Source organism: Geminicoccus roseus DSM 18922 (assembly GCF_000427665.1).
Taxonomy (GTDB): Bacteria; Pseudomonadota; Alphaproteobacteria; order Geminicoccales; family Geminicoccaceae; genus Geminicoccus; species Geminicoccus roseus.
Map to the genome: position 1 here is coordinate 1 of NZ_KE386572.1, position 56,211 is coordinate 56,211.

52 protein-coding genes and 2 riboswitches (1 of these 54 only partly in view) are annotated in these 56,211 nt (G+C 69.7%); of the genes, 29 read left to right on the forward strand and 23 right to left on the reverse strand.

The genetic code is table 11. The features are described 5' to 3' along the window. The 5 genes from GEMRO_RS35050 to GEMRO_RS34820 all read right to left on the reverse strand — a co-directional run. The coding region (locus GEMRO_RS35050; protein WP_240476565.1) for a hypothetical protein at window positions 1–422 on the reverse strand (422 nt) is incomplete at its 3' end. A gap of 458 nt (window positions 423–880) precedes the next feature. Beyond that, entirely contained in the window at window positions 881–1,735 is an 855-nt protein-coding gene (locus GEMRO_RS26855; RefSeq protein WP_051328557.1) for a calcium-binding protein, read from the reverse strand. A gap of 629 nt (window positions 1,736–2,364) precedes the next feature. Next, complete coding sequence (locus GEMRO_RS0101360) at window positions 2,365–3,540, reverse strand: fumarylacetoacetate hydrolase family protein (protein WP_035484570.1); 1,176 nt, start codon at window positions 3,538–3,540, stop codon at window positions 2,365–2,367. A 59-nt stretch (window positions 3,541–3,599) separates the two neighbouring features. Beyond that, window positions 3,600–5,258, reverse strand: a complete 1,659-nt coding sequence (locus GEMRO_RS0101365) for an acyl-CoA synthetase (protein WP_051328558.1) — start codon at window positions 5,256–5,258, stop codon at window positions 3,600–3,602. Window positions 5,259–5,371: 113 nt separating this feature from the next. Continuing rightward, entirely contained in the window at window positions 5,372–5,620 is a 249-nt protein-coding gene (locus GEMRO_RS34820) for a zinc ribbon domain-containing protein (RefSeq protein WP_035484572.1), read from the reverse strand. A gap of 143 nt (window positions 5,621–5,763) precedes the next feature. On the opposite strand from GEMRO_RS34820, the gene GEMRO_RS0101375 reads away from it, so the two are divergent. Then, complete coding sequence (locus GEMRO_RS0101375; RefSeq protein ID WP_027132581.1) at window positions 5,764–6,720, forward strand: acetyl-CoA carboxylase carboxyltransferase subunit alpha; 957 nt, start codon at window positions 5,764–5,766, stop codon at window positions 6,718–6,720. On the opposite strand, the gene GEMRO_RS26870 is transcribed toward GEMRO_RS0101375, so the two are convergent. Beyond that, window positions 6,692–7,429, reverse strand: coding sequence for a TVP38/TMEM64 family protein (locus GEMRO_RS26870; protein ID WP_051328559.1), 738 nt, complete (start codon window positions 7,427–7,429; stop codon window positions 6,692–6,694). The two genes, GEMRO_RS0101375 and GEMRO_RS26870, sit on opposite strands and share 29 nt — an antisense overlap. 105 nt (window positions 7,430–7,534) lie before the next feature. On the opposite strand from GEMRO_RS26870, the gene GEMRO_RS0101385 reads away from it, so the two are divergent. The 14 genes from GEMRO_RS0101385 (at window position 7,535) to GEMRO_RS26880 (ending at window position 23,675) form a co-directional block, all read left to right on the forward strand. Beyond that, window positions 7,535–8,047 (forward strand): prolyl-tRNA synthetase associated domain-containing protein, encoded by a 513-nt coding sequence (locus GEMRO_RS0101385; protein ID WP_051328560.1) that lies wholly within the window; start codon window positions 7,535–7,537, stop codon window positions 8,045–8,047. 82 nt (window positions 8,048–8,129) lie between these two features. Beyond that, a riboswitch (glycine riboswitch) is annotated at window positions 8,130–8,219 on the forward strand. After that, a riboswitch (glycine riboswitch) is annotated at window positions 8,220–8,333 on the forward strand. A 47-nt stretch (window positions 8,334–8,380) separates the two neighbouring features. After that, complete coding sequence (gcvT, locus tag GEMRO_RS0101390; protein WP_027132583.1) at window positions 8,381–9,493, forward strand: glycine cleavage system aminomethyltransferase GcvT; 1,113 nt, start codon at window positions 8,381–8,383, stop codon at window positions 9,491–9,493. A 5-nt stretch (window positions 9,494–9,498) separates the two neighbouring features. Beyond that, the gene (gene gcvH / locus GEMRO_RS0101395) at window positions 9,499–9,873 is read left to right on the forward strand and encodes a glycine cleavage system protein GcvH (protein WP_027132584.1); all 375 of its coding nucleotides are present in this window, start codon (window positions 9,499–9,501) and stop codon (window positions 9,871–9,873) included. Between the two features lie 9 nt (window positions 9,874–9,882). Further along, window positions 9,883–12,783 (forward strand): aminomethyl-transferring glycine dehydrogenase, encoded by a 2,901-nt coding sequence (gene gcvP, locus GEMRO_RS0101400; protein WP_035484575.1) that lies wholly within the window; start codon window positions 9,883–9,885, stop codon window positions 12,781–12,783. A 170-nt stretch (window positions 12,784–12,953) separates the two neighbouring features. Continuing rightward, complete coding sequence (locus GEMRO_RS0101405) at window positions 12,954–14,078, forward strand: flagellar basal body P-ring protein FlgI (RefSeq protein ID WP_035486085.1); 1,125 nt, start codon at window positions 12,954–12,956, stop codon at window positions 14,076–14,078. Then, complete coding sequence (locus GEMRO_RS0101410; protein WP_027132587.1) at window positions 14,078–14,398, forward strand: rod-binding protein; 321 nt, start codon at window positions 14,078–14,080, stop codon at window positions 14,396–14,398. Before GEMRO_RS0101405 ends, GEMRO_RS0101410 begins: the two co-directional genes overlap by 1 nt. After that, window positions 14,395–14,829, forward strand: coding sequence for a hypothetical protein (locus tag GEMRO_RS0101415; RefSeq protein ID WP_169728296.1), 435 nt, complete (start codon window positions 14,395–14,397; stop codon window positions 14,827–14,829). Before GEMRO_RS0101410 ends, GEMRO_RS0101415 begins: the two co-directional genes overlap by 4 nt. A gap of 4 nt (window positions 14,830–14,833) precedes the next feature. After that, window positions 14,834–16,702: a flagellar hook-associated protein FlgK gene (locus GEMRO_RS0101420; RefSeq protein ID WP_027132589.1), complete on the forward strand. Its 1,869-nt coding sequence runs from the start codon at window positions 14,834–14,836 to the stop codon at window positions 16,700–16,702. A gap of 13 nt (window positions 16,703–16,715) precedes the next feature. Beyond that, window positions 16,716–17,615: a flagellin gene (locus GEMRO_RS0101425; RefSeq protein WP_027132590.1), complete on the forward strand. Its 900-nt coding sequence runs from the start codon at window positions 16,716–16,718 to the stop codon at window positions 17,613–17,615. A 424-nt stretch (window positions 17,616–18,039) separates the two neighbouring features. Further along, window positions 18,040–18,537, forward strand: a complete 498-nt coding sequence (gene fliW, locus GEMRO_RS0101435) for a flagellar assembly protein FliW (RefSeq protein WP_169728297.1) — start codon at window positions 18,040–18,042, stop codon at window positions 18,535–18,537. 21 nt (window positions 18,538–18,558) lie between these two features. After that, complete coding sequence (locus GEMRO_RS26875; protein ID WP_051328561.1) at window positions 18,559–20,706, forward strand: O-linked N-acetylglucosamine transferase, SPINDLY family protein; 2,148 nt, start codon at window positions 18,559–18,561, stop codon at window positions 20,704–20,706. A 122-nt stretch (window positions 20,707–20,828) separates the two neighbouring features. Continuing rightward, window positions 20,829–21,395, forward strand: coding sequence for a class I SAM-dependent methyltransferase (locus GEMRO_RS0101445; RefSeq protein WP_205624873.1), 567 nt, complete (start codon window positions 20,829–20,831; stop codon window positions 21,393–21,395). A gap of 109 nt (window positions 21,396–21,504) precedes the next feature. Further along, on the forward strand, window positions 21,505–22,656 hold the full coding sequence (locus GEMRO_RS0101450; protein ID WP_027132593.1) for a flagellin N-terminal helical domain-containing protein: 1,152 nt from the start codon (window positions 21,505–21,507) through the stop codon (window positions 22,654–22,656). Between the two features lie 713 nt (window positions 22,657–23,369). Next, window positions 23,370–23,675 carry a putative quinol monooxygenase gene (locus tag GEMRO_RS26880; protein WP_051328563.1) on the forward strand — a complete coding sequence of 102 codons (306 nt, stop codon included), beginning with the start codon at window positions 23,370–23,372 and terminating at the stop codon, window positions 23,673–23,675. Window positions 23,676–23,703: 28 nt separating this feature from the next. Here GEMRO_RS26880 and GEMRO_RS0101460 read toward each other — a convergent pair whose 3' ends face one another. Beyond that, the gene (locus GEMRO_RS0101460) at window positions 23,704–25,185 is read right to left on the reverse strand and encodes a mannitol dehydrogenase family protein (protein ID WP_157505413.1); all 1,482 of its coding nucleotides are present in this window, start codon (window positions 25,183–25,185) and stop codon (window positions 23,704–23,706) included. A gap of 412 nt (window positions 25,186–25,597) precedes the next feature. Here GEMRO_RS0101460 and GEMRO_RS0101465 point away from each other — a divergent pair, with 412 nt between their 5' ends. Continuing rightward, window positions 25,598–26,590 (forward strand): SDR family oxidoreductase, encoded by a 993-nt coding sequence (locus tag GEMRO_RS0101465; RefSeq protein ID WP_027132595.1) that lies wholly within the window; start codon window positions 25,598–25,600, stop codon window positions 26,588–26,590. Between the two features lie 41 nt (window positions 26,591–26,631). Here GEMRO_RS0101465 and GEMRO_RS0101470 read toward each other — a convergent pair whose 3' ends face one another. Further along, complete coding sequence (locus GEMRO_RS0101470) at window positions 26,632–28,224, reverse strand: alpha-amylase family glycosyl hydrolase (protein ID WP_027132596.1); 1,593 nt, start codon at window positions 28,222–28,224, stop codon at window positions 26,632–26,634. 169 nt (window positions 28,225–28,393) lie between these two features. Between GEMRO_RS0101470 and treZ the strand changes: the two genes are divergently transcribed. Then, window positions 28,394–30,316 carry a malto-oligosyltrehalose trehalohydrolase gene (gene treZ / locus GEMRO_RS26885; protein WP_240476567.1) on the forward strand — a complete coding sequence of 641 codons (1,923 nt, stop codon included), beginning with the start codon at window positions 28,394–28,396 and terminating at the stop codon, window positions 30,314–30,316. On the opposite strand, the gene GEMRO_RS26890 is transcribed toward treZ, so the two are convergent. Then, window positions 30,313–31,380, reverse strand: a complete 1,068-nt coding sequence (locus tag GEMRO_RS26890) for a DUF3616 domain-containing protein (protein WP_035484578.1) — start codon at window positions 31,378–31,380, stop codon at window positions 30,313–30,315. The genes treZ and GEMRO_RS26890 overlap by 4 nt on opposite strands. Window positions 31,381–31,427: 47 nt before the next feature. Beyond that, window positions 31,428–32,714: an App1 family protein gene (locus GEMRO_RS0101485; protein WP_027132597.1), complete on the reverse strand. Its 1,287-nt coding sequence runs from the start codon at window positions 32,712–32,714 to the stop codon at window positions 31,428–31,430. A 272-nt stretch (window positions 32,715–32,986) separates the two neighbouring features. Between GEMRO_RS0101485 and GEMRO_RS35595 the strand changes: the two genes are divergently transcribed. The 7 genes from GEMRO_RS35595 to GEMRO_RS0101520 all read left to right on the forward strand — a co-directional run bounded on the left by GEMRO_RS35595 (window position 32,987) and on the right by GEMRO_RS0101520 (window position 38,392). After that, window positions 32,987–33,115 carry a hypothetical protein gene (locus tag GEMRO_RS35595; RefSeq protein ID WP_276202816.1) on the forward strand — a complete coding sequence of 43 codons (129 nt, stop codon included), beginning with the start codon at window positions 32,987–32,989 and terminating at the stop codon, window positions 33,113–33,115. 5 nt (window positions 33,116–33,120) lie between these two features. Beyond that, a complete protein-coding gene (locus GEMRO_RS0101495; RefSeq protein WP_035484580.1) occupies window positions 33,121–33,876 on the forward strand; it encodes a metal ABC transporter ATP-binding protein in 756 nt (251 codons plus the stop codon). Beyond that, the gene (locus GEMRO_RS0101500) at window positions 33,873–34,742 is read left to right on the forward strand and encodes a metal ABC transporter permease (protein WP_027132599.1); all 870 of its coding nucleotides are present in this window, start codon (window positions 33,873–33,875) and stop codon (window positions 34,740–34,742) included. Before GEMRO_RS0101495 ends, GEMRO_RS0101500 begins: the two co-directional genes overlap by 4 nt. Window positions 34,743–34,757: 15 nt before the next feature. Continuing rightward, a complete protein-coding gene (locus tag GEMRO_RS0101505) occupies window positions 34,758–35,795 on the forward strand; it encodes a metal ABC transporter substrate-binding protein (protein WP_027132600.1) in 1,038 nt (345 codons plus the stop codon). 118 nt (window positions 35,796–35,913) lie between these two features. Then, window positions 35,914–36,429 (forward strand): c-type cytochrome, encoded by a 516-nt coding sequence (locus GEMRO_RS0101510; protein WP_027132601.1) that lies wholly within the window; start codon window positions 35,914–35,916, stop codon window positions 36,427–36,429. A 100-nt stretch (window positions 36,430–36,529) separates the two neighbouring features. Further along, entirely contained in the window at window positions 36,530–37,525 is a 996-nt protein-coding gene (locus tag GEMRO_RS26895; protein WP_051328564.1) for a YihY/virulence factor BrkB family protein, read from the forward strand. Between the two features lie 96 nt (window positions 37,526–37,621). Beyond that, the gene (locus GEMRO_RS0101520) at window positions 37,622–38,392 is read left to right on the forward strand and encodes an SDR family NAD(P)-dependent oxidoreductase (protein WP_027132602.1); all 771 of its coding nucleotides are present in this window, start codon (window positions 37,622–37,624) and stop codon (window positions 38,390–38,392) included. Window positions 38,393–38,423: 31 nt separating this feature from the next. Here the strand turns inward: GEMRO_RS0101520 and GEMRO_RS32230 are convergent, their stop codons facing one another. From GEMRO_RS32230 to GEMRO_RS0101550, 6 genes are all read right to left on the reverse strand, one after another. Continuing rightward, on the reverse strand, window positions 38,424–40,349 hold the full coding sequence (locus GEMRO_RS32230) for a CHASE2 domain-containing protein (RefSeq protein WP_051328565.1): 1,926 nt from the start codon (window positions 40,347–40,349) through the stop codon (window positions 38,424–38,426). Between the two features lie 24 nt (window positions 40,350–40,373). Next, on the reverse strand, window positions 40,374–41,003 hold the full coding sequence (locus tag GEMRO_RS32235; RefSeq protein WP_157505414.1) for a FecR family protein: 630 nt from the start codon (window positions 41,001–41,003) through the stop codon (window positions 40,374–40,376). A gap of 129 nt (window positions 41,004–41,132) precedes the next feature. Next, entirely contained in the window at window positions 41,133–42,626 is a 1,494-nt protein-coding gene (locus GEMRO_RS0101535) for an L-lactate permease (RefSeq protein WP_027132603.1), read from the reverse strand. Then, the gene (locus GEMRO_RS0101540) at window positions 42,623–43,636 is read right to left on the reverse strand and encodes a 2-hydroxyacid dehydrogenase (protein WP_027132604.1); all 1,014 of its coding nucleotides are present in this window, start codon (window positions 43,634–43,636) and stop codon (window positions 42,623–42,625) included. Before GEMRO_RS0101540 ends, GEMRO_RS0101535 begins: the two co-directional genes overlap by 4 nt. Window positions 43,637–43,705: 69 nt before the next feature. Next, entirely contained in the window at window positions 43,706–44,419 is a 714-nt protein-coding gene (locus GEMRO_RS0101545) for a phosphatase PAP2 family protein (protein ID WP_051329524.1), read from the reverse strand. Between the two features lie 4 nt (window positions 44,420–44,423). Continuing rightward, window positions 44,424–45,029 (reverse strand): DedA family protein, encoded by a 606-nt coding sequence (locus tag GEMRO_RS0101550; protein WP_027132606.1) that lies wholly within the window; start codon window positions 45,027–45,029, stop codon window positions 44,424–44,426. 103 nt (window positions 45,030–45,132) lie between these two features. On the opposite strand from GEMRO_RS0101550, the gene GEMRO_RS0101555 reads away from it, so the two are divergent. Beyond that, window positions 45,133–45,969, forward strand: a complete 837-nt coding sequence (locus tag GEMRO_RS0101555) for an SDR family NAD(P)-dependent oxidoreductase (protein WP_205624874.1) — start codon at window positions 45,133–45,135, stop codon at window positions 45,967–45,969. 115 nt (window positions 45,970–46,084) lie between these two features. Then, window positions 46,085–46,903, forward strand: a complete 819-nt coding sequence (locus GEMRO_RS0101560) for a dienelactone hydrolase family protein (protein WP_051328567.1) — start codon at window positions 46,085–46,087, stop codon at window positions 46,901–46,903. Window positions 46,904–46,931: 28 nt separating this feature from the next. Here the strand turns inward: GEMRO_RS0101560 and GEMRO_RS0101565 are convergent, their stop codons facing one another. From GEMRO_RS0101565 to GEMRO_RS0101595, 7 genes are all read right to left on the reverse strand, one after another. Further along, window positions 46,932–47,171: a YgiT-type zinc finger protein gene (locus GEMRO_RS0101565; protein WP_027132609.1), complete on the reverse strand. Its 240-nt coding sequence runs from the start codon at window positions 47,169–47,171 to the stop codon at window positions 46,932–46,934. A gap of 4 nt (window positions 47,172–47,175) precedes the next feature. Further along, window positions 47,176–48,084 carry a myo-inosose-2 dehydratase gene (gene iolE / locus GEMRO_RS0101570; protein ID WP_240476571.1) on the reverse strand — a complete coding sequence of 303 codons (909 nt, stop codon included), beginning with the start codon at window positions 48,082–48,084 and terminating at the stop codon, window positions 47,176–47,178. Between the two features lie 20 nt (window positions 48,085–48,104). Further along, window positions 48,105–48,974 carry a nucleotidyl cyclase domain-containing protein gene (locus tag GEMRO_RS0101575; RefSeq protein ID WP_027132611.1) on the reverse strand — a complete coding sequence of 290 codons (870 nt, stop codon included), beginning with the start codon at window positions 48,972–48,974 and terminating at the stop codon, window positions 48,105–48,107. Continuing rightward, window positions 48,971–49,540: an ImmA/IrrE family metallo-endopeptidase gene (locus tag GEMRO_RS26910; protein ID WP_051328568.1), complete on the reverse strand. Its 570-nt coding sequence runs from the start codon at window positions 49,538–49,540 to the stop codon at window positions 48,971–48,973. The genes GEMRO_RS0101575 and GEMRO_RS26910 overlap by 4 nt, the downstream gene beginning before the upstream one ends. A gap of 97 nt (window positions 49,541–49,637) precedes the next feature. After that, complete coding sequence (gene iolD, locus GEMRO_RS0101585; RefSeq protein WP_027132612.1) at window positions 49,638–51,485, reverse strand: 3D-(3,5/4)-trihydroxycyclohexane-1,2-dione acylhydrolase (decyclizing); 1,848 nt, start codon at window positions 51,483–51,485, stop codon at window positions 49,638–49,640. Between the two features lie 114 nt (window positions 51,486–51,599). Further along, window positions 51,600–52,703, reverse strand: a complete 1,104-nt coding sequence (locus GEMRO_RS26915; protein WP_169728298.1) for a hypothetical protein — start codon at window positions 52,701–52,703, stop codon at window positions 51,600–51,602. 181 nt (window positions 52,704–52,884) lie between these two features. Further along, window positions 52,885–53,613, reverse strand: a complete 729-nt coding sequence (locus GEMRO_RS0101595) for a TerC family protein (protein WP_035484583.1) — start codon at window positions 53,611–53,613, stop codon at window positions 52,885–52,887. A 199-nt stretch (window positions 53,614–53,812) separates the two neighbouring features. On the opposite strand from GEMRO_RS0101595, the gene folK reads away from it, so the two are divergent. The 3 genes from folK to GEMRO_RS0101610 all read left to right on the forward strand — a co-directional run. Then, complete coding sequence (gene folK, locus GEMRO_RS0101600; RefSeq protein ID WP_027132614.1) at window positions 53,813–54,301, forward strand: 2-amino-4-hydroxy-6-hydroxymethyldihydropteridine diphosphokinase; 489 nt, start codon at window positions 53,813–53,815, stop codon at window positions 54,299–54,301. 292 nt (window positions 54,302–54,593) lie between these two features. Next, complete coding sequence (locus GEMRO_RS26920; RefSeq protein ID WP_051328570.1) at window positions 54,594–55,700, forward strand: calcium-binding protein; 1,107 nt, start codon at window positions 54,594–54,596, stop codon at window positions 55,698–55,700. A gap of 134 nt (window positions 55,701–55,834) precedes the next feature. Continuing rightward, window positions 55,835–56,211: the 5' end (the start) of an aminotransferase class IV gene (locus GEMRO_RS0101610; protein WP_027132615.1), read on the forward strand. The gene runs 460 nt beyond the window's last position; only the first 377 of its 837 coding nucleotides appear in the window; the start codon lies at window positions 55,835–55,837; its stop codon lies off the right edge, out of view.

The following is a 56,211-nucleotide window of genomic DNA, read 5'->3' on the forward strand; positions in this document are numbered from 1 at the left end:
GGGATCGGATCAGGCTTCGGATCCGGGATCGGATCGGGCTTGGGATCCGGGATCGGGTCGGGCTTCGGATCCGGGATCGGGTCGGGCTTCGGATCCGGGATCGGATCGGGCTTGGGATCCGGGATCGGGTCGGGCTTCGGGTCCGGGATCGGGTCGGGCTTCGGATCCGGGATCGGGTCGGGCTTCGGGTCCGGGGTCGGATCGGGCTTGGGATCCGGGGTTGGATCGGGCTTGGGATCCGGGGTTGGATCGGGCTTGGGATCCGGGGTCGGATCGGGAAGTGGCGTAGATGTCTGAGGAGGTGAAATTATGACTATCCTGGGCTCAGCAGAACTAGCCCCCACTCCTCCGCTACTTTTACCACTATTATTGTTTAACTCAAGATCTCTCGAAATATTTAAGGACATATTCCCGGGTTCCATCGTGCGTTCCTACCAGATTATTATATTTGTTTCGCTGAATGGCATATTATTGTTTTGGCACAACCCCTAGGTTGCGGCTCTTAGTTAATGTTGCCCGGAAATGTATTTTTGTCAATGAATCGACTTTAAAAATATAATACAAGTAAATTCTAACAAAAAATTGATACTTATTCCTAATTGTAAAGTTATGAGAATTCATCTATCAAATTTAACTAGACAAAAAATCTTAAAATCATAAATGAATAAATAAAAAGCTATGTCCAAATGTGACTCGCATTGATTGTTGATCAACAAATTTGTATTTTGAATTGTGGAAAATATCGAATTCCATCATACCATTTATGGCTGGAGCTGTATCAGCTAAATCGCAAGCGCCACAGCGCCGACAGTAGTAGTATCACAACAAAGGGCGGGTGATACATCGCATCACCCGCCCGAAAATTTTTAACGACGACGATTCAGCTTACCGCGACCTGGACCCCTCCCCCGAATTCCAGGACCTCAACGTTGCGCACCACGTCGTTGCCGTAGATCTGGCCGGCCCCGGTGTGGGCAACCAGCGTGCTGCCATCGGCCTGTGTGGTGACGGTGTAATCAGACTGGGCGCCGTTGAAGAAGGCGATGTCGCGCCCTTCCCCACCGTTGATCTGGTCGTCGCCATGGCCGCCGCGCAACTCGTCGTCGCCGGCACCCCCTTCCAGGATGTCGTCGCCGAAGCTGCCGAACAACTGGTCGGCACCGTCGCCACCGCGCAGCGTGTCGTTGCCGGTGCCGCCCCGGACGCTGTCGTCGCCGGTGCCACCTTCGACGATGTCGTCGCCGGTGCCGCCATCGACGTCGTCGTTGCCAGCCCCGCCGCGCACCGTGTCGTTGCCGAGGCCGCCGCGGACGAGATCGTCGTTACCTTCGCCGTCCAGCACGTCGTCGCCGATCCCGCCGAACAGCAGGTCGAGGCCGCCGCCGCCGAGCAACTGGTCGTCGCCCGAGCCGCCTTTCAGGAAGTCGTCGCCGGTGCCGCCGGACAGCGTGTCGTTCTCGACCGCACCGTCGAGCACGTCGTTGCCGCTGCCTCCTTCCAGCGTGTCCTCGCCGACGCCGCCGACCAGGAAGTCCTCGCCGACGCCGCCGATCAGGCGGTCGTCGCCGTCACGGCCGAAGATGATGTCGTCACCGGCCAGGCCGTCGATCGTGTCGTTGCCGGTCGTGCCCAGCAGGATGTTGTTGCCTGCGTCGGCCCCGGACGAGGGGGGCGGCGGGGGTGGTGGCGGAGAGGGCGGCTCCGGCGGGGGTGGAGGTGGTGGTGGTGAGACCACCGGTGGAGGCGGCGGTGGGGGTGGTGGTGGCGGCGGTGGAGAGACCACCGGCGGGGGTGGTGGCGGCGGCGGAGAGGGCGGCTCCGGCGGGGGTGGTGGTGGAGAGACCACCGGCGGGGGTGGCGGCGGCGGAGAGGGCGGCTCCGGCGGGGGTGGGGGTGGAGAGACCACCGGCGGTGGCGGCGGCAGGATTACCGGCGGATCCGGCGGCCCTATCGGCGGGACCACCACCGGTGGAGGCGGTGGCGGCAGAGGCGGCGGCGGTGGCAGAAGCACTGGCGGTTCCGGCACGCCTGGCGGCTGTGCCACAACGGGTTCAGCTGCCGTCGCAGCTTGTACCGGAACCATGCTCGTACCCGACAGATCAGCCATGATCTCGCTTCCCATCAACTTTGTCGTTCTTGCTGGGATGTTCGAGAACAGCGGCTCGCACACCGCCGGATCAAATACACACTGGTATATGCGCCTCTGGTTTCTTCATTCAGTCGAAAAATTTCCCAGCCACTCGGCAATCTAGCTTGTGATGGCGTCGCGTGTAAATGCATCGCTCCATGCGCGGCCCGGCCTGGCCGGCCGGTCTCCGGTGATCGGCGCGTCCCGGACCCGGCCGGGGACGCGCCGTGGCTCCGTCAGCCCTTCAGGAGGCCGCGCCCGGCCAGGTTGCGCATCAGGGCGCCCGCACCGAACTCCCAGGCCGGCACCTTGTCGGTGTGCTGGACCACGTTGACCAGCTTGCCCAGCTTCCCGGTCCAGATGCTCACCGTGTCGCCCACCACGTGGGTGAAGCCCTGGCCCGGGCCGTGGCGGTCCTGGATCGGGGCGAACATGGTGCCCAGGAACAGGACGAAGCCGTCCGGGTACTGGTGGTGCGGGCCGAAGGTCTGGGCGGCGAGGTCGGCCGGGTCGCGGCTGATCGCCGACATGTTGGAGCGGCCTTCCATGCGGAAGCCGTCGCTGCCCTCGACCAGCATGTCGAGCTCGGCGTTGCGCACGTCGTCCAGGCCGAAGGTCTGGTCGAACAGGCGGATGAACGGCCCGACCGCGCCGGATGCGTTGTTGTCCTTGGCCTTGCCCAGGAGCAGCGCGCTGCGGCCCTCGACATCGCGCAGGTTCACGTCGTTGCCGAGCGTGGCGCCGACGATCCGTCCCTGGTTGGAGACCACCAGGACGATCTCGGGCTCCGGGTTGTTCCAGGTCGAGACCGGGTGGATGCCGATCAGCGAGCCGGTGCCCACCGCCGACATCGGCTGGCCCTTGGTGAACACCTCGGCGTCCTTGCCGATGCCGACCTCCAGGTACTGCGACCACGCGCCCTGGCGGATCAGGTGCTCCTTCAGCTCCATCGCCTTATCCGAGCCCGGCACGATCGCGCGCAGGTCGTCGCCGACGATCGCGGTGATCTTCTCGCGGACCGTTTCCGCCTTGGCGGCGTCGCCGCGCGCCTGCTCCTCGATCACCCGCTCCAGCATCGAGCGCACGAAGGTGACGCCGCAGGCCTTGACCGCCTGCAGGTCGCAGGGCGCCAGCAGATGCGGGGTCGAGGGGTCGCGGCGGTCGTGGGCGCTGTTGGCGAGGATCGGGGAGAGGTCGCCGATCTTGGGCGCGCTCGGGTCGCGGGCGATCGCCACCGGGTCGGCGGCGCTGGTGAGCTCGCTCATGGTCGGCACGATGCCGGTGAGATCGAAGACCCCGCCGTCGCGGATCGCGACGACGCAGGGACCGGCGCTCGTCTGCACGCGGCCGACCAGGGTGCCGGCGGTGCCGTCCTTGGGAAGCGTGTCGTCGATGGTCAGGCTGGCATGCACGGGAGGAGCCTCGCTGATGTCGTTGGAACGGGACAGGATGGAGGGGATGCGCCGGCGGGTCAGAGGGCGCGGGCGCGCTCGCGCAGGACGTTCTTCTGCACCTTGCCGGTGGAGGTCTTGGGCAGCGGCCCGAACAGGATGGTCTTGGGCAGCTTGTAGCCGGCGATCTCGCCCCGGCAGTGCTGGATCAGCTCGGCCTCGGTCACGCTCGCGCCCTCGCGCAGGGTGACGAAGGCGCAGGGGGTCTCGCCCCATTTCTCGTCGGGCTTGGCCACCACCGCCGCGTCGATCACGTCGGGATGCCGGTAGAGCGCGCCCTCGACCTCGATCGAGCTGATGTTCTCGCCACCGGAGATGATGATGTCCTTGGAGCGGTCCTTGATCTCCAGGTAGCCGTCCGGGTGCATCACCGCGAGGTCGCCGGAATGGAACCAGCCGTCGGCGAAGGCCGCATGGGTGGCGGTCGGGTTCTTCAGGTAGCCCTTCATGACCACGTGGCCGCGGAACATGATCTCGCCGAGCGTGGTGGCGTCCCTGGGCACCGGCAGCATGGTCTCCGGGTCCAGCACGTCCAGCCCCTCCAGCACGGGATAGCGCACGCCCTGGCGGGCCAGCTTCTCCGAGCGGGCCTTGCTGTCCAGCTGCCCCCACGCCTCCTGGAAGGCGCATACCACCGCCGGCCCGTAGACCTCGGTGAGCCCGTACACATGGGTCACCTCGATGCCGAGCCGGTCCATCTTCTCCAGCACCGCCGCCGGCGGTGCCGAGGCCGCGGTCATCATCTTGACCTTCTGGGAGAACGGCCGGCGCACCTGGTCCGGCGCGTTCACCACCATGCTCATCACGATCGGCGCGCCGCACATATGGGTGACGCCGTGCTCGGCCAGCGCCTGGTAGATCGTCTCGGAGCTGACCTTGCGCAGGCAGACATTGACCCCGGCCTGCAGCACCGTGGTCCAGGGGAAGCACCAGCCGTTGCAGTGGAACATCGGCAGGGTCCACAGATAGACCGGGTGCTGCGGCATCGACCAGACCAGCACGTTGCCCATGGCGTTCAGGTGGGCGCCGCGATGGTGGTAGACGACGCCCTTGGGATCGCCGGTGGTGCCCGAGGTGTAGTTCAGGCCGATCGCCTGCCATTCGTCGGCCGGCAGGATCGGGGCGGCCTTGGGATCGCCGCTCGCCAGCAGTTCCTCGTAGTCCAGCTGCCCCAGCCGCTCATGGGGCCCGTCGAACTCGGGGTCGCACACGTCGATGATCACCGGCGGGTTCGCCACGCCTTGCAGCGCCTGACGGACGATCGGCGCGAACTCGCTGTCCAGGATCAGCGCCCTGGCCTCGCCGTGCTGGAGGATGAAGGCGATCGTGGCCGGGTCGGAGCGGGTGTTGAGCGCGTTGAGGACAGCACCCGCCATCGGCACGCCGTAATGGCATTCCAGCATCGCCGGGATGTTCGGCAGCATCGCGGCCACGGTGTCGCCCGGCCGGATGCCCAGCTTTTCCAGCGCCGAGCCCAGGCGCCGGCAGCGCTCGTTCAGCTCCCGGTAGGTGCGGCGCAGCCCGCCATGCACCACCGCGAGCCGCTCGGGGAAGATGCCGGCGGTCCGCTCCAGGAAGGTGATCGGGGTCAGCGGCGCGAAGTTCGCGTCGTTGCGGTCCAGGCCGACCGCCAGAGCCCCCTCGTCCGGATGGCCCGCATACCGCACCTGCTCCGTCATCGCTGCACCTCCTCCCGCGTTCCGCGAGGTCCGTGCACAGTCCCGACGCCACGTCAAGCAAAGGCCCGGCAGATAGCCCGATCCTCAGCCCGTCGCCGGACGACGCCGCCCGGTCAGTGCACGCAGCCGCCGGCCCCGCAGCCGCAGCCGCCACCGGCACTGGCGGAGCTGGCCCGGTCGCCGACGTCGCAGGCGAAGGCCGGCCGCCCGGCCTGCGCCCCCTTGCCCAGCATCGGCCGGGCCATGGCGCGCGGCGCCGGCGTCGCGCAGCTCGGGCAGGCACGCGGCCGGTCGCTCTCGCTCATCGAGGACCAGTCCTTGAACACGCCGTGCAGGGGGCAATCGTAGGTATAGAGGGGCATGACCGGATCGACGCATTTGGAGGAAAGGAACCCGTGCAGGCTTAACCGTTCAGGAGCCGCGTTGACACCCCTGCCGGCCGACGCCACATCGGCACCTGGGTTGCGCGCGGGCGGGCCGGTGTCACGACGAACGGGTAAAGCGATTGAGCCAGCTGCTGGATTTCGAGAAGCCGATCGCCGAGCTGGAAGGCAAGGTGAAGGAGCTTCGTCACCTGGCCACCGGCTCCGAGCTCGACCTGCAGGAAGAGATCGTCAAGCTGGAGAGCCGGGCCGCCAAGCTGCTCTCGCAGACCTATGCCAAGCTGAACGCCTGGCAGAAGACCCTGGTCGCCCGCCATCCGGACCGGCCGCACTTCAAGGACTATGTCGCCGGACTGGTCGAGGACTGGACCCCGCTGGCCGGCGACCGCGCCTTTTCCGACGACAGCGCGATCCAAGGCGGGCTTGGCCGGATCCGTGGCCGCTCGGTGGTGGTGATCGGCCATGAGAAGGGCCACGACACCGAGGCGCGGGTGAAGCACAATTTCGGGATGGCCCGGCCGGAGGGCTATCGTAAGGCGATGCGGCTGATGCGGCTGGCCGAGCAGTTCGAGCTGCCGGTGGTGACCCTGGTCGACACGCCCGGCGCCCATCCCGGCATCGACGCCGAGGAGCGTGGCCAGGCTGAGGCGATCGCCCGCTCGATCGAGACCTGCCTGAGCCTGAAGGTGCCGGTGGTCTCGGTGGTGGTCGGCGAGGGCGGCTCGGGCGGCGCCATCGCGCTCGCGGTGGCCGACCGCGTCCTGATGCTCGAGCACTCCATCTACTCGGTGATCAGCCCGGAAGGCTGCGCCGCGATCCTGTGGCGCGCCAACGACAAGGCGTCCGAGGCGGCCGAAGCGCTCAAGCTCACTGCCCAGGACCTCCTGGAACTCCGGCTGATCGACGCCGTGGTGGAAGAGCCCTTGGGCGGCGCGCACCGGGGCCGCTCCACCACGATCGGCCGGGTCGGCGATGCGATCGAGAAGCATTTGGGCGAACTGGACGGCGTCGGCGGCGATGACCTGCGCCGCAACCGGCGCGAGAAGTTCATCAAGATGGGCCAGGCCATCGAGGCCTGAGGCTGAAAGCCGTCCCCTCCCGCCCCCAGGCCGGCCGGGTCCGCAGCCAGCGCCAGGCAACCGGAACCAGCGCCAGCGCCGAGACGGCCAGGAGCGGCCCCAGCACGGCAGGATCGGTCATGATCGCCAGGTCGGGGCTGCCGCCGGCGGCGAACACCGCCGCCAGGCCGGCGCCGATGCTGGCCAGCACGTAGGTCGCAGGCGCGATTCCAATCGCGGTGGTCGCCGCGAACACGCCAAGCGGCACCCTGAGCAGGGCTGGCACAGTGTTGGTGAGCCAGGCCGGCATCACCGGCACCAGCCGGATCACCAGCAGGTAGCTCCACATGCCGCTCTGGAAGCCACGCTCCACCGTCTGCAGCCAGGGTCCCGCCCAGCGGCGGAGCGGTTCGCCCAGGCTGGTGCGGGTTACCAGGAAGGTCACCACCGCGCCGAGCGTGCCGCCGATGACCGAGAGCGTGCCGCCCCAGACCGTACCGAAGGCGAAACCCAGGGCCACGGTGATCCACAGCGCGATGGGCAGGCAGGCGGCCACCGCCACCGCATAGGCCAGGACCGCCAGCAGCGGCGCTGCGACCGGGTATGCATCGACCGCGCGGCGCAGCCCGGCGTGATAGGCGCGCAGCGTCTCCTGATCCACATCGCCCAGCAGGATCCAGCCCAGGAGCCCGAGGGCGACCAGCAGGAGGGCAGGCAGGGTTCGCTTCACCTCGGCTCCTCAGGTCCGGCCCCCTTCATTGTGTGGCGACCTTGTCATCCCTAACGGGCAAAGCTAGTTCGCGCTCCAATGGAATCACGCCGGGACGAGTTACCGATGAGTGCGCGCGACAAGTTGATGGGCCTGCTGGCCGAACTTGGCATCGTGGTCCGGACGGAGGAGCATCCGCCCGTCTACACCGTCGAGGAAGCCCAGGCCCATACCGCCCATCTGCCCGGCGGCCACTGCAAGAACCTGTTTCTCAAGGACAAGAAGGGCGAGTTGTACCTGGTGGTGTGCCTGGACGACCAGCAGGTCCGGGTGAATGCGCTGTCCAAGCGGCTGGGCGCAGGCCGGATGTCGTTCGGCAACGAGGAACTGCTGCTCGCGACCCTGGGTGTCACCCCGGGCTCGGTGACGCCGTTCGCGCTGATCAACGATGTCGAGCGCAAGGTCCGTCCGGTCCTGGACGCCAAGATGCTCCGCCACGAGATCCTGAACTACCATCCGCTCACCAACGAGGCGACGGTCTCCATTGGCAGCAGCGAACTCACCCGCCTGCTCGCCCATTGGGGCTACGAGCCGATCATCCTCGACCTGGACGAGTTGCTGGAGGAGCCGGCGGCCTGACGTCGCGTCCGCGCAATTCCCCGTCGCCGCACGGGAAGGCTTGCCAAGTCGCCACGGCCGGCTACCTTGTGAACCACGCCGATTCGTGTCTGCGGGAGAGATCGTGCGCAAGCACGGCGCCGAAGGAGCAACCGCCCCGGAAACTCTCAGGCAGAAGGACCGCAGAAGACACTGGCGCTCTGGAGAGAGGCTGCGACAGGCGGCCCACCGAAGGGGAGCGAAGCCGTGACCGGGTGACCGGACAGGGCTCCGTGTAAGCTCTCAGGTACGGGACAGAGGGGGTGCACCCGATCCGGATTTTCTGGATCGGTCCTGCGTCTGCCGGAGGTCCCGTTGACCGATACGATCAAGACCACGCCCCTCCACGACCTGCACCGCGAGCTCGGGGCGCGCATGGTGCCGTTCGCCGGGTGGGACATGCCGGTCCAGTACCCCACCGGCATCCTGACCGAGCATCTGCACACCCGCCAGGCCGCCGGCCTGTTCGACGTCTCCCATATGGGCCAGCTGCTCGTCACCGGGCCCGACCCGGCCGGCGCGATCGAGCGGCTGGTTCCGGCCGACATCGCGGGCCTGGGCGAAGGCAAGGCGCGCTACACGGTGCTGACCGCGCCCGATGGCGGGATCCTGGACGACCTGATCGTCACCAAGGACGCTCCGGACCGGCTGTTCGTGGTGGTGAACGCCGGCTGCGCCGATGCCGACATCGCCCATCTGAAGGCGGCGCTGGAGCCCGAGCACAAGGTCGAGCACCTGGCCGACCGGGCGCTCCTGGCCGTGCAGGGGCCCCAGGCGATCGCCTGCGTGGCCCATCTGGTTCCCGAAGCCGCCGACCTGGGCTTCATGGAGAGCCTGTGCGCCAAGGTGCAGGGGGTCGAAGTGCGCGTCTCGCGGCTGGGCTATACCGGCGAGGACGGTGCCGAGATCAGCGTGCCCGCCGCCCATGCGGTGAAGTTCGCCCGCACCCTGCTCGCGATGGAAGCCGTGAAGCCGGTGGGCCTGGGCGCCCGCGACTCGCTGCGCCTGGAAGCGGGCTTGTGCCTCTACGGCCACGACATCGACCTGACCACCTCGCCGATCGAGGCGAACCTCGCCTGGACGATCGGCAAGCGCCGCCGCGAGGGCGGCGGTTTCCCCGGGGCCGAGCGGATCCTGCGCGAGCTCGCGGAAAAGCCGGCCCGCCGTCTGGTCGGCCTGAAGCCGGAGGGCAAGGCCCCTGCCCGCGAAGGCGCCGAGATCACCAGCTTGGACGGCACGCCGATCGGCAAGATTACCTCGGGCGGCTTCGGCCCCAGCGTCGGCGGCCCGGTGGCCATGGGCTATGTCGCCGCCGCCCATGCCGCAGCCGACACCCCGGTCCAGATCCTGGTGCGTGGCCGGCCGCTGGCCGCCACCGTCGTCAAGCTACCTTTCACGCCGCATCGCTACGCCCGCCGAGGAGCCTGATCGCCATGACCACCCGCTACACCAAAGACCATGAGTGGATCCGCGTCGAGGGCGATACCGCCACGACCGGGATCACCGACCACGCCCAGGAGCAGCTGGGGGATGTGGTGTTCGTCGAGTTGCCCGAGGTCGGCAAGGTCGTCGAGCAGGGCGGCGACATGGCGGTCGTCGAGAGCGTCAAGGCTGCCTCGGAGGTCTATGCCCCGATCTCCGGCAAGATCGTGGCGGTGAACCAGTCGATCGTGGATGAGCCCGGCTCGGTCAACCAGAGCGCCGAGGGCGATGCCTGGTTCTGCAAGATCGAGGCCTCGGACCTGTCCGAGATCGACGAGCTGATGACCCGCGAGGACTATGACGCCTTCCTCGCGACGCTGGATTGAGGACCGTTCATGACCTTCGAGGATCTGCCCCTGGCGTCGCTGGAAGACCATGACGCCTTCGCCCGCCGCCATATCGGCCCCGATGCGGGCGAGCAGGCGGCGATGTTGGAAACCTTGCGCCTGGCTTCCCTGGACGAGCTGATCGAGCAGACCATCCCGGCCGAGATCCTGGCCAAGCGCCCGTTCGCGCTGAAGCCGCCGGCCAACGAGCACGAGGCGCTGGCCGAGCTGCGCGGCTATGCCGCCCGCAACACGGTGGCGATCTCGCTGATCGGCATGGGCTATTACGGCACCCACACGCCCAACGTCGTGCTGCGCAACGTCCTGGAGAACCCGGGCTGGTACACGGCCTACACCCCCTACCAGGCGGAGGTCAGCCAGGGCCGGCTCGAGGCGGTGCTGGTGTTCCAGCAGGTCGTCGAGGACCTGACCGGCATGCAGATCGCGAACGCCTCCCTGCTCGACGAGGCGACCGCGGCGGCCGAGGCCATGACCATGGCCATGCGCGTGGCGAAGTCGAAGTCGCGCCGCTTCTTCGTGGACGCCGACACCCACCCGCAGACCGTGGCGGTGCTGCGCACCCGCGCCGAGCCGCTCGGCATCGAGGTGTCGGTGGGCGATGCCGAGGCGGAGCTGCCCGAAGACCTGTTCGGCGCCCTGCTCTCCTATCCCGGCTCGTCCGGCCAGGTCCGCGACCTGCGCCGGCACATCGAGGCGGTGCAGGCCAAAGGTGGCCTGGCGATCGTCGCCTCGGACCTTTTGGCCCTGGCCGTGCTGACCCCGCCCGGCGAGATGGGTGCCGACGTGGTGGTCGGCTCCGCGCAGCGCTTCGGCGTGCCCATGGGCTTCGGCGGACCGCACGCGGCCTTCTTCGCCACCAAGGACACGCACAAGCGCTCCATGCCCGGCCGCCTGATCGGCGTGTCGCGGGATGCCGCCGGCAACACTGCCCTGCGCATGGCGCTGCAGACCCGCGAGCAGCACATCCGCCGCGACAAGGCGACCTCCAACATCTGCACCGCCCAGGTGCTGCTCGCGGTGATGGCGGCCTTCTACGCCGTCTATCACGGGCCGGACGGCATCCGCCGGATCGCCCAGCGCGTCCACCGGCTGACCCGCATCCTGGCGCGCGGCCTGGCGCAGGCCGGCGTCACCGTGGAGACCAGCGCGTTCTTCGACACGCTGACCCTCCACATGCCCGGCCGGGCCGAGGCCATCGCGAAGGACGCGCACGGCTGCGACATCGATCTGCGCCGCATGGGTCCCGACCGGCTCGGCCTCTCGCTGGACGAGACCTCCACCCGGGCCACGGTCGAGGCGGTGCTGGCCCTGTTCGCCGACCGCCCGGCCAGCGTCGACGAGCTCGATGAAGGCTTGTCCGCCGTTCTGCCTTTGCCGCTGCAGCGCCAGTCCGCCTACCTGCAGCACCCGACCTTCTCGCTCTACCGCAGCGAGACTGAGATGCTGCGCTACCTGCGCCACCTGCAGGCCAAGGACGTGGCGCTCGACCGGTCCATGATCCCGCTGGGATCGTGCACGATGAAGCTGAACGCCACGGCGGAGATGATCCCGGTCACCTGGCCGGAGTTCGGCCAGATCCACCCGTTCGCGCCGGCCGACCGCTGGCCCGGCTACCGGATGCTGCTGGACGATCTGGAAAGCTGGCTGGCGACCATCACCGGCTTCGACCGGGTGTCGCTGCAGCCGAACGCGGGCAGCCAGGGCGAGTATGCCGGCCTTCTGGCGATCCGCGGCTACCACCGCGCCCGCGGCGACGTCGGGCGCGACGTCTGCCTGATTCCGTCCTCCGCGCACGGCACCAATCCCGCCTCGGCGGCGATGGCGGGCATGAAGATCGTGGTGGTGGCCTGCGACGGGCAGGGCAATGTCGACCTCCCCGACCTGGAGGCGAAGATCGCTGCCAACGAGGGCCGGGTCGCCGCCTTGATGATCACCTACCCGTCCACCCACGGCGTGTTCGAGGAAAGCATCCGCGCGATCTGCGACCGGGTGCATGCGGCCGGCGGGCAGGTCTACATGGACGGCGCCAACCTGAACGCGATGGTCGGCCTGTGCCGGCCGGCGACGTTCGGCGCGGACGTCAGCCACATGAACCTGCACAAGACCTTCTGCATCCCGCACGGCGGCGGCGGCCCGGGCATGGGGCCGATCGGCGTGAAGGCGCACCTGGCCCCCTATCTGCCCGGCCATCCGGTGGTGGCGGGCGTCAATCCGGACGCGGTGGCGGGCGAGCCCGACCACACCGTCTCGGCGGCCCCCTGGGGCTCCGCCTCGATCCTGCCGATCTCCTGGATGTATATCCGGATGATGGGCGTGGAGGGCCTGGCGCAGGCGACCCGGGTGGCGATCCTGAACGCCAACTACGTGGCCGAGCGCCTGGAGCCGCACTTCCCGGTGCTGTACCGCGGCAAGCGCGGCCGGGTCGCGCACGAGTGCATCATCGACCTGCGGCCGCTGAAAGAAGCGTCCGGCATCACGCCCGAGGACGTCGCCAAGCGCCTGGTGGACTACGGCTTCCATGCGCCGACCATGTCGTTCCCGGTGGTCGACACGCTGATGATCGAGCCCACGGAGAGCGAGAACAAGCGCGAGCTCGACCGTTTCTGCGACGCCATGATCTCGATCCGTGCCGAGATCGCCAAGGTCGAGGACGGCACCTGGCCGCTGGAGGACAATCCGGTGCGCAACGCCCCGCACGTTCCGGGCGGCCTGCTCGGCCAGAACTGGAACCACGCCTACGATCAGGCCACCGCCTATCATCCCGGCCGGCATCCCTTGTGGGAGGACAAGTACTGGCCGCCGGTGGCGCGCGTCGACAACGTTTTCGGCGACCGCAACCTGATCTGCTCCTGCCCGCCCATGGAGGCCTGGCAGGAAGCAGCCGAGTAGTCTGGCAGGAAATGCCCGCCGCCCGGCAGGAATTGCCGGGCGGGCGTCATGACTTTCCGACAGGCCGTCGCGATCTTTGACGACATTGGCCGGGACCGAGCCTGACCACGGGCTTGGCCCGGCCTTTGCTGTTCCGCCCTCGGGATTTTCTTCGAGGGTTGCCGATCGTGATGCCGCGCTGCCTTGCTCCATTTCTGGCTGTCCTGGTCGCCCTGGCCGGATGGCTCGTCCAGCCCTCGCCCGCGGGTGCGGTGTCGTCGCGCGTCAAGGACGTCGCTGATTTCGAGGGCGTCCGCGACAACATGCTGGTCGGCTATGGCCTGGTGGTCGGGCTGAACAGCACCGGGGACACGCTGCGCAACGCCGCGTTCACCCAGGAAAGCCTGACCGCGATGCTGGACCGGCTGGGCGTGGCGACCCGCGGCGGCAGGCTGAACACCAAGAACGTGGCTGCGGTGATGGTCACCGCGACCCTGCCGCCATTCTCGCGCCAGGGCAGCCGGCTGGACGTGGCGGTGAGCGCGCTGGGCGACGCCAAGTCGCTGAACGGCGGCACCCTGCTGGTCACGCCGCTGCTGGGCGCCGATGGCGAGGTCTATGCCGTCGCCCAAGGCGCCCTCACCACCGGCGGCTTCGAGGTCGGCGGCCAGGCGGAGAAGGTCACCCGCGGCGTACCCACCAGCGCCCGGATCCCCTCGGGCGCCATCGTCGAGCGCGAGATCGCGTTCGCGCTGGCGGACCTGCAGGAGATCAAGGTTGCGCTGCGCAACCCCGACTTCACCACCGCGACCCGGATCGCCGCCGCCATCAACCGCTGGTCCAAGAGCGACGGCGCCAGGGCGGTCGATCCCGCCACGGTCGTGCTGGCGGTGCCCGGCACCTACCAGGACCGGATCGCCCTGCTGATGAGCGAGGTCGAGCAGCTCCGCATCGATCCCGACCAGCCGGCGCGCATCCTGGTCGACGAGACCAAGGGGATCATCGTGATCGGCGAGAACGTCCGGATCAGCACGGTGGCGATCGCCCAGGGCAACCTGACGGTGCGCATCACCGAGACGCCGCAGGTCAGCCAGCCCAACCCGCTCTCCAACGGCGAGACGGTGGTCACCCCGCAGACCAATGTCGAGATCGACGACCAGAGCGGCCGTCGCATGGCGGTGGTCGGCGGCGAGGTGACGCTGCAGGACCTGGTGGACGGGCTGAACGCCATGGGCGTCGGGCCGCGCGACATGATCGGGATCATCCAGGCGATCAAGGCGGCCGGCGCGCTGCAGGCCGAGATCGAGGTGATGTGATGAGCGACCCGATGCTGCATGCCCACGGCCTCGACGCCCCCTCGCCCGCCGCGCTCCGGCCGGGCCCTGGCCGGGCCGGCCCGGACCGGACCAGCGAGGTCGAGGAGGCGGCCCGCCAGTTCGAGAGCGTGTTCCTGGCCAGGATGCTGGAGGAGATGAGCACCGGCTTGTCCGGCTCGCTGCTCTCGGGCGGTCAGGCCGAGCAGACCTGGCAGTCCTTCATGAACGACGAGTACGCGAAGCTGATCAGCCGGTCCGGAGGCATCGGCGTGGCCGATGCGGTCCAGAAGGCCATGCTCGGGGCCCAGGAGGTCGGATGATGGAAGCACTGGAACGCGTGACGGTGGTGATGGCGCTGATGCGCCAGCTCCGTCAGGTCATGGAGCAGGAGATCCTGCTCCTGCGCGGCATGCGCCTGGAGCGGCTGGAGGAGGTCGTGGCGGAGAAGACCATGCTCTGCCAGGCCTATGAGGGGGAACTGCGGGCGCTGCGCCGCGAGCCCGAGCTGCTGGCGGCGCTGGATCCCTCGATCCGCGCCGAGCTCGAGCATGCGACTCGGGACTTTCAGGCCCTGGCGGCGGCGAACCTGCGCGCCCTGGACGCGGCGCGGTCGGTGGTCGAGCGGGTCATGCGCCATATCGGCGCCAGCCTCGAGGCCGCCCCCTTCAAGCCGAAGCTCTACCGCCAGGGCGCGCCCCGCCCCTCGATGAGCGGCGAGGTCATCGCCCTCGCCTTCGATCGACAGGTCTGACGCCATGACCCTCAGCAGCACGCTCGCCAACGCCGTCAGCGGCCTGAATGCCGCGCAGACGGCCCTTGCGACCACGGCGGCCAACGTCGCCAACGTCAACACCCCCGGCTACTCGCGCAAGGTCGTCCAGCAGGAGAACCGGCTCCTGGCCGGCCAGGGGGCCGGCGTCCGCTCCCTGGACGTGGGCAGGATCGTCGACCAGTTCCTCGGCACCGAGGCGCGCGCCCAGGCGACCCGCCTCGGCCGGACCAGCGCCCTGGCCGATGTGCAGCAGCGCATCCAGGACACCGTGTTCGGCGCGCCCGGCGATGCCGGCCGCGACATCCACACGAAGCTCGCGAGCCTGCTGACCTCCCTGGACGCGCTGGCCGCCACGCCCGAGCAGGCGGCGGCGCGGATCGAGGTGGTCAACCAGATCGCCGAGGTGCTGCGTGGCCTGGATGCCGGCATGCGCGCGGTCCAGTCGATCCGCGCCGATGCCGACCACGCCATCGGGGAAGAGATCGGCGCGATCAATGCGGGCCTGGCCGAGCTGGCCGACATCAACCTCCAGCTCGCCCGCGGCAACGGCGGGGCGAACCTGCAGGACCGGCGCGACCAGATCCTGGCCGGCCTTGCCGGGCGGATCGACCTTCAGGTCGGCTGGCAGGACAACGGCCAGCTCACCCTCACCACCCGGACCGGGATCGTGCTCCTGGACGGCCCGCCCCGGCAGGTCGTCTACCAGCCGGCGTCCTCGGCCGCGCCCGAAGGGACGTTTGGCCGGATCGGGGTCTACCAGCGCACCGACATCGATCCAACCACCGGCCAGCCCCGGCCCGGCGCCCGCTCCGACGAGCTGGTCAGCGCCGGCGCCCGTGCGCGGCTGACCCCGGAACTGGTCGCCGCCGGAGCGGCACCGATCGTGTCCAGCCTGCGCGGCGGCACCTTGCAGGGGCTGGTCGAGGCGCGCGACCGGACGCTGCCGGAGCTGGCGGACCAGCTGTCGGAACTGGGTGACCTGCTCCGCTTCACGCTCAACGCCGCCCATAACGGCTCGGTGTCCCTGCCGCCGCCCAACAGCCTGACCGGGACCAGGGCTGGCCAGGCTGCCGGCGACCCGTTCGCCGGCACCGGCCAGGCGACCTTCGCCCTGGTCGACCGCGGCTCCGGCGCCACTGCGGGCGTGTTCCGGATCGACCTGTCGACCCTGGCCTCGGTCGGCGACGTCCAGGCGGCGATCACCGCCGCCTCGGCCGGCAGCGTGGTGGCCTCGCTGGACCCGGAGGGCCGGCTGGTCCTGGCCTCGGCCGATCCCACCCTGGGCCTGGCCCTGGCGGAGGGCGACAGCGCCATCGCGGGAAGCGACGCCGCCGGCCACGCGCGGACCTTCGGCTTCTCGCATTTCTTCGGCCTGAACGACCTTGTGGTGGGCGCCGACAGCGGCCGGGCCGGGTCGGTGCGGCCGGACATCGCCGCCGACCCGTTCGGGCTGGCCAGCGCCCGGCTCGACGTTGACGCCGCCCCCCCGCTGGCCGCGACGCTCGGCGGCAAGGGAGACGCAAGAGGTGCCGCGGCTCTGTCCTCGGCGCTGCGCACCCCCTCCATGACGGTCGCCCGGGGCGGCCTGCCTGCCTACGCGACCACGCCGCTCGGCTATGCCGCCGACATCACCAGCCTGTCGGCCTCGCTCGCCGCCGAGGCCGGCCGGGCCCGGGACGCCGACCAGGCGCTGGCGTCCGACCTGGAGAGCCGGATCAGCGGCCTGTCCGGCGTGAGCCTGGACGAGGAGATGTCGCGGCTGATCCTCTACCAGCAGGCCTATGCCGTCTCCGCCCGGATCATCTCGATCACCGACGACCTGTTCGGCGAGCTCTTGCAGATCGCCCGCTGACCGGAGCCTTGCCATGACCAACCGTATCGGCGACTTCAGCCACCACGCCCGCCTGTCCGACCTGATGGGCCAGACCCGCGCCCGGGTCCGCGACCTCGAGATCGACGTCGCCACCGGCAAGGACATCCGGCGATTCTCGGAGATCCCGCAGGACACCGGCCTCCTGCTGCGCACCCGCGCGCAGCTGTCCGGCAACGCGCAGTTCGTGGTGCAGAACGAGCGGCTCACCGACCAGCTGCAGGCGATGGACGGTGCCCTTGGCGACGTCGTCACGATCGCGGAGCGCCTGCGCACGCTGCTGGTGCAGCGGCTGAACGACCCGACCGGCCGGGACATGCCTCTGGAGGTCGAGTTGGCCGGCATGACCGAGCAGGTCGCGGCGCAGCTCAACTTCACCTCCGACGGCCGCTATCTGTTCTCCGGCACCGCCACCGACCGCAGGCCGGTCCAGCTGCCCGCGGGCCCCATCACCAGCGCCGACCCGAGCCTCTACTACCAGGGCGACGCGATCGACCGCACCGCCTGGCTCGACGCGCAGGTCGAGCTGGTGCTGCCGGCACGCGCCGACGATCCGGCCTTCGCCGACCTGCTGGCAGCGCTCGGCAGCACGCTTGCCGCCCATGCCGCCAACGACCGCCCGGCGCTGGAAGCGGCCCTGGCCGGGGCCGACCGGGCGCTTTCCGGGGTGCTGGCCCTGCGCAGCTCGGTGGGAGCGGCCGCAGCGCGGGTGCTGGACGTCACTGAGGGCCAGCGCGCCGCGAGCGACTACCTGGACGAGACCCGCTCGCGCATCGAGGACACCGACATGGCCCTGGCGATGACCCGCATGGCCCAGGACAAGGTCACGATCGAGGCCTCCTACCTGATCGTCAGCCAGATCAGCCGCCTGTCGCTGGCCGACTATCTGCGCTAGGCGCGCTGCCGGTCGCGGGCGTCACCGAGGCGACGGGCGCCGCTGCGCACCTGGGCGGGCGCCACCGCCTGTTTCAAGGCAGCGGGGAAGAGCATACGGACCTGAATGCCAGATCCCCACCCGAGGCGCGGCCGCCTGGATCATCGCCATCTGGTCTGGATGCGCCCGGGGCCGGACGCTTCGGGCCGAGCCCGCCTGGAGGCACCCTCCCCGGCCATCTGCCTTCCTCAAGCGCGCCTGGACACGGGCGCCGGCCATTTGGGCCCGCCCCAGGCGACGGCACGGCGAGACCATGGCGCCAACCCGCCGATGCCTGGCGGATGCGCCCGATATCGGGGTGCTTCCGGATCCGGCCAGCAACGGTTTGTTAAGGATTGCACGTTATCGTCCTGGTCATGGAGTTACTCGTCGAGGGACGACACGCGTGACCGTTGCAGCAGCTTTGGCCGATCTGCCTCCCCAGCCCGGCCTCCTTTCCGCGCCGGACATGACGGCGGCCCATCTCGAGACCCGGTTCGGCAGCATCCGGGTGGATCCCGACCGGCTGCTGTTCTTTCCCGCGGGGATGCCGGGCTTCCCGGGCTGCCAGCGCTTTCAGCTGGAACGGCTCACGGGCGGCGGGCTGCTGCTCCTGCAGTCGGTGGATGACAGCGAGGTCGGCTTTTTCGTGATCCCCCTGGCCGAACAGGGCGGGCTGATCCGGCGCGCGGACCTGATCGCCGCCTGCCGACTGGTCTCGGTGGATCCCCTCTGCACCGAGTTCCTGGCCATCGTCACGGCCCGTCGCGGGCCAGGCGGTCTGGAACTGCTGGCCAACCTGCGGGCGCCCGTCCTGATCGACACCCGCCGGCAGCTGGGCATCCAGGTAGTGCTGGCGGATGCGAGCTATCCGCTCCGTCATCCGGTCATGGCCTCGAACTGACCCGGACCGGAGCCCGCAACCATGGCATCGACCAGCAGCCCGGCAGTCCGGGCCCGCCCGGGCCGCGCCCCGCATGGCCAGGACGGCCGCCGCGCCGCAGCCCAGGCCATGCTGATGGCGGCCGCCGAGCGCCACCGGGCGAAGGATTACCGGACCGCCCGGGACCTTTACCGGCAGGTGCTGCGCCACGATCCGCGCCAGCCGGACGCCCTGCATCTCCAGGGCATGGCCATGGCCGCCCTGGGCGAGGTGGCCGCCGGCGAACGGCTGGTCCGCCGTTCCATCGCGCTGCACCCTGGGCGGGCAGCGTTCTGGTCCAATCTCGGCAATCTTCTCAGCCGCTCGGACCGCAAGGCGGCCGCCGTCGATGCCTACGGGGAGGCGATCCGCCTGGACCCGTCCTTCGCCGACGCGCGGGCCAACCTGGCGGGCGCGCTCGCCTCGCAGGAGCGCTATCCGGAAGCCGAGCAGGCCGCGCGCGCCGCCCTCGACCTGGCGCCGGACCATCCGACCGCCCTGGCCAACCTGGCTGGCGCGCTGATCGGCCGGCACCGGTTCGAAGACGCGGAGGCGCCGCTGGAGCGCGCCCTGGCGCTGGCGCCGGACGGCTACGACAGCTGGTACAATCTCGGCCATCTTTCCATGGCCCGCGGCCGCGCCGACGAGGCGGAGCACGCGTTCCGGCAGGCGCTCCGACTGGATCCCCATGCGCTCGAGGCGGTGCGCTGGCTGGGCTATGCCTGCACCCGCACCCGCAAAGGCGAGGAAGCTGAGGCGCATCTGCGCCGCTTCCTGGCGGCGCGCCCCGGCCCGTCCAACGTGCACTCGATGCTGGGACATCTCCATGTGCAGCGCGGCCGCCTCGCAGACGGGCTGGCGCTGCTGCGCCAGGGGGTGGCCCGTCCCGATGCCCAGTCGGCCGAGCATTCGACGCTGATCTTCGACCTGAACTACGATCCGTCGATCGACCCGGTCGCGCTGCGGGCCGAGCATGAACGCTGGGCGCGCCGCTTCGCGTTGCCCCACGTGCTGCGCAGCATGCCCGCCTGCACCGGCCACGATCCCGAGCGCCGGCTGCGGGTCGGGTTCATCTCGCCGGACTTCCGCGGCCATTCGGTCAGCTTCTTCTTCCTCCCGCTCCTGCGCCACCTGGACCGGAGCGAGGTCGAGACCTTCTGCTATGCCTACGTCGATCGCCCCGATGCGATGACCGGGCGGCTGCGCGAGGTCGCGGACCACTGGCGTGACGTGCGCCGCCTGTCGGACGACGAGATCGACCGGCAGGTCCGCGCCGACCGGATCGACATCCTGGTGGACCTGGCCGGGCATACCTCGGACAGCCGCCTGCTGGTCCTGGCGCGCCGCCCGGCCCCGGTCCAGGCGAGCTATCTGGGCTACCCCAACACGACGGGGACGGCCGCGGTCGACTGGCGGATCGTCGACGCGATCACCGATCCGCCCTGGGCGGACGCCCATTCCGTGGAGCGGCTCCTGCGCCTGGACCGCTGCTTCCTGGCTTACGAGCCGGTCGACTATCCCGAGATCACCGACCCGCCATGCCTGGTCGAGGGTGTCGTGACCTTCGGCTCGTTCAACAACATGGCGAAGCTCAACGGCGCGGTGTTCGACCTGTGGGCCAGGATCCTGCATGCCGTGCCGGACTCGCGCCTCCTGCTCAAGCACGACATGAGCCACGACCCGGTGGTCCAGGCCGATGTCACCGCCGGGTTCGGCGCGCGGGGCATCGAGGCCGGGCGGATCCGGCTGGCGCAGCGCTCCGACAGCCGCCTGGACCATCTGCGGACCTATGGCCGGGTCGACATCGCCCTCGATCCCTTCCCCTATGGCGGGACCACCACGACCTGCGAGGCGCTGTGGATGGGCGTGCCGGTCGTGACCCTGGCGGGCGACCGGCACAGCAGCCGCGTGAGCGCCTCCTTGCTGCACGGAGTCGGCCTGCCTTCCTGCGTCGCGTCCACCGGCGACGACTATGTCCTGACCGCCACCGAGCTGGCCGGTTCCGCCCCGATGCTGCGCACCCTGCGCCGGATGCTGCGCGGGGAGATGGCCGCCTCGCCGGTCATGGACCAGGCCGCTCTGGGCCACAGCATGACCCGGGCGTTCCGGGAGATCTGGCGGGACCATTGCGCCCGGGCGGCGCGCCGGTGACCGCCGGGCCCGACCGGCTCCCGGATCGGACGGTTATGGCCCATGACCCCATCGCTCCCCCCTCGGAGACCGACATGATCGTCATGCAGAGCCCTTGCGGGCCACCGGATCCAGCCTTGGCCATGGACATACCAACGGAGGCCGGGCCTGGCGCCGGCATGTCCGGGCAGGACGAGATCCGGCTGCATATCGGCGGCGTCCAGCCGCGCCCCGGCTGGAAGATCCTCAACATCCAGCCAGGCCCGCATGTCGACTTCGTCGGCAGCTGCACCGATCTCGGCCAGTTCCCGGACGGCTCGGTGGCGGAAGTCTATGCTTCCCACGTGTTCGAGCATCTGGGCTACCAGAGCGAGCTGCCGGCGGTGCTGGAAGGGGTGCGGCGGATCCTCCGGCCGGGCGGCTGCCTGCGCGTCAGCGTGCCCGACCTGGAGATCCTGTGCCGGATGTTCGTCCATCCAGCGCTCGGGCCGGACGCCCGCTTCCATCTGATGCGGATCATCTATGGCGGCCAGACCAACCCCTACGACTTCCACAAGGTCGGGTTCACCCTCGAGTTCCTGGGCCATTTCCTGACCCGGCACGGGTTCCGCGACATCCGGCGGGTCGCAGGCCACGACCTGTTCGACGACACCAGCCGCCTGGTCCTGTTCGGTCATCCAATCAGCCTGAACCTGGTGGCCTATGCCTGAACGCAGGCTCCGGCCCGTCTGGCTCGGGCCACCCGGTTAACCTTAACGCTCGTGCAACCTTAACGCCCTGGCCCGACCCGATCGTCCGGCTGGATGGCAGGAGAAGACCATGCCGCTCACCGGCACGACCAACACCGCGGCCAACACCGCGCTGCGCTACCTGAACGCCAACTCCGCCCAGGCGGGCAGCTCGCTGGCGAAGCTCTCCAGCGGCTCGCGGATCGTCAAGGCGTCGGACGATGCGGCATCGCTCGCCGTCGGCACCAAGATCCGGGCCGACGTGTCGGCGCTGCGCCAGGCGGCCGTCAACACGGCCCAGGCCTCCAGCCTGCTCCAGGTCGCCGATGGCGGGCTTGCCAAGATCGCCGACATCCTGCTGCGCATGAAGTCGCTGGCGGTGCAGGCCCAGTCCGGCTCGATCACCGACAGCGAGCGCAACTTCCTGGACCTGGAATACCAGGAACTGATCAGCGAGGTGGGCGACATCTCCGGGCAGACCAAATTCAACGGGGCGCAGCTCCTGAACGGGGCCTCCGGCAAGAGCATCGACCTGAGCGCCGCCACCGACAGCCTGTTCAACCCGGACAGCACCCATGCGAACGGCATTGCCGCCCGGCTGTCCGGCAACGCCGCGGTTGGGACCTGGCAGCTCGCCTACGACTACACCGCCGGCTCCAGCCTCGGCCAGTTCACCCTGTCCAACGGCACGATCTCGGACACGGTCCAGTTCACCCATGCATCCAACGCGGTGGTCCATGAGGGCCGGATCTCGTTCGAGCATGCCGGCCTGGAACTGGCCTTGAGCAATTTCGACTTCAGCACGACCTTCGCCGCCGGCACGCAGAGCCAGCTCGAGGTGGCGGGCGGCGAGACGCTCAGCTTCCAGGTCGGCGTGGCCTCGGGCGACACGATCACCATCAACATCGACGACGTCCGGCCGGCAAGCCTGGGCCTCACCGGCACCAGCGTCGGCACCACCGGCAGTTCGGTCACCGCCGGCGACGCCCTGGACGCGGCGATTTCCGAACTGAACGCGGCGCGCGCCAACATGGGTGCCATGATGTCCCGGTTCGAGTTCGCCGCGGCCAACCTCGCCACCAGCGTCGAGAACCTGGACGCCGCCCGCTCCACCCTGCTGGATGTCGACATGGCGGCGGAGATGACCCGGTTCACCTCCTTGCAGATCCTGACCCAGGCCGGGGTGTCGATGCTGGCCCAGGCCAACCAGATGCCGCAGAATCTTCTCAGACTCCTGCAGTGACGACGGCGACCCGCCGCCACCCGGATCGAGAACGATCGGCCGCGGCACGCCCGGCCGCTCTGGCCGCCCCAGCCCCGCCCTCGCCACTCGCGCCTCTACGTTCCGACCGCACCCAGGCACGCCGCGCGGCCGGGGTGCCGCCATGCCGGGGGACAGTGCCGGCTGGCGGAACCGGCGGCATCACCCCTCTTCCGGAGACCCGGCGGCCGGCTCTGGCACCCTGTGCCTCGCCCGGCCGCCCAGGGTTCCGGCCGACCCGCCTCGGGCTCCTATCCCGGCAGCGGCCATGGCGCCAGCGCCCGTGCATCAACGCCTCTGGGACGACAGGGACATGGTTCGAGCCTAGCTGGCGGGCTGCGCGCTGCCCCGCTCGCTGGCGGGGTGGGCTCCGTGCCTCCATAGGAGCAACCCGTGGCCTGGCTTCGGTCCGGAACCAGATGCCCGGATGCCGCGACACCCCGACGGGGCCGCCTCCGGACCAGGTCGGGGGCCCCCATCCCGGTGCCAAGCTTCCAGGATGGACAGGGAAGAAGCCGCAGCCTTGGGCCGGCGCGCCGGTTCCGGCTGCCCTTCCCGACCCTTCCCCTCAGGCCCGGATCAGCCGGGCGATCCGGCAGGGCTGCGGCCGCGCGGCGCCGAACGCCCTTGTCCTACCACCCTGTCCTCGGGCAGGAGCGAAGCTCCCGCAACGGGTCCATCACAGGGAGGCTGCCTTGACCCAGATCGCCATCATCGTCGAGTTCGACATCCTGGACGGCCACGAGGAGGAGTTCACCCGGCTGATCAGCGAGCATGCGCGGCTGACCCTGGAAGAGGAGGAAGGCTGCCTGCGCTTCGAGGTGATCAAGCCGATCGAGCGCGACGGCACCCCCATCCCCAACAAGCTGCTGGTCAACGAACTCTATGCCGACGAGCCGGCGGTCAGCCGCCACGAGAAGAACCCGCGCATGCCGGGCCTGGGCGAGGCCACCCGCAAGCTCCTGGCCAACCGCCGGCTGATCCTCGCCGAGGTCCGCTGAGTCCCGCACCTCCCGACGGCGGGCGCGGTCAGTCCTTCAGGAGCGCTTCCAGCGCCGGAAGGATGCCGCGCTCGGCGATCGCCTGGCGATGGTGCCGGAAGCTGTCGACGAAGCCCGGGTGGTCCTCCAGCGCGAACGGCTTCAGCATCGTCATCCGCAAGGGCGCCTGGGGATCCGGATCCTGCACCAGCGCCTGGTCCGCCGCCTCCAGATGCGGCTCGATCGGCTCGAACGCCTGGCCCTTGTCGTCGACCCCGCCGAGATAGCGGACGAAGCCGGCCAGCAGGAACGCCAGCCGGCGCGGGTCGCGGTTCTGCTCCAGGCAGTCGCGGATCGTCTCGCCCAGGAACACCGGGATCTTCGAGACGCTGTCCGAGGTCAGCCGCGCGTTCTGGTCGTTGATCGCCGGGTTGGCGAAGCGCGCCAGCAGGATGTCGCGGTAGCGGTCCAGCGGCATGTCGGCCGGAGCCTGCAGCAGCGGGATCACGTCTCTGTCCATGAACGTGCGCAGCAGCTCCATGATCCGCGGATCGGCCATCGCCTCGTGGACGAAGCGGTAGCCGCCGACCTGGCCCGGGTAGGACAGCATCAGGTGCGAGGCGTTGAGCATGCGCAGCTTGATCTGCTCGTAGCCCTTCACGTCGCCGGTGAACTGGACGCCGACCTTTTCCAGCGCCGGCCGGCCGTTGCAGAAATCGTCCTCCACCACCCACTGGATGAAGTCCTCGGCGAACACCGGGGCCTGGTCCTCCACGCCGGTCAGGGCGTTCAGGCGGCCGACATCGGCCGGCAGCACCGCGGGCGTGATCCGGTCGACCATGCAGCTGGGGAAGCTCACGTTCGCGCCGATCCAGTCGGCGAAACCCTGGTCCCGGGCGCCGGCGAACGCCAGCACCGCCTGGCGGGCGATCCTGCCGTTGTGCTGGAGGTTGTCGCAGGACAGGACGGTGAACGGCGGGATGCCTGCCGCCCGGCGGCGGGCCAGCGCTGCGACGATCAGGCCGAACACGGTCCTGGGGATCTCCGGGTTGGCGAGGTCGTGGACGATGTCCGGCGCATCCAGGCGGAACGCGCCGGTCTTCTCGTCGATGTTGTAGCCGCCCTCGGTGATCGTCATCGAGACGATCCGGATCGCCCGATCGGCGAGCCTGACCACCGCCTGGGCCGGATCGGCCGGCGCGAACACATAGTCGACGATCGAGCCGATCACCGAACAGGCGGGTTCGCCGTTCGGCGGGAACACGCTGAGGGTGTAGAGCCCGTCCTGGCTCTGCAGGGCCTGGGCCTTGGCCCGCTCCGCCGGGCTGTCGACCACGCCGACGCCCAGGATCCCCCAGCCGTCCTGTTCGGGCAGGGCCAGGCACTGGTCGAGATAGACCGCCTGGTGTGCCCGATGGAAGTTGCCGACGCTCAGATGGGCGATGCCGGCCCGGACGCGGCTGCGGTCGTAGCCGGGACGGGCGACGTTCTCCGGCAGTGCTGCCAGCGTGCTGGCGCCGAGCGTAACCATGTCGCTTCTCCCCGAACCAAAGGCGTCCATCGACGATGACAGGCTTCCACGGGTGACGAAACCGTCCTGTTCCGCGGAACTGCCGCCTGCCTGATGCCTTTCACCTGCGGCTTGCGCAAGCGGGGAAAGCCAGGACGTGGCCGTCCGGCGGACAGCCATTTTTGAACTCTTGGATGCGTCGCCGGGTCATCCGGGACGCCGCTTGCCCGTATCCCCTTGGATGCCGCTGCGGGACTTCTCCCTCGGAGGCACGGCCGGGCGTCGCTCCTGCCGGCAGGCTTCGGCCGGTTCCGGCAACAGGCGTCTGCGGGATGCGCTCGGCTCTCGTTTTGCCCGCTCCCGCCGGCCAGGGGCGCACCAGGAACAAGGGGCGGCGGCCCTGCCGCCGGATCCGCGAAGAAGGACGAGGCGCATGGAACGGGATCTGCTGGGCAAGTCGGTGGTCATCACCGGCGCATCGAGCGGGATCGGCCGTGCGGCCGCCCTGGCCTTCGCCCGCGCCGGGGCCCGGGTGGCCCTGGCGGCGCGCCGCGCCGGACCGCTCGACGAGGCCGCCCAGGCCTGCCGCCATGCCGGGGCCGAGGCGATGGCGATCCCCACCGACGTCACCGATCCGGACGCGGTCGCCCGGCTGGCGCAGGCGGTGGAGCGGGCATTCGACGGGATCGACATCTGGATCAACAATGCCGGCACCGGCGTGTTCGGCGCCTTTGACCAGGCTGACCTCGCCCTGCACCGCCGCACCATCGAGGTGAACCTCCTGGGCAGCATGCATGGCGCGGCGGCGGTGCTGCCCCTGTTCCGGCGCCAGGGCCACGGCATCCTCATCAACAACATCTCGATGGGGGCCTGGGCGCCGGTGCCGTTCGCCGCGGCCTACACCGCCAGCAAGTTCGGCCTGCGCGGCTTTTCCGCCAGCCTGCGCCAGGAACTGGGCGACCAGCCGGGCATCCATGTCTGCGCCGTGTTCCCCGCCGTGGTCGACACGCCGGGCTTCGTGCACGGCGCCAATGTCTCCGGCCGCAGGATCGACCCGGGCCTCCTGCTCTACGCGCCCGAGGACGTGGCCGAGACCTTCGTGGCGCTGGCGCGCAAGCCCAAGGACGAGGTGGCGGTGGGCTGGCCGGCGCGCGCCCTGCAGCTGGCCTATGCGCTGGCGCCGGCCCCGACCGAGCATGCCATGGGTGCCTTCCTGCGCATGGCGCTGCGCCGCGCTTCCCCGGCCCTGCGCCAGGAAGGCTCGCTCCTGGCGCCGCAGCCGGAGGGCGTCGACGCCAGCGGCGGCTGGCGCGATGCCAAAGGCCTGCCCTCCGCCCGCACCCTCAGCCGGGTTGTCGGCGTGGCGGTTCTGGCCGGGGCGGCCCTGCTGCTGGGCAGCCGGGTCGCGGCCCGGACCAGGCGCTGACGGCCCGGCCCTGATCCCGGCGGCATTGCCGGGGGGCGGGCTCATTCAAGCTGGATGACCAGCCCCTCGTCCGGCCGCAGCCCGACTTCGCCGGACGCGGGTTCACCGGCCCGGTCCAGCGCGGTGGACAGGAGGATCCGGCCGTCCGGCGCATCGTCCGGCAGCGGCACGGTCTGCGCCTCGCCGCAGAAGTTCAGGGCGATCAGCAGCCGCTCACCGTCGTGGCGGCGCTCGTAGGCGAATGCCTTGCCGTCCACATGGGCGCCCACATAGCTGCCGATGCTCAGCGCCGGGTGGCGCCGCCGGAACTCGATGAGCCGGCGATAAAGGGTGAGGATCGAGCCCTGGTCCTTTGCGAGGGCCGCGACGTTGCAGACCGTGGCGTTCGGCGCGACCGGCAGCCAGGGCCGTCCGGTGGTGAAGCCGGCATGGAGCGAGCCCTCCCACTGCATCGGCGTGCGCTGCGGGTCGCGGCCCAGCCCCAGGCCCGGCTCGTTCTTCTCCCACGGATCCTGCACCGCGCCCGGGGGGATCTCGACCCGGCCGATCCCGATCTCGTCGCCGTAATACATGGTGGGCGTGCCGCGCAGGGTGAGCAGCAGCATGGCCGCGACCCGTGCCTGGGCCGGCCCGACCCGGCCGGCGATCCGGGTCTGGTCGTGGTTGCCCAGCACCCAGTTCGGCCAGCCGCCTTTAGGAATCGCCGCCTCGTACTCCTCCACCAGGGCGGCGATGTCGCCCGCATCCCAGGCCATGTGGATGAGCTGGAAGTTGAACGGCAGGTGCGCGCCTTCCAGGTTCTCGCCGTAATAGGCGACCAGCCGTTCCACCGGCAGGTAGATCTCGCCGATCAGCACCCGGTCGTCGAACTCCTCCAGCACCGAGCGCATCCCGGCAACGATGTCGTGCACCTCGGGCTGGTCGGTGGAATAGACCTGCAGGGTCTTGTTGATGTCGCCCTGGCTGGGATCGTAGGCGGGGTTGGGTGGGTTGTCCCTGAAGGTCGCGTCCTTCATCAGGTGCCAGATCACGTCGACCCGGAACCCGTCCACGCCGCGCCTCATCCAGAAGCGCAGGACGTCGTGCATCGCCGCCTGCACCTCCGGATTGCGCCAGTTCAAGTCCGGCTGCTCCTTGAGGAAGGCGTGGTAATAGTACTGGCCGGTCGCCTCGTCCCACTCCCAGCCCGATCCGCCGAAATTGCTGTTCCAGTTGTTGGGCGGGCCGCCGTCCGGCGCCGCATCGCGCCAGATGTACCAGTCGCGCTTGGGGCTGGAGCGCGACCGGCGGCTCTCCTGGAACCATGGATGCTGGTCGGAGGTGTGGTTCGGCACGAAGTCCAGGATCAGCTTCAGCCCGCGGGCATGGATCTCGCCCACCAGCCGGTCGAAGTCGTCCATGGTCCCGAACATCGGGTCGATGCCGCAATAGTCGGCGACATCGTAGCCGAAATCCGCCATCGGCGAGGGATAGATCGGCGACACCCACACGGCGTCGACGCCCAGCCAGGCCAGATGGTCCAGCCGCCGGCGGATGCCCTCCAGGTCCCCGATCCCGTCGCCGTCGGTATCCTGGAAGGAACGCGGGTAGATCTGGTAGACGATCCCGTGTTTCCACCAAGTTGTCTCCGGCATCAGGCACGACTCCTGGTTGGCCGCCCATCACGGCGCGCTGCGATCGTTCATGCAAGCCGCCCGCATCCGGGTTGGTTCCCCCGTAACGAGGCCGCGAGAGACCGGAACGCCCGGAGCCCGCGCCGGTTCTGGCTCGGATCCACCTTCATCCCCCCGTCCGAGGATGCCGATGAGCGAGATGGCGAACATACTGGCCGCTCCCGTGTTGGGCGCTGCGCCCCGGCGCTATCCCATGGGCGCGGAAGTCACCCCGAACGGCGTCTCGTTCCGGGTCTGGGCCCCGGCCCGGACCAGCGTCGCGGTGGCCCTGGAGGGCGGCGACGAGTGGCCGCTCTTTCCCGAGCCGGGCGGATATTTCGCCGGGCTCCATCCCGATGCCCAGGCCGGATCCCGCTACCGGTTCCGCCTCGACGACACCACGCTCTGCCCCGATCCCGCCTCCCACTGGCAACCGGAGGGCCCGCACGGCCCCTCCGAGGTGGTGGATCCAGACGGCTACCGCTGGCGGGACCAGGACTGGCGGGGGGTGCGGATCGAGGGCCAGGTGGTCTACGAGATGCATGTCGGCACCTTCACCCCCGAGGGGACCTGGGCCGCCGCCGCAGCCAGGCTGCCGTTCCTGCGCGAGACCGGGATCACCCTGATCGAAATGATGCCGGTCCACGACTTCCCGGGTCGGTTCGGCTGGGGCTATGACGGCGTGGGACTGTTCGCCCCCACCCATCTCTACGGCACGCCCGACGATCTGCGGGCCTTCGTCGACGCCGCCCACGGGCTTGGCATCGGGGTGATCCTGGACGTGGTCTACAACCACCTCGGGCCGGACGGGAACTATCTCTCCAGCTTCACCCCCTCCTACTTCACCGACCGCTACACCACCGACTGGGGACAGGCGATCAACTTCGACGGGCCCGATTGCGAGGGAGTCCGCGCCTTCTTCATCGCCAACGCGGCCTACTGGATCGACCGGTTCCACTTCGACGGGCTGCGGCTGGACGCCACCCAGAGCATCTTCGACTCCTCCGACGACCATGTGATCGCGGCGATCGCCCGCGCGGCGCGCGCCGCGGCCAACGGCCGGGACATCGTGCTGATCGGGGAGAACGAGCCGCAGCAGACCCGGCTGGTACGCCCGCCGGCCAAGGGCGGCTTCGGGCTCGACGCCCTGTGGAACGACGACCTGCACCACTCGGCCATGGTGGCGCTCACCGGCCGCAACGAGGCCTACTACGCCGACCACCAGGGCAGCCCGCAGGAATTCATTTCCGCCGCCAAGTACGGCTACCTCTTCCAGGGGCAGCGCTACGCCCACCAGGGCAAGCCGCGCGGCACGCCCGGGCTCGACCTGCCGCCGACCTCCATGGTCGTGTTCACCCAGAACCACGACCAGATCGCCAACACCGGCTGCGGGCTGCGCTTCCACCAGATGACCAGCCCCGGCCAGGCGCGGGCAATGACCGCGCTGACCCTGCTGATGCCGGGGACGCCGATGCTGTTCCAGGGCCAGGAGTTCTGGGCCTCCTCCCCTTTCTTCTATTTCGCCGACCACAAGCCCGAGCTTGCCGAGATGGTGCGCCGGGGCCGCAAGGAGTTCCTTGGCCAGTTCCCGAGCATGAGCTCACCGGAGATGCAGGCCGCCCTGGCCGATCCTAGCTCAATCGAGGTGTTCGAGCGGTGCCGGATCGACTGGGCGGAGGTCGAGCGGCACGCGCCGATCCTGGCGATGCATCGCGACCTCCTGCAGATGCGCCGCGAGGATCCTGCCTTCGCCCGCCAGGAGCCCGGCTGCGTCGACGGCGCGGTGCTGGGCCGGGATGCCTTCCTGCTGCGCTTCTTCGGCGGTTGTGGCGACGATTGCCTGCTGCTCGTCAATCTCGGCACCGACCTGCACCACGCCAGCATCGCCGAGCCGCTGCTGGCGCCGCCGGAGGAGCGTGCCTGGACGATGCGCTGGTCGAGCGAGCGGCCGGCCTATGGCGGCAGCGGCACCTCGGAGGTGCATTCCGAACAGGGCTGGCACATCCCGGGCCATGCCGCGATCGTCTTGGCAGCCGTCGCGCCCGGCAAGGCGGGAGCCCCGCCGGCCGTCTAGCCGTCCAGGGCCATCACGTCGGCATCCACCGCGCGCTCGCCGTGGATGCGGCTCTTGGCGGGACTGTCATACACCACCAGCAGTTCCCGCCCCTCCGAACCCGGCAGGAGCGCGATGCCTTCGGCATGGTCGGTGCCGCGCCCGACCGGGAGGTCCAGCACGACCGGGCACTTGTCCGCCGCGGTGATGGTGTCCTCCACCTGGAAGGTGGAGGGACGCCAACGATGCAGCCGGATCGGCCCGTCCAGGTCCATGGTTGGGCCGGCCAGGATCAGCAGGTCGCCGTCCAGGAAGCACAGGTCGCGGATCCCGCAGCCCTCCAGGTCGAGGAAATGCTTGCGGTAGCAGCGTCCGGCAGGCGTGATCGGCAGCAGCTTCAGCTTGCTGCCGTCGACCTCCACCCGCAGCTCCAGGACCATCGCCCAGCCGCGCAGCACCGGCCCGCGCAGGCCGAGCAGGACCTGCCCGCCACGCACCGCCAGCCCCTCGACGTCGAACCCGTTCTCCTTGGCCGGCACGTCCATGAAGGGGCCGAGATGGCGGTCGTCCTCCAGGACATCCAGGAGCGCGCTGGTCTTCTTCTTTGCCTTGAGCTGCGCCACCTCCTGGTCCTCGCCGCCCTGCCCGCCCAGCTTCGCCAGGGGAATCCGCGCCAGCATCCGCCGGTTCGGGTTGCGGTCGACCTCGGCCAGCTCGTCCAGGGCCTGGTCCGGATCGTTCTCGTCGAGCTCGGGCTTGTCGCGGGTGTACGAGTGCGAGCCCACCACCCAGAGGCAGCCGCTGTCCGCATCCATGCCCTCGATGTCGATCTCGGCATCCTCCTCGGGCGACGGCAGCTTGAGCATGTCCTTCAGGTCGAACGCCTTGTGCTCGCCGTAGCGGTTGTCACCGAGCTTGCGCAGCCGGTCCACGGCGGCTCCTTCGTCGGTGCCCAGCCAGAGGAAATCACCGGTGGCGGCGACCGCCGAGAGGTCGGCGCGCACCAGGCCCTCCCGTTCGATGTTGCCGACGCCGCCAAAGTCGAGCCGGACCGTGCGGAGCTGCCGGGACTTGGACTTGGCCATGTAGGTCTCCCGAAATGGATGGGCGCTTGCGCAAATGGGGCTGGCGGCTAGGGGCGCCGGCCGGGCTCGACCACCACACTCGGCGGCTCGTCGTCGCCGTCGCCCTCCAGGACCTGCCGGAGCTCGCCCTCGGAGACCGCCCGGGCGGTCGCGTCGGGAGTGGAGCGGTGGACATGGTGCATGCGGGGCGGAGAGGCGGCCGCCTTTGGTCCGGCACCGGCCGTGGCGGCGTCGGCTGCGCACTCGCCGGCCACCTCGGGCAGGCTCGCCTTGGCCAGCAGCCCGTGCTCCACCGCATGCTCGGCGAACGCCATGGTGTCCCCGGCCAGCAGCAGCGAGCTGCCCGCCTCGGCCACCGCCACGGCCAGCCGGTTGATCTCGTCGATCCGGCGCGGGTCACGCGATACGTTGCGGATGTAGACGGCCAGCACCCGTCCGGGATGCTCCTCGACGATCTCGCGGTAGACCTCCGGATCGTGCTGGCCGCTGTCGCCGATCAGGATGAACGGCAGGTTGCCGTAGAGGGCCAGCATGTTGCGGATCAGGTCGCGCTTGTGGTCCTCGGCCTTGCGCGGCAGCGGGCTCTTCCAGCTGATCCCCCATTCCCGCAGGAACAGGATCGGCCCGATCGGGATCCGGTTGCGGTCGAAGAACTCGTCGAGCACGTCGTAGATGCCCCAGGGCGCCCGCGACACGTAGAGCATCGGGTTGCCCTCGTTGCCGTCTCGGCCGGCATGGAAGGCCCGGTACAGCGCCGCCACGCCCGGGAACGCCACCCGGTCGGCGGCATCCTCCACGAACAGGCGCCACAGCATCTTCAGCTTGTTGGCGACGCCGGTATGCATGACCGTGTCGTCGATGTCGCTGATCACGACATAGCGGCAGTGGTCGGGCGGGATGAACACGGTGGCCTGGGCCTGCACCGGACGCGGCTCGGCCATGTTCAGGCCGACCACATGCCAGGCCCGGTCGTGGGGCGGGGCCTCGGCCGGACGCAGATGCACCCGGAAATAGCCGTCGCGATCGGTCTCGAACTGCTGCTCGGTACCGCAGAACCGGGCAGTCACCTTGGCGCCGCGCACCGCGCGCCGGACCAGCCGCCGGGCGATGTCGCGCAGGTCGGCCGCCAGTTCGTTCTCGCCAGCGGTCTGCTCGTGATGGGACTGCCAGAACGCCCTGCCGATCAGGAAGATCTCGTTGCGCGAGCCATAGCCGCGATAGGGCTCCAGCACGACGCCACGGCGACCCTGCGCCCGGCGCGCGGGACGGGCGATCTTCTTCAGGATCCGGAAGCTGGTCTTCCGGAGGGTCTTGAAGCTGCCGCCGACGCTCATGCTGATCCTTCTCCGCTCCGCCTGGAGATCTGGTGGGACGCCGCCGGTCCGTCGCGGGATCGACGGCGCCCGGGCGTGGACGCTGCGGGCGGTCATGCACCGCCTTCAGGTCTCAACGCCTGACGTCTCCCTCCGATCCCGGGCGAACCGCGATTCTCCGGCGGCGCCCGGCCTGTTGGCCGAACGCTCCCGCACGCCTGCCTTGCTTTGCGTCATGTTATAACATACAGATCTGCCACTCTCTGACCGTCCTGACCTGGATCCGATTTCCCTTGGCCAAGCATTCCCATCGGCATCATGTCTCCTTGCTGCAGCGCTCCGCCCTGGACCGGCTGGTCCCGGTGCTTCTGGTGATCGCTGCCCTTTGGGTCGCCGTGGCCTGGGCCAGCGACCAGTGGTGATCGACTTGCAGGCCGCGGCCGGTCCGGCCGTGCAGCTGCGCGACCTGACCTTCAGCTACCGGCGCCATCCGGCGGTCCATCACCTCAGCGGCCGGTTCGCGCCGGGCTCGCTGACCGCCCTGGTCGGCCCGAACGGTGCCGGCAAGTCCACCCTGCTGAAGGGCATCATGGGCACGCTGCGCCCGGATTCGGGCCAGCTCGAGATTGGCGGCATCGACCGTCGCGACATCGCCTACCTGCCGCAGATCGCCGAGCTCGACCGCTCCTTCCCGATCAACGTGCTGGACCTGGTGGCGCTGGGGGCCTGGCGGCGGGTCGGGATGTTCGGGCGGATTGCCGGCGTGCATCTGGAGCAGGCGCGCGCTGCCATCGCCGCGGTCGGGCTGGAGGGCTTTGAGCGGCGCACCATCGGCACGCTGTCCGGTGGCCAGCTCCAGCGCGCGCTGTTCGCGCGGATGCTGTTGCAGGATTCCAGGCTGCTGCTCCTGGACGAGCCGTTCGCGGCGGTGGACGCCCGCACCACCCGCGACCTGATGGACCTGATCCACCGCTGGCACGGCGAGCGGCGCACGATCATCGCGGTGCTGCACGACCTGGAGCTGGTGCGCGAGCATTTCCCCGAAGCCCTGCTGATCGCGCGCGAGAAGGTTGCCTGGGGCCCTGCCCGCTCGGTTCTGTCCTCTGCCAACCTGGCGGCGGCCAGGCGGATGAGCGAGGCCTGGGACGAGAGCGCCGCCACCTGTGCCCGGCAGGCCGCATGATGATGGACCTCCTGATCCAGCCGTTCCTCGACTACGGCTTCATGCGCCGCGCCCTGGTCGGCTGCCTCGCCCTGTCGGTGGGCGCCTGCCCGCTGGGCGTCCTCCTGGTGCTGCGCCGGATGAGCCTGATGGGCGACGCCATGGCCCACGCGATCCTGCCGGGGGCGGCCGCGGGCTTCCTGGTGGCCGGCCTCTCGCTGGTGGCGATGACCATCGGCGGGATCGTCACCGGGCTGACCGTGGCATTGCTGGCCGGGCTGGTGTCCCGGCTGACGCCGTTGCGCGAGGATGCGAGCTTCGCCGCCTTCTACCTGGTGTCGCTGGGCCTGGGCGTGCTGCTGGTTTCCATGCGCGGCTCCAGCGTCGACCTGCTCCACGTGCTGTTCGGCACCGTCCTGGCCCTGGACAATCCGGCCCTGATCCTGATTGCCGGAGTGGCCTCGGTGACCCTGCTGGCGCTGGCGGTGATCTACCGGGCGCTGATCGTGGAGTGCCTGGACCCGGGCTTCCTGCGCTCGGTCGGCGGCCTGGGGATCGCCGCGCACATGGTCTTCCTCGCCCTGGTCGTGCTGAACCTGGTCGGCGGCTTCCATGCCCTGGGCACGCTGATGGTCGTGGGCATCATGATGCTGCCGGCCGCCGCCGCCCGGTTCTGGTCGGAAAGCGTGCCGGGCCAGATGGCAGCCGCGACGGTTATCGGCATCGCCGCCTGCACGGCCGGCCTCCTGTTCTCCTACCACCAGAGCCTGCCGGCCTCGCCGGCCATCATCCTGGCGGCCGGCGCCATCTATGGCGCCTCGCTGCTGCTCGGCCGGCATGGCAGCCTCGCCGCCTCGGCCCTCCGCCTGCGCCACCTGCAACGCTGACAAGGCCCCTGTCCCATGTTCATGCGCCGAACCGCCCTGGCCCTCCTGGCGGGCCTGCCGCTCGCCGCCCATGCGCCGATGGCTTTCGCCGACGAAGCGCCGCTCGAGGTCGTCGCCAGCTTCTCGATCCTGGCCGACATGGTCCGGGAGATCGGAGGCGACCATGTGGCGCTTACCACCCTGGTGGGGCCTGACGGCGACGCCCATGTCTATGAGCCGACCCCCGCCGATGCCAGGAAGATCGCGGCGGCAGATCTCCTGGTGATCAATGGCCTGGGCTTCGAGAACTGGCTGCCCAGGCTCCTGGACGCCTCGGGCTTCCAGGGCGAAACCGTGGTCGCCTCCGCCGGGGTGCCCCCCCGTTCCTTTGGTGCTGCGCCCGACGAGGACGGTCATGACGGCCACGACGACCATCATGACGACCATGCCGGCCACGAGGATCACGACGATCACGCCGGCCATGACGGCGAGCATGCGGACCACGACGAACACCATGCCGGCCATGAGGGGCACGACCATGGACCGGAGGATCCGCATGCCTGGCAGGATCTCGCCAACGGCGTCGCCTATGCGCGCGCCATCGGGGCGGGCCTGGCTGAGGCGGATCCCGGGAACGCCGATGCCTATCGCGAGGCGACCGAGGCCTATGTCGCCCGGCTCCAGGCCCTGGACAGCGAGATCAAGGCGCGCTTTTCCGCGATTCCGGCGGAGCGCCGGCGGGTGGTGACCACCCACGATGCCTTCGGCTATTTCGGCGATGCCTACGGCATCACCTTCATCGCCCCGCTCGGGACCTCGACCGAAGCCGAGGCGTCGGCGGCGGACGTGGCCCGGATCATCGACCAGGTCCGGGAGCAGCGGGTCACGGCGGTGTTCGTGGAGAACATCTCCAACACCCGGCTCTCCGACCAGATCGCCCGGGAAACCGGAGCGGTGGTCGGCGGCGCGCTCTACTCCGACGCCCTGTCCGGCCCGGACGGCAATGCGCCGACCTACGAGAGAATGTTTGCCTGGAACGTGGACCAGCTCAGCCGGGCGATGACGGAGAATTGACGTTTCCGGAACGCTGTGCTGCACATCACACTTCCTACGCAGGCCCCTTGTTATTTCGTGAACGCGCTGGTGCGTCGTGACGAATGGCCGGCCGCCGCGGCGGCTGGGGGAGTGAACGATGAAGGCAACATGGATGATGATGGCCGGGCTGGCCCCGGTCCTGCTCTCGGGCATCGCCCAGGCAGCCGGCGGCGAGGCCGGCCGGGGTGAGTACCTGTCCAGGATCATGGATTGCGGCGGCTGCCACACCCCGGGCGTCTTTCTGGGCCAGCCCGACCATGCCCGCTACCTGGCCGGCTCCGAGGTCGGGTTCATGGTCCCGGGCCTGGGTGTCTTCTATCCGCCCAACCTGACCTCGGACGAGACCGGCCTGGCCGGGTGGAGCGAGGACGACATCATCCGCGCCGTGCGCGAGGGTGTGCGGCCGGATGGGCGCGAGCTGGCCCCGGTGATGCCGTGGCACGCCTACGCGGCCCTCAACGACGAGGATGCCGCGGCCCTGGCGGGCTACCTGAAGAACCTGCCCCCGATCGCCAACAAGGTGCCCGGCCCGTTCGGCCCGGACGAGGCCGCCACCTCTCCCTACCTGACCGTGGTCATGCCCCAGGCAGCCGGCGATCAGCCGAAGAACTAGAACCAGGGCCGCCGTCGCCAGTTAGAACTGGGTCGCACCCTGGCCGCGCCTGCGGGGCCAGGATGCGGCCCAGCCTGCCAGGAACAAGCGATTGCGGCCGATGACACTCAACAGCAAGCGGGACGAGACCATCGGTCCGGGAGATCCGGCGCCGAAGGGCCATGGCCACCAGGCCACCAAGCCGACCGAGATCCCGCCGCGCGGCTGGTGGCAGATCCTTAAGCGCGTGGTCTCGCAGACCTCCGAGGACCGGCTGACCACCGAGGCGGCCGCGGTCACCTTCTACGTGCTGCTGTCGATCTTCCCGGGCGTCGCCGCCCTGGTCTCGCTCTACGGCATGGTCTTCGACCCGGACACGGTGACCCAGCAGATCGCGATGCTGGAGGGCGTGGTGCCGGGCGGCGGGCTGGACCTCCTGACCCAGCAGCTCCAGGGCCTGGCCGCCACCCAGAGCTCCGCCTTGAGCTTCGGCGCGATCGCCGGCATCGCCACCGCGCTGTGGACCTCCAACCAGGGGACCAAGGCGATGTTCGACGCGCTGAACGTCGTCTACGAGGAGAAGGAGAAGCGCAGCTTCATCTGGCGCACGGCGGTGACCCTCCTGTTCACCCTGTGCTCGATCGTGTTCGTGATCGTGTCGCTGGCCGCCGTGGTCGGCCTGCCGATCGTCCTGAACTTCGTCGGCCTGGGTGCCATGAACGACCTGCTCCTGCGCCTGGTGCGCTGGCCGTTCCTGCTGGCGATGATCGTCGTGCTGCTGGCCGCCCTCTACCGGTTCGGCCCCAGCCGCAAGAGCCCGCAATGGCGCTGGGTGACCCCGGGCAGCATCCTGGCGGCGCTGGTCTGGGTGGGCGGCTCGGTCCTGTTCTCCTGGTATGTCAGCCGGTTCGGCAACTACGACGCCACCTACGGCTCGCTGGGTGCCGTGATCGGCTTCATGACCTGGATCTGGCTGTCGGCCACCGTGGTTCTGGTCGGCGGCCAGCTCAATGCCGAGCTGGAGCATCAGACCGAGCACGACTCCACCATTGGCCGTCCGAAGCCCATGGGCAGGCGCGGCGCGGTGATGGCGGACAACGTCGCCCGGGTCGCCTGACCGGGCAGACGAAGCACTTGCTGCCGGCTTGACCCCTTGCGCTTCCGGGCCCCACCTTCCGCGCGCCGCCAACAGGCAGCCTCAGGGAGCAAGGGCATGGCAGATTTCGTGGATCGTTTTTCCGTCACCGGGCGCAAGGCCCTGGTCACCGGCGCGTCGCGGGGCATCGGCGCGGAGGCGTGCCGGGTGCTGGCCGATGCCGGCGCCGACATCGTGGCGGTTGCCCGCGACACCGCCGCCCTCGCCGAGACCAAGGCGGCGGTCGAGGCCAAGGGCCGGCGCTGCCTGGTGATCGAGGCGGATCTTGCCACGGTCGAGGGCGGCCGGCGTGCCGCGCAGCAGGCGCTGGAAGCCTGGGGCACCATCGACATCCTGGTGAACAATGCCGGAATGGGGCTGGCCGAGAGCGTGCTCGACGCCAGCATGGAACATTTCGACGAGGTGATCGCGATCAACCTGCGGGCACCGCTGCTGATGGCCCAGCTCCTGGCTCCGGCGATGATCGCCCAGCGGCGCGGCAAGATCATCAACATCAGCTCGCAGGCCGGCGTGATCGGCCTGCTGGAGCACGCCACCTACGCGGCCTCCAAGGGCGGCCTCAACGCGATGACCAAGGTGATGGCGGCCGAGCTGTCGCCCCACAACATCCAGGTCAACACGGTCTGCCCCACGGTGATCATGACGCCCATGGGCGAGAAGCACTGGAGCGATCCGGCCAGGCTCGACCCGTTCCTGGCCAAGGTGCCGCTCGGCCGGGTCGGCCAGCCGATCGAGGTCGCCGACCTGATCCTGTTCCTGGCCTCCTCCGCCTCCGACCTGATCACCGGCGACGACATCATGATCGACGGCGGCTACACCGCCCTCTGATCCGGAGCCCCTGCCGCCGGCGGGACCGCTCTCAGGTCACGCCGGCCAGGGTGAACAGCTCCAACGGCTCGTCCCGCCCGCGGATGCGCACCTGGCCCACCGGACGCAGCCGTCCCGGCGTGACCAAGGCCGCTGCCTTGGGACCGAGCAGGATCGTGGTGCCGAGCTGCTTGTTCTGCCCCTCCAGGCGCACTGCGAGGTTCACCGCATCGCCATAGGCGGTGTAGTCCAGCCTTGTGCCGATCCCGACATCCCCGACGATCACCAGCCCGCTCTCCACGCCGATCCGGGTGCGTCCGACCCGGTGCGCCGCGACCTCGCCCTCCTGGCGGAACGCCTCGGTCCAGGCGACGATCGCCTCTGCCGCGTCCAGCGCCCGCGAGGCATGGTCGGGCAGGTCGACCGGGGCGTTGAAGATGGCATGCACCGAATCGCCGACCAGCTTGTCGATCATCCCGCCATGGGCGACCACGATCTTGCTGATGCCCTCCAGGTAGCGGTCGAGAATAACGATCAGTTCCTGGGGCTCGATCCGGTGGGTGAGCCCGGTGAAGTTCTCCAGGTCGGTCACCAGCACCGTCACCCGGCGCCGTTCCCCCGCCAGCTTCAGCCGGTCCGGCTGGCGGGCCAGGCGCTCGACCATGAACGGATGCAGGCGTTGGCCGAAGCTCTCCCGCAGGCGCTGCTCGCGCTGCCGGGTCAGGGCGAAGGCGCCAAGCCCGGTGACCGCGAACACCAGCGCCGCCACCAGTGGCGGGGCCGCCGGGTCGAGCAGCCGGTCGGTATGGCGCAGGAGAGCCAGCGCGCCACCGATCCAGGCGAGGCAGGCTGCGCCCAGCACCAGCGCCCCCGCCGCCGGCCCCAGGACCAGCGCGGCCAGCAGGGCGAGGCCGCCCAGCATCAGGCTGCCGCCCGGCTCCAGCCAGCGCCAGGCCGGCGCGTCCCGCAACACCTGGCCGTCCATGAGCTGGGCCAGCGCCCGCGCCTGGATCTGCACCGAGGGCACCAGCGGGTCGAAGGGCGTCCCGCGCAGCCCGCCCAGCTCCGGCGCGGAGCCGCCGAGCAGGACGATCCTGCCGGCCAGGTCCGGGCGCTCGCCCCGGAGCAGATCCAGGGCCGGCACCACCTTCGCCGGACTCCCCGGGGTCAGGCGGAGGACGGCGCTCTTGGGCAGGACGATCCGCTGCCCCCCCGCCTCCAGCAGGGTCTCCTCCTCCCGGCCGGCATCCAGGCGGAACATCGGGGCGCCGGCCGCCAGCCGGAGCGTCTCCACCGCCAGCCCCGGCAGGACCGTCGGCCCGGCCGCCACCAGGAGCGGCACCTCCCGCACGATCCCGTCCGTGCCGCCGGGCAGGGACAGGGTGCCGAGGCCGGAGGCGGCCTGCAGCAGGACCGGAGCCGGCCCCACCGCGCCGTCGCTCTGCCAGATCGCGCGGAGGTCGGGTCGGCCGACCGTCAGGAACGGCGCCCCCGGCAGGCTGCTCCGCCCCTCCGGGTCGAGCACGAAGCCAAGGGCGGCTGGCAGCGCACCGATCGCCCGGGCGAGTTCCGCATCGCCATCCGGCAGGCTTGCCGCCAGGGCCTGCAGGTCGTCCCGTCCGGACACCTCCGCCAGCTGCCGGGCCAGGGCGGCGGGCGAGCGCTGGTCGGGTTCGGCAAACAGGATGTCGATGCCGAGCGCCGCCGGCTCCAGCTCGACCACGGCGTCCACCAGCCCCGCGATGGTCAGGCGCGGCCACGGCCAGGGGCCGATCTCCTCCAAGGATTCACGGTCGATGTCGACCACCACGACCTCGAAGAGCGGGGTTTGCGCGGCGGGCCTGCCCAGCAGCGCGTCCGCCGCCAGCAGCACGTCCAGCATCCGGGTCCGCCAGCTCTCCGGCGCCAGGGCGTGGGCCAGCAGCAGGAGTGCCAGGACCAGCCCGCCCGCCAGGACCGGTGCGGCCCTACCCGCCATCGGGCGCCGGTACCGGGCGGCTGCTCAAAGGACGCTGGCCAATGCGGCGCGGATCCGCCGTTCGCCCCAGGGTGCTGGCGGGGTCGGCGGCGCGCCGGGCCTGGCGATGTTGGTGCCGTCGCCCTCGTCCAGCAGTACGCTGCGCCCGGCCGCCTGCACCGAGACCCGGCCGCTTGCCACGAACACGCCGAACACGTCGTTGCTGGGGCCGGCGAAGAACCGGGTGCCGCGCACCGCGATCAGCCCGTAGGGGCTGCGCACGGCAGCTGGAACGGTCGGACCGTTCTCGTCGTGCTCCAAAAGGAGCGGGCCGGCCTGCAGCTCGTACTCGCCGCTGTCGTCGGCGATCACGAACCGGTCGATGCGCAGCCGGGCATTGGCGCCGAGCGCCAGCCGGGTGCGCCGCCCGAGGCGGATCTGCAGCCTCGATGCCTGGCCGGTGACGACCACGTCGCCGAGATAAAGGGGTGCCTGCGCCTCCAGTGCCCGCCGCGCCTGCCCGGTCAGGGCGAAGGCCTGGCCACGCAGGGCCTGGACATGGCCGATCCCCTCCCCCTGCGCGAGCACGGTTCGGGGCAGCGCCAGCGCCGCCGCCCCCGCCCCGATCACCTGGCGCCGGGCCAGCCTCGAAAATAAGGCTCCGCAGTCGGCCATCTGGAACTCCTCGGTCCGAAAATGGGCCCGCCTGATGGCATGGTGCCGCCCTTTGCCGCCAGGGATCCTCGTCACCCTCAGGCCGGTTTGCGCCACAGGGTAGGGAAAGACGCGCCCGGGCGCGACGCCTCATCCGGCCAGGCGCAGCAGGATCGCGGTGAGCAGGCCGCCGGCCAGGGCATAGGCGGCGCAGGCGGCGGCGGTGCTGGCCAGGACTTCGCCTTCCTGCTTCCGCAGCCCGACCGTGGCGCCGCCGGCGATGATGTTGTGCGGGCAGACGATGTTGCCGACCGCCGCCCCGAACCCCTGGGCCGCCACCATCGGCAGCACCGGCAGCGCCAGCGCCTCGGCCGTGCCGAGCTGGAACTCGGTGAACAGGATGTTGGAGGCGGTGGCTGAGCCGGTGACGAAGGTGCCGAGCACGCCCACCGCCGGCGCCAGCAAGGGCCAGGCGGCACCGGTGGCCGCCGCCTGCTCCGCCAGGACCCGGATCATGCCGGCATGCACCATCACCCGGGACAGGGCCAGCATCGCGGCCAGCGCCAGGACCACCGGGCCCAGCCAGATCGCCGCTGCGCGCATCGCTGCCGGCAGAGCCCCTGCCCTGCCGGTCAGCACGGCTCCGGCCAGGAGGCCCAGCAGCAGCATGCTGTCCGGGTGGTAGAGCGGCTGGAAGCTGCCCTGGAACGCCTCCTGCAGGCTCCAGCCGATGCTCGCCGAGCGCAGCAGCTCCGGCGCGCCCGGGAGCAGCCGGCTGGCCAGCACCAGCCCCAGGATGATCGCGTAGGGAGCCAGGTCGCCCGCGATCCCCACCATGCCGGATGCCGGCTGCGGGCGGAGCCGGCGCAGCACGGCCAGGAACAGGGCGGTGCCGAGAAAGGCGCCACCCAGCGTCGGCAGTTCCGGCCCGGTGAGCCATGCCAGCGCCAGGAACGGCACCAGGAAGCAGAGCGCCGCCAGGAGCGCCAGCGCGCCGTCCCGCCAGCCCATCCGGGGACCGCCCGCCAGGCGGAGCAGCGCCACCAGCAGGATCCAGCCGGCCAGGCCGTGCAGCAGGGCGGTGGCGGTGGCCAGGCCCACCGGCGGCAGGCCGGTCATCTCGACCTGCACCAGCACCGGCGTGCCGACCGCGCCGAAGGATACGCCGGCGGCATGGCCGACCAGCGCCAGGGCCACTGCCCGCACCGGCGGATAGCCGATCCCGACCAGCAGCGGCGCGCCCAGCGCCACCGGTGTACCGAAGCCGGCGGCCCCCTCCATGAACAGGCCGAAGAACCAGGCGATCAGGATCGCCAGGATCCGCCGGTCGTCGGAAACCGCCAGCAGCGCCTGGCGGATCCGGTCCATGGCCCCGGTGCGGACCTGCAGCTCGTAGAGGGCCAGGGCCGGGAACACGATCCACAGGATCGTGGCTGTGCTGTGCAACGCCTCCAGGAAGGCGCCCGTCAGGGCCAGGGCCGGGCCCGGACCGGCAGCACCGCCGCCCAGGTTGAACCAGCCGAGCGCCAGGGCCAGCGCCAGCAGGAGCCCCGCCCCTCCGGCCGCGGCCGCCGACCAGTGCCGTGCGATCATCAGGGCCAGCACGGCGGCCAGCGGGGCCGCCGCGGCCAGGGCGCCGGTCACGCCCGGCGGGTGTGCTGCTCGGCCCGCACCTCGTGCACGGCGCGGCCGGTGGTCGCGAAGGCGGTGATGTTGCCGATCGTCGTGCTGGCGATCGCGCCCAGCGCCTCTTCGGTGAAGAACGCCTGGTGCCCGGTGATCAGCACATTGGGGAAGGTCAGCAGGCGGGCGAACAGGTCGTCCTGGATGTACTGGCCGGACAGGTCCTCGAAGAACAGGTCGGCTTCCTCCTCGTAGACGTCGAGGCCCAGGCTGCCGATCGTGCCGTCTTTCAGGCCCCGGATCACTGCCTTGGTGTCGATCACCGCGCCGCGGCTGGTGTTGACCAGCATCGCGCCCTTCTTCATCCGGCCGAGCGCTTCCCCGTCGATCAGGTGGTGGGTCGCCGGGGTGAGCGGGCAGTGCAGGGTCACCACGTCGCTGGCGGCGAGCAGGTCCGGGAGCGCCACATAGCGCACGCCCATGTCCCGGCAGGCCTGCGCGGGCATCGGGTCATACGCCAGCACGGTGCAGCTGAACCCGGTCAGGATCCGCGCGACCAGTTGGCCGATCAGTCCGGTTCCCACCACCCCGGCGGTCTTGCCGTACAGGTCGAACCCCAGGAGGCCGTCCAGGGCGAAGTTGCCCTCGCGAACCCGGTTGTAGGCGCGGTGGATCTTGCGGTTGAGGGTCAGGATCAGGGCCACGGTATGCTCGGCCACGGCATGCGGCGAATAGGCCGGCACCCTGGCCACCGTGATCCCATGCCGCTCCGCGGCATCCAGGTCGACATGGTTGAACCCGGCGGAGCGCAGGGCCAGCAGCCGGACGCCCAGGCCCGCCAGTTCCTCGACCACCGCCGGGCCAAGGTCGTCGTTGACGAACGGGCAGACCACCTCGGCCCCGCTGGCCAGCGCCACTGTTTCCCGGGACAGCCGTGTCTCCAGGAAGGTCAGCCGGTGCCCGCCCTCCCGGTTCGCCGCCTCCAGGAACCGGCGATCGTAGGGCTTGCTGCTGAACACCGCGACGTTCATCGGCAGGGCCTCCCATGCTCCATCATCGCCCGTCGCCACCGCCCTGCGCCGCCTGCACGGCAGAGGGGATCAGCGGCGGCGGCGCTGCATCCACCACGCGACGGTAGCGCAGAACATCGCCCAGGCCGACCCGACGATCCAGCCTGCCAGCACGTCGGTTGGCCAATGGACACCCAGATAGACCCGGCTGATCCCGATCAGCATGGTCAGGAGCAGCGAAACGATCATGACATAGGCGCGCACCCGCAGTTCCGGCAGGACCCGCGTCAGCAACGCCCCCAGCGTCAGGTAGATCATCGCCGACATCATCGCGTGGCTGCTGGGGAAGCTGGAGGTGAACACCTCGACACCGTGCGGCACCAGGTCCGGGCGGGCGCGCTCGAAGAACATTTTCAGCGTGAACGAAAGCAGGGTGCCGCCGCCCGCCGACACCAGGACCAGCAGCGCCATCGCCCGCCGGCGGAGGATCAGGAGGAAGCCCACCACCACGGCACAGGTCAGCGTCAGGACCGGCACGCCGCCCAGTGCGGTGATGTCCCCTGCCGTCCGCTCCAGCCAGGCCGGCCCGATCGGATCGGACAGGTCGGCCGGATTGCGCAGCGCCAGCAGGATGACCCGGTCGAACCCGCCGGTGTCTCCCTCCAGCACCTCCTCGGTCATCAGGCCGAACACGAGGACGATCGCCGCCACCGCGCACAGCGCACCCAGCAGGGCGAATTCGTAGCGTCCAAGGCGGCTCAGGAAATCCGGGCGCGGCAGTGCCCGCAAATAGCTCAATCGCATCCGGTCAAGGCGCTCCGCGTCGTCCAAAGGTCGTGACGCGATACACATAGATCAGGACCAGCCCGGCCGCGACGACATTGGAGACCGGGTTGAGCCAGCCCTGGACCAGCTCGTACTGGCTGCCCAGCACGTATCCGGCGCCCGCCAGCAACGCGGTCCACACGCCGGTCCCGACGGTCGAGTAGAGCAGGAACCAGCCGAGCGGCATCCTGGCGATCCCGGCCGGCACCGAGATCAGGGTGCGCACCGCCGGTACCAGGCGGCCGATGAACACCGCCATGCCGGCGTGGCGGTCGAACCAGGCCTTGGACCGGTCGACCTCGTCCGGCGAGATGGTCAGCCAACGACCGCGCCGCTCGGCCCAGCCACGCAGCCGGCGCAGTCCCATCCAGCGCCCGAGATAGTACCAGAACAGCGCGCCCAGCACCGAGCCGACGGTGCCGGCCAGCACCACCCCGGCGATGCTGAACTGGCCGCGCTCGGCGGCGAACCCGGCCAGCGGCATGATCAGTTCGGACGGGATCGGCGGAAAGACGTTCTCCGCCAGCATGAGCAGCGCGATGCCGGCATAGCCGGTGTGCTCCACGAGGTTGGTGATCCAGTCGAACATGATTGCTCCAGGATGGGACCCAGCCCCGAACGCCGCAGGAGGATGAAGGCTCCCGCAAGGCAGCTGCCGCAAAGGGTCGCGCCGCCCGGAGGATCCCGCCAAGATGGCCGCTGCAAGCGACCAGGGAGGCAGGCAGATCATGGCAGGCAGCGACGGCAGCGTCCTCGACCGGTTCCGGCTCGACGGCAGGAAGGCGATCGTCACCGGCGGCGGCCGCGGGATCGGCCGCGGCATCGCCCTGGCGCTGGGACAGGCCGGCGCCGACGTCGCGATCGTGTACGAGAAGGCGAAGGACCGCGCGGAGGGCGTGCTGGCGGAACTGCAGGCGCTGGGCCGCACCGGCTCCTACGTGCAGCAGGCCGATGTCAGCGCCAGCGCCGACGTGCAGCGCATGGCGGAGGAGGCGGAGCGCCGGTTCGGCCGGGTCGACATCCTGGTCAACAATGCCGGGATCGCCCACAACGCCGCGGCCGAGGACATGACCGAATCCCAGTGGGAGCGGATGATCCGCATGAACCTCACCTCGGTGTTCCTGAGCTGCCAGGCGATCGGCCGGCAGATGATCCGGCAGAAGAGCGGCGTGATCATCAACATCGGCTCGCTCTCGGCCAAGATCGTCAACTTCCCGCAAAAGCAGGCGCACTACAACGCCGCCAAGGCCGGCGTGCACCTGCTGACCAAGTGCCTGGCGGTGGAATGGGCGCCGCACAACATCCGGGTCAACGCCCTGGTGCCGGGCTATATCCACACCGAGCTGGTGGACCCGATCATGGAAAAGCACGGCGAGATGGTGAAGAAGCACTGGCTGGAGCCGTCGGTGCAGAACCGGTTCGGCACCGTCGAGGAACTGGGTGCCGCCGCCGTCTACCTGGCCTCGGACGCCTCCACCTTCACCACCGGCGAGGAGATGGTGGTGGACGGCGGCTACACGCTGCGCTGACCCAAGGTCCCGGGCGTCTGAACCGGAAGTGTCGGCAATCCGTACCGGATGACGGTTGATCGATCTTTGAAGAGATGAGCATGCAGGATTTTCGTTCCGGCATCTCCAGCCCCGGATGGATGCAGGCGGGAGGGGTTCTGTCGTGACCGTGCTCACTGCCGGCTTTCCGGCCGCCGCCAGCCCGGCATCGGCTACCGACGCCTTCGGCCTTGCCGAGGGCGAGGTGCGGATCCCCGTGCCGGATGGCGAGATACCGGCCTACCGCGCGATGCCGGAGGGCGGTGGCCCGTTCCCGGCGATCCTGGTGATCCAGGAGATCTTCGGCGTGCACGAGCACATCCGGGATGTCTGCCGCCGGCTCGCCAAGAACGGCTACTATGCGATCGCCCCGGCCCTCTATGTCCGCCAGGGCGATGTCGGCCCGATGGACGACGTGCAGCAGATCCTCCGGGAGGTCGTCGCCCGGGTGCCGGATCCCCAGGTGATGGCCGACCTGGACGCCACGGTCGCCTTCGCCACGGCGTCCGGGGACGCTGACGCCGGACGGCTCGGGATCACCGGCTTTTGCTGGGGCGGACGGATTGTCTGGCTCTATGCGGCCACGAACCCGCAGGTGAAGGCCGGTGTCGCCTGGTATGGCCGGCTGGTCGGCGACGGCAGCGCCAACACGCCCCGGCACCCGATCGACGTGGCGCCCGGCCTCGCCGTCCCGGTGCTGGGCCTTTATGGCGGCCAGGACCATGGCATTCCTTTGGAGACGGTCGAGCAGATGAAGGCCGCCCTGGAGAAGGGCACGTCCGGCTCGGGCTTCGTGATCTATCCCGAGGCCGGGCACGCCTTCCACGCCGACTATCGACCGACCTACGACGAGTCGGCGGCCAAGGACGGCTGGAAGCGGATGCTGGCCTGGTTCGCCGCCCACGGGGCCGGGTGAACCGGAGGGTGGCAAAGGCCGGGACCGGTCAGGCGGACCCGGCCGCCTCGCCCTCGTCGATCAGCACGATGTCGTCGCCGGGCTCGGTGGATGCCTCCAGGGCCTGCACCGCCTGGTCGACCGCGTCGTCGGCGAAGCTGCGCTCGCCGCAGTTGCGGCAGCGCCAGGCCGGCACCTGGATGTCCTCGACGATCCGCCCGGCCCGGCGGATCGCGATGGTGACGCTGTCGGCGCGCAGGAGGCCCGCCTGGCAGTAGGGACAGAGCATCCGGTCACTCCGCGATGGTGAGGCCGGCTTCCCTGCAGCAGGCGACCAGTTCGGCGTGGCCCATCTTCGCGAACGTCAGCGGGTGCGCCTTGGCCGGGTCCTGCTCGGCCTCCACCACCATCCAGCCCGCATAGCCGATCTCGCCCAGCACGTTCACGATCTCCCGGAAGCACACCGAGCCCTGGGTGTCGCCCGGCACGGTGAACACGCCCTCGATCACGCCCTTGAGGAAGCTCCAGCGGTTGTTGCGCAGCTGGGAATGGACCGCCGGGCGGATGTTCTTCGCGTGGAAATGGTTCACCCGGGCGGCATGCCGGCGCAGCGTCGCCACGCAGTCGCCGCCGGCAAAGGTGAGGTGGCCGGTGTCGAACAGGAGGCCCACCGCCTCCCCGGTGCTGGCCATCAGCAGGTCGACCTCGCGCTCGGTCTCGACCACCGTGCCCATGTGGTGGTGGAAGGCCATGGCGATGCCCTCCCCCTTCATCCATTCGGCAAGCGCGGTCAGCTTCTCGCCATAGGCCGCAAACTCCGCCTCGGGCATCCGCGGCCGGTTCGCCACCGGCGTGTTGATCTGGCCCTGCACCGTGCCGGTGGTCTCGGCATAGACCAGCACCGGCGATCCCATCGCCACCAGCAGGTCGAGATGGCGGCGGACCGCCTGCTTTTCCTGCTCGATCGAGCGCTGGCGCAGTTCGCCGGAGAACCAGCCGGTGATCAGCTGCAGCCCGTGTTCCGCCATGATCGGCTTCAGCGCGGCCGGGTCGTCGGGGAACTTGCCGCCCTTCTCGATCCCGGCATAGCCGGCCTCCTTGGCCTCGCTCAGGATCTGCTCGAGCGGCGTGACGCCGCCCAGTTCCGGCAGGTCGTCGTTGGCCCAGGCGATCGGCTGGGTTCCGAGGCGGACGGTGCTCACGTTTCGTTGCTCCCTGTGGGTCATGGGCCGGCTTCCGCTCCGGCGGAGCGGGCATCCAGCAATGCGATGGCCTCGCGATGTTCCGCCGGCGCGTGGGCGATGTCGAGATAGGGCCGGGCCGGCCGCCAGGGCCGCACCGCCGCCCGGAACCGCTTACCGAGATCGAGGATCGCGTCGGCGGCGATCGGCGGCGCGGCAAGGAAGTGGCGGGTCAGCTCGCAGGTATGGGTGTCCCACGGGTTGAACGCGGACGGGCTGCGCACCGGGTCGCGCGCCCAGAACACCGGGTAGGGCTTGCCGCCATTGATGCCGCGCAGGCCGCTCCAGCCGACATGGTGGATGACCAGGTTGCCGGTGGGGGGCTGGTCGGCGATCTGCTCGGCCAGTTCGATCGAGATCAGGAACCGGCCGGCCCGGGTCGAATCGGCCAGGCGGAAGCCGATATCCATGTCCGGGCCGATATAGTCGGCGCGCTGGCCGGAGCGAGCACCCGCCCGCACCTCGACGTTCGGGAACGGGAACTGCGCCAGCCAGCCCAGCCCCTTCAGGCGCAAGGGCCCGCGCGCCAGGTCCTGGTCGTACTCCACCAGCGCATCGAAGAACGCCGCGCACAGCAGGGTGGTCTGGGCGAAGTCGGTGACGTCGAAGACGAACAGGATCTCGTCGCCCAAAAGCTTCCAGACCGAATTCATCGGGTCGCAGCCGCTTCCAAGGGCGCGGGCGTCGGCATGGCGCTGGAACAGGGCGGGAAAGTCGCGAAAGAAGCCGGAGATCGATTCCGACCACTCGATCGCCCGGGTCACGTCGCCGGCGATCATCTCCGCCTTGTAGACGGAGCTTCCCACGATGTCGGCCGAGAGAAACAGCCGGACCTCCGGCTTGAGAGTCACCGTGACAGACCGAGCTCTTCCCGGGTCGCCAGGTCCAGCGAAACCAGGCGATAGGCGGCCGCGGCGCAGGAGACATAATAATGCGCGGCAAGCTTGGTCGGCTCGTTGCCGCATTGCGCGGCACAGCGGCAGAACGATTCCTTAGGCATCAGCAGCGCGGCGGCAAACTGATTGGCCTCGCGCTCCACCGGGTCGCAGCCCCAGCGCCCGACCCGGATCCGCTCCGAGCCGAGCGGATCGCCCGAGTGCAGGACATAGTGGCCAAGCTCATGGCCGATCGTGAAATTGTCGCGCATCGGGCCGGTGATCGGCGACAGCTTGATCAGGAAATCGCCGGGCCCGTAGACCTCCAGCGAGCCGCCATCGAGTTCGCGCAGATGCGGCACGTCGACCGTGCCGATCCGCCCGCCGATCGCGGTCACCAGATCGCGCAGGCGGTCACGTCCCGCGACGAAATCATGCTCCGCCGCGAACTGGTTGGCCCGTGCCTCGATCTCGTCGACCGGAAGGCAGCAGGGCCTGGCCGTCACGAACTCGATCACCCTGTCCAGCTCCTCGACCATCATCGGCTTGACGACATGTAGGCACAGCCGCGCATCCCGCCAACCCGATGGCTGATCCTAGCATGCCCGGGCAGCCGGCTCCATGCGCGGCCATGCCGGATCACACCCCCAGCCGCTGCCGCTTCTTGCCCTCGACATGCTCGCGGAACGCGTCCTCGACCCGCTTGCTGTTGGAGACTTCCGGCGTGCCGCATTCCCACCAGGAGCCGTTCTCGCCGGTCCAGTCGGTGGGGTGGACATCGACATGGATCACCGTGGTGCGGTCGGCGGCCTTGGCCTGGCGCACCGCGTCGTCGAACTCGCCCATCGTGGTGACCCGGATGCCCAGCGCCCCCATCGATTCGGCATGCTTGGCGAAGTCGACGCGGAACGCCTCCTTCACCTTGGTGCCCTTCTCGATCAGGTTGTTGAAGCTGGGCTGGCCCTTGTTGGTCTGCAGCCGGTCGATGACGGCGAACCCGCCATTGTCGCAGACCACCACGATCATCTTGTGGCCGGTCAGCACCGACGAATAGATGTCGGAGTTCATGAGCAGGTAGGAGCCGTCGCCGACCATCACGAACACGTCGCGCGACGGATCGGCCATCGCGGCGCCCCAGCCGCCCGCGATCTCGTAGCCCATGCAGGAGAAACCGAACTCGCAGTCGAAGGTGCCGATGCCCTTCGCCTTCCAGTTCATCTCCAGTTCGCCCGGCATCCCGCCGGCCGCGGTCAGTGCCAGGTCGCGCTCCCCGGCCAGCCGGTTCACCGCGCCCACCACATGGGCATAGGTGCTCTCCTCGGCATTGGTCGGGCCGGAGCGGCCATCGATGTACTTGTTCCACTCGCCGTACCAGGCCTTGCCCTGGCTCAGCCAGCTCTCCGGCGCCTTCCAGTTGGCCAGGGCTTGGCCCATCTCCGCCAGCGTCACCCCGGCATCGCCCACCACCGGCAGGCTCATGTGCTTCTTGGCGTCGAAGCGCGCGGTGTTGATCCCGATGAAGCGGGCATCCTCGGGGAACAGGGTCCACGACCCGGTGGTGAAGTCCTGCAGCCTCGTGCCGATCGCCAGCACCAGGTCGGCCTCGGCGGCCAGGTGGTTGGCCGAGGACGAGCCCATGATCCCGACCGGGCCGCAGTTCACCGGATCGTCGTGCAGCAGCACGGTCCGGCCGTTCAGGGTCTCGGTCACCGGGATGCCGTGCTTTTGCGCAAACGCCGCCAGCTGCGCCTCGGCATCGGCATAGCGCACGCCGCCGCCGGCGATGATCATCGGCTTCTTCGCGGCCTTCAGCAGTTCCACCGCCGCCTCGATCTGGCGGACATCGGCGCGCGGCTTGGGGATGTGGTGGACGGTCGGCTCGAAGAACCGCTCGGGATAGTCGAACGCCTCGGCCTGGGTGTCCTGGCAAAGCCCCAGGAAGGCCGGGCCGCAATCGGCCGGGTCCAGCATCATGCCCAGCGCCTGCGGCAGGGACTGGATGATCTGCTCGGGCCGGGTGATCCGGTCCCAGTAGCGCACCACCGGCTTGAACGCGTCGTTCACCGACAAGGTCGGGTCGCCGAAATGCTCGACCTGCTGCAGCACCGGGTCGGGGAAGCGGCTGACATAATAGTCGCCGGAGAGCAGCAGCAGCGGCAGCCGGTTGGTGTGCGCCACCGCGGCCGCGGTCACCATGTTGGTGGCGCCGGGACCGACCGAGCTGGCGGCGATCATGATCTGCTTGCGCTTCTTGGCCTTGTTGAAGCCGATCGCGGCCAGCGCCATCGCCTGCTCGTTCTGGCCGCGCCAGGTCGGCAGGACGTCCTTCACCTCCTGCAGGGCTTCGGACAGGCAGGTGACGTTGCCATGCCCGAAGATCGCGAACAGGCCGGGAAACAAGGGCTCGGTCTTGCCGTCGATCACGGTATGCTGGCTGGTCAGCCAGCGCACCAGGGCCTGCGCCATGGTCAGACGCACTGTCTTCATCGTTCTGCCTCCCCGTACCGGCCCCTTGTCCGAACGGCGCAAACCATAGGGGAGCGTGGATGGCCGGTGAAGTATCCTTGGCCGCCGGGCCGGCAGATCGGCCGACGCCCCTGCTCATGGCGGGATCCGGCCGTCCGAGAGGGCGGGCAGCAGCAGGCCGCAGCCGATGAACCGGCAGCCAAGCGCGCCGCCCAGGTTCTCCTGGCGCCAGGTCCCGCCCTCGTTCGTCCAGTGCCAGAGATGGTCGTTCGGCCCCCTGGCATAGACATGGGCGGCGCCGTCGCTGCCGCCATAGGCGGTCAGGTTGCCGATCATCCCGCTGCCGGCCTGCTCCTGGCGCCATGTCCCCCCGCTGTTCCACCAGTGCAGGAGGCGGTTGCCGGTCCCGCGCACGAACACATGGGCGGTGCCGTTGCTGACATAGGCGGAGGGGCCGCCGATGACGCCCTTGCCGAGTTCTTCATGCCGCCAGCCGCCGCCATTGTTCCACCAGTGCCAGAGGCGGCCGTTCAGCGTCTGCGCGTAGACGTGGTGGCTGTTCGCGCCGACCGCGTAGGCGGTTGGCGGATTGACGATGGCGCCGCCCAGGTCCTCGCGGCGCCATTTCCCGCCGGACTTCCACCAGTGCAGGATGTTGCTGGTATGCGCCCGCCCATAGACATGGTGGACGTTGCCCACGGCATAGGCGGCCGGGGCGCTGACCAGTTCCCGGCCGAGATCCTCCTGGCCCCATTCGCCGTCGGAGAACCACCAGTGCCAGAGGCGGCCCTTGCGGGTGTGGGCGAAGACGTTGCGGTGCGGGACGCCATAGGAGGTTGGCGGACCGCCCGGGTCGCCGCCAAGATTGGCCACCCGCCATTTCCCGGCAAAGCGTCGCCAGTGCATGAGGTCGCCGTTGCGGCCGAAGGCATAGACGTTGGCGCTGTTGCTGCCCAGGTCATAGGCGGTCGGGCCGGAGATGATGTCGCCGCCCAGGTCTTCCTGGCGCCAGGTCCCGCCGGTGCGCCACCAGTGCAGGAGGTGGTTGCTGCGTCCGCGCACAAAGACGTGGTGGTCGCCGCCGCCGACGACATAGGCGGCCGGCCTGTCCTGCATCAACGGGTTGTGGCGCGGATCCTCCCCCACGCCGAACGCCGGCAGACCAATAATCAACAAAAAGAAAAAACCTGCCAGGATCATCACCCTGGGCAGGCCGTTATTTCCGGATCCAGGCCTCACCGCCTCTCTCCCCTTGAGGTGCGAGCAGGATCCAGGATGCTCCATTTTGACGGGCTTGCTGTCAACGCCGCAGGATTGCCCGGAATGCCCGGCCGGCTGGCGGTGAAGAGAGAGGGTGCTGCCGGCGCCCGGTCCGGGAGCGGGACGAGGCCCGAGGCCTCGACCTGCTCCCGGCGGCTCCTCAGTTCGCCTTCACCACGAGGCGCTTGCGGCGCGCCATCAGGTTGAGCGCCTCCACGCCCGCCGAGAAGGCGATCGCGAAGTAGACGTAGCCGCGCGGCACGTGGAAGTGCAGGCCCTCGGCCACCAGCATGGTGCCGACCAGCACCAGGAAGGCCAGCGCCAGCATCTTCACGGTCGGGTGGCGGTTGACGAAGTTGCCGACCGGCTCGGCCGCGACCAGCATCACGATCATCGAGATGACCACGGCGGTGACCATCACCGACAGATGGTCGGCCATGCCGACCGCGGTGATCACCGAATCCAGCGAGAACACGATGTCGAGCAGGACGATCTGCACGATCGCCATGGCGAAGCCGCGACCGGCTGTCGAAGCCTCCGTGTGCTGCTCCTCCATGGTGTGGTGAATCTCCAGCGTGCCCTTGGCGAGCAGGAACAGCCCGCCGCCCAGCATGATGATGTCGCGCCAGGAGATCTCGAAGTCGCCGATCGACGCGATCGGCTCGGTCAGGCCGACGATCCAGGCGATGCCGGCCAGCAGGCCCAGCCGCATCAGCAGCGCCAAGGACAGGCCCAGCCGCCGCGCGGTGTTCTGCTGGTGGGCCGGCAGCCGGCTTGCCACGATGGAAAGAAAGATCAGGTTGTCGATGCCCAGCACGATCTCCAGCGCGGTAAGCGCGGCGAGCGAGGCCCAGGCGGCCGGATCGGTGAGAAGCGCCAGAACGTCCATGGTGATCTCGGGGTCATGAGCAGATGTGGATGATGTAGCGGGCTGCCATGACCGGACCACCGGTTTCCGCACAATCTCCGGCGCTTGGGCGCGCACGGCCGGCGAATGATGCGGATGCGGCACGTCCTGTCGCGCTGTTCGTTGACGGCGGCGCGCCCGGCAGGCAGGTGGCGGATCTTCGACCCTCGGGAGATCCCACTTGACCGAAGCCGCGATCGCGCTTGGCAGCAATCTTGGAGACAGCCGGTCGATCCTCGACCGCGCCGTGGCGCTGATCGGCCAGCGGATCGGACCCGTAACGGCCCGCTCGCCCTGGATCGAGACCGCTGCCCTGGTCCACCCCGACGATCCGGTGCGCGAGCATCCCGCCTATCTGAACGGGGCGCTGGTCGCGGAAACGGAACTGCCTGCCGAAGAGGTCCTGGCCGAGCTTTTGGAGATCGAGCGGATGCTGGGACGGGTGCGCGACCCGGCGGCCCCGCCCTGGCAGCCGCGCGAGATCGACCTGGACCTGATCCTGCTGGGGGACCAGGCGGTGACCCTGCCCGGCCTGACCCTCCCCCATCCCCGCATGCACGAGCGCAACTTCGTGCTGGGCCCGCTGGCGATGATCCGGCCGGACTGGCGCCACCCGCTGCTTGGCCACTCGATCCAGGACCTGCTGTCGGCGCTCGACAGCGGCTCCTGAACCACCGCCCCCTGACATTACGAAGTCATGAACATTCTTAAGACTAGTGCGGCGGGTCATTGGTGGCCGGCCGTAGAGCGATTCGGTGTATTATGTTTATTTTCCTAGTTGAGTTGGCTGGCAAGGCTGATCTGTCGTGTGTTTTCGCATTTTCTATCTAAGTTTTCTATCCTCTGGATCCAGGGGCCGGACCATCGGCAGCCACCCGAGTACGCCAAGCCGCCAAGTTTCTATTGCACTTTCTTAATGTTTTGGTAACTACCCTTGCAGCAGCCAAGCAAGGGTAGTCTTCATGGCCAACTTGATCGCAGGCACCCCCTCCGACGACATCATCAACGGCACCGCCGACGCCGACGAGATCCGCGGCGGCCTCGGCAACGACCAGATCTGGGGCCATCTGGGCAACGACCTGATCTACGGCGAGGACGGCGACGACGTCGTCAACGGCGGCCAGGGCGACGACTTCATCCAGGGCGGCATCGGCAACGACCGCCTGTTCGGCGCGTCCGGCAAGGACGTCATCGAGGGCGGCGCCGGCGACGACCAGATCTACGGCTATGACGGCGACGACATCCTGCGCGGCATGGACGGCAACGACGTGCTGAGCGGCCAGTTCGGCAACGACATCCTGCTGGGCGGCAACGGCCACGACTTCATGCGCGGCGGCGAGGGCAGCGACATCCTCGCGGGCGCGTCCGGCAAGGACAAGCTGTACGGCGATGCCGGTGCCGACCGCCTGACCGGCGGCGACGACGACGACACCATCCGCGGCGGCGCCGGCAACGACAACATCGACGGCGGCACCGGCAACGACGTGATCTGGGGCGACGACAGCTTCGGCTCGGCCACCGGCGACGACATCATCACCGGCGGCCAGGGCGACGACATCGTCCGCGGCGAGTTTGGCGCCGACCTGGTGTTCGGCGCGGTCGGCAACGACCAGCTGTTCGGCAATGACGGCGACGACCGGCTGCATGGCGGCCTGGGCGACGACACGGTCGAGGGCGGGGCCGGCAACGACCTGGTCGACGGCAAGAGCGGCAACGACACGCTGCGAGGCGACGCCGGCAATGACCGCCTGACCGGCGGCACCGGCGACGACATCCTCGACGGCGGTGCCGGCGACGACCTGCTCTGGGGCCAGTGGGGCAACGACACCATGACCGGTGGTGCCGGCAAGGACACCTTCACCATCCTGCGCGTCGGCGGCGAGCGCGACATCATCACCGACTTTGAGGTCGGCAGCGACCAGATCGTCCTGCGCGGCGGTGCCACGGCGGCCGACGCCATTGCCGGTGCTAGAGTGGTGGACGGCAACACCGTGATCGATCTCGGCCAGGACCATCTGGTCACGGTGCTGGGCCAGACCGGAATCGCCTCGAACTGGTTTGGCGCCTGATCCTTTCCCCTCGACCAGCGCGACTGAACCCCGGGCCATCAGGCCCGGGGTTTCTTTTTTCCGCCGCCCGCATGGCTGGCCAGGCGGCCCGCATCCCGTCTAAGCCATCGCCGTGGATGATCCGGGAGGGCGGCATGGACTGGATATGGCAGGACGGCGCGCTGCGGCCCGAACCGGAGGTCCGGGTCGACCCGGCCGATCGCGGCCTGCTGCTGGGCGACGGCCTGTTCGAGACGATGCGGGCAAGGGCCGGCCATGTCCCGCTGCTGGAGCGCCACCTGGCGCGGCTGCACGACAGCGCCCAAGCCCTGGGCCTGTCGCTCGGCCATGATCCTGCACGGCTGGATAATGCCATTCGCGACCTGTTGCGGGCCATGGGCCTGACCGACGCAGCGGTGCGCCTGACCCTGACCCGCGGGCCCGGTCCGCGCGGCCTGCTGCCGCCGGAGCCGGCAAGGCCGATGCTGATGATCCGGGCCATGCCACTGGCGGCATCGCCGCTGCCGCCAGT

Excerpts from the sequence above, each read along its gene's own strand:
- GEMRO_RS0101365 (WP_051328558.1), bottom strand. The coding sequence starts at position 5,258 with ATGACGGAGCAGGTGCGGTATGCGGGCCATCCGGACGAGGGGGCTCTG.
- GEMRO_RS34820 (WP_035484572.1), bottom strand. The coding sequence starts at position 5,620 with ATGCCCCTCTATACCTACGATTGCCCCCTGCACGGCGTGTTCAAGGAC.
- GEMRO_RS0101385 (WP_051328560.1), top strand. The coding sequence starts at position 7,535 with ATGAGTGCGCGCGACAAGTTGATGGGCCTGCTGGCCGAACTTGGCATC.
- gcvH (WP_027132584.1), top strand. The coding sequence starts at position 9,499 with ATGACCACCCGCTACACCAAAGACCATGAGTGGATCCGCGTCGAGGGC.
- gcvP (WP_035484575.1), top strand. The coding sequence starts at position 9,883 with ATGACCTTCGAGGATCTGCCCCTGGCGTCGCTGGAAGACCATGACGCC.
- GEMRO_RS0101405 (WP_035486085.1), top strand. The coding sequence starts at position 12,954 with ATGCCGCGCTGCCTTGCTCCATTTCTGGCTGTCCTGGTCGCCCTGGCC.
- GEMRO_RS0101410 (WP_027132587.1), top strand. The coding sequence starts at position 14,078 with ATGAGCGACCCGATGCTGCATGCCCACGGCCTCGACGCCCCCTCGCCC.
- GEMRO_RS0101415 (WP_169728296.1), top strand. The coding sequence starts at position 14,395 with ATGATGGAAGCACTGGAACGCGTGACGGTGGTGATGGCGCTGATGCGC.
- GEMRO_RS0101420 (WP_027132589.1), top strand. The coding sequence starts at position 14,834 with ATGACCCTCAGCAGCACGCTCGCCAACGCCGTCAGCGGCCTGAATGCC.
- GEMRO_RS0101425 (WP_027132590.1), top strand. The coding sequence starts at position 16,716 with ATGACCAACCGTATCGGCGACTTCAGCCACCACGCCCGCCTGTCCGAC.
- GEMRO_RS26875 (WP_051328561.1), top strand. The coding sequence starts at position 18,559 with ATGGCATCGACCAGCAGCCCGGCAGTCCGGGCCCGCCCGGGCCGCGCC.
- GEMRO_RS0101445 (WP_205624873.1), top strand. The coding sequence starts at position 20,829 with ATGGACATACCAACGGAGGCCGGGCCTGGCGCCGGCATGTCCGGGCAG.
- GEMRO_RS0101450 (WP_027132593.1), top strand. The coding sequence starts at position 21,505 with ATGCCGCTCACCGGCACGACCAACACCGCGGCCAACACCGCGCTGCGC.
- GEMRO_RS0101460 (WP_157505413.1), bottom strand. The coding sequence starts at position 25,185 with ATGGTTACGCTCGGCGCCAGCACGCTGGCAGCACTGCCGGAGAACGTC.
- GEMRO_RS0101465 (WP_027132595.1), top strand. The coding sequence starts at position 25,598 with ATGGAACGGGATCTGCTGGGCAAGTCGGTGGTCATCACCGGCGCATCG.
- GEMRO_RS0101470 (WP_027132596.1), bottom strand. The coding sequence starts at position 28,224 with ATGCCGGAGACAACTTGGTGGAAACACGGGATCGTCTACCAGATCTAC.
- treZ (WP_240476567.1), top strand. The coding sequence starts at position 28,394 with ATGAGCGAGATGGCGAACATACTGGCCGCTCCCGTGTTGGGCGCTGCG.
- GEMRO_RS26890 (WP_035484578.1), bottom strand. The coding sequence starts at position 31,380 with ATGGCCAAGTCCAAGTCCCGGCAGCTCCGCACGGTCCGGCTCGACTTT.
- GEMRO_RS0101485 (WP_027132597.1), bottom strand. The coding sequence starts at position 32,714 with ATGAGCGTCGGCGGCAGCTTCAAGACCCTCCGGAAGACCAGCTTCCGG.
- GEMRO_RS0101500 (WP_027132599.1), top strand. The coding sequence starts at position 33,873 with ATGATGATGGACCTCCTGATCCAGCCGTTCCTCGACTACGGCTTCATG.
- GEMRO_RS0101505 (WP_027132600.1), top strand. The coding sequence starts at position 34,758 with ATGTTCATGCGCCGAACCGCCCTGGCCCTCCTGGCGGGCCTGCCGCTC.
- GEMRO_RS0101510 (WP_027132601.1), top strand. The coding sequence starts at position 35,914 with ATGAAGGCAACATGGATGATGATGGCCGGGCTGGCCCCGGTCCTGCTC.
- GEMRO_RS26895 (WP_051328564.1), top strand. The coding sequence starts at position 36,530 with ATGACACTCAACAGCAAGCGGGACGAGACCATCGGTCCGGGAGATCCG.
- GEMRO_RS0101520 (WP_027132602.1), top strand. The coding sequence starts at position 37,622 with ATGGCAGATTTCGTGGATCGTTTTTCCGTCACCGGGCGCAAGGCCCTG.
- GEMRO_RS32230 (WP_051328565.1), bottom strand. The coding sequence starts at position 40,349 with ATGGCGGGTAGGGCCGCACCGGTCCTGGCGGGCGGGCTGGTCCTGGCA.
- GEMRO_RS32235 (WP_157505414.1), bottom strand. The coding sequence starts at position 41,003 with ATGGCCGACTGCGGAGCCTTATTTTCGAGGCTGGCCCGGCGCCAGGTG.
- GEMRO_RS0101540 (WP_027132604.1), bottom strand. The coding sequence starts at position 43,636 with ATGAACGTCGCGGTGTTCAGCAGCAAGCCCTACGATCGCCGGTTCCTG.
- GEMRO_RS0101545 (WP_051329524.1), bottom strand. The coding sequence starts at position 44,419 with ATGCGATTGAGCTATTTGCGGGCACTGCCGCGCCCGGATTTCCTGAGC.
- GEMRO_RS0101550 (WP_027132606.1), bottom strand. The coding sequence starts at position 45,029 with ATGTTCGACTGGATCACCAACCTCGTGGAGCACACCGGCTATGCCGGC.
- GEMRO_RS0101555 (WP_205624874.1), top strand. The coding sequence starts at position 45,133 with ATGGCCGCTGCAAGCGACCAGGGAGGCAGGCAGATCATGGCAGGCAGC.
- GEMRO_RS0101560 (WP_051328567.1), top strand. The coding sequence starts at position 46,085 with ATGGATGCAGGCGGGAGGGGTTCTGTCGTGACCGTGCTCACTGCCGGC.
- GEMRO_RS0101565 (WP_027132609.1), bottom strand. The coding sequence starts at position 47,171 with ATGCTCTGTCCCTACTGCCAGGCGGGCCTCCTGCGCGCCGACAGCGTC.
- GEMRO_RS26910 (WP_051328568.1), bottom strand. The coding sequence starts at position 49,540 with ATGATGGTCGAGGAGCTGGACAGGGTGATCGAGTTCGTGACGGCCAGG.
- iolD (WP_027132612.1), bottom strand. The coding sequence starts at position 51,485 with ATGAAGACAGTGCGTCTGACCATGGCGCAGGCCCTGGTGCGCTGGCTG.
- GEMRO_RS0101595 (WP_035484583.1), bottom strand. The coding sequence starts at position 53,613 with ATGGACGTTCTGGCGCTTCTCACCGATCCGGCCGCCTGGGCCTCGCTC.
- GEMRO_RS26920 (WP_051328570.1), top strand. The coding sequence starts at position 54,594 with ATGGCCAACTTGATCGCAGGCACCCCCTCCGACGACATCATCAACGGC.